General features: G+C 57.1%; 45 protein-coding genes and 3 pseudogenes (1 of these 48 running past the window's edge). 26 read left to right on the forward strand and 22 right to left on the reverse strand.

All coding sequences use genetic code 11. From position 1 onward, the window contains the following. Positions 1–288: 288 nt before the first annotated feature. Positions 289–1,317 carry a Glu/Leu/Phe/Val dehydrogenase gene (locus C5L10_RS21740; RefSeq protein WP_172717107.1) on the reverse strand — a complete coding sequence of 343 codons (1,029 nt, stop codon included), beginning with the start codon at positions 1,315–1,317 and terminating at the stop codon, positions 289–291. 80 nt (positions 1,318–1,397) lie between these two features. Here C5L10_RS21740 and C5L10_RS21745 point away from each other — a divergent pair, with 80 nt between their 5' ends. Both C5L10_RS21745 and C5L10_RS21750 read left to right on the forward strand, forming a co-directional pair. Then, entirely contained in the window at positions 1,398–1,889 is a 492-nt protein-coding gene (locus C5L10_RS21745) for an Lrp/AsnC family transcriptional regulator (protein WP_105431357.1), read from the forward strand. A 353-nt stretch (positions 1,890–2,242) separates the two neighbouring features. Next, positions 2,243–3,205, forward strand: coding sequence for a MipA/OmpV family protein (locus C5L10_RS21750; protein WP_245448090.1), 963 nt, complete (start codon positions 2,243–2,245; stop codon positions 3,203–3,205). A 917-nt stretch (positions 3,206–4,122) separates the two neighbouring features. Here the strand turns inward: C5L10_RS21750 and C5L10_RS21755 are convergent. Beyond that, complete coding sequence (locus tag C5L10_RS21755; protein ID WP_371411967.1) at positions 4,123–5,298, reverse strand: MFS transporter; 1,176 nt, start codon at positions 5,296–5,298, stop codon at positions 4,123–4,125. 50 nt (positions 5,299–5,348) lie between these two features. Beyond that, a complete protein-coding gene (locus C5L10_RS21760; RefSeq protein ID WP_205837077.1) occupies positions 5,349–5,822 on the reverse strand; it encodes a MarR family winged helix-turn-helix transcriptional regulator in 474 nt (157 codons plus the stop codon). Between the two features lie 338 nt (positions 5,823–6,160). Here C5L10_RS21760 and C5L10_RS21765 point away from each other — a divergent pair, with 338 nt between their 5' ends. Both C5L10_RS21765 and C5L10_RS21770 read left to right on the forward strand, forming a co-directional pair. After that, positions 6,161–7,363 (forward strand): efflux RND transporter periplasmic adaptor subunit, encoded by a 1,203-nt coding sequence (locus C5L10_RS21765; protein WP_105431359.1) that lies wholly within the window; start codon positions 6,161–6,163, stop codon positions 7,361–7,363. Continuing rightward, the gene (locus tag C5L10_RS21770; protein ID WP_105431360.1) at positions 7,360–10,668 is read left to right on the forward strand and encodes an efflux RND transporter permease subunit; all 3,309 of its coding nucleotides are present in this window, start codon (positions 7,360–7,362) and stop codon (positions 10,666–10,668) included. The genes C5L10_RS21765 and C5L10_RS21770 overlap by 4 nt, the downstream gene beginning before the upstream one ends. A 260-nt stretch (positions 10,669–10,928) precedes the next feature. Here the strand turns inward: C5L10_RS21770 and C5L10_RS21775 are convergent, their stop codons facing one another. Then, positions 10,929–11,936: an NAD(P)-dependent alcohol dehydrogenase gene (locus tag C5L10_RS21775; RefSeq protein ID WP_105431361.1), complete on the reverse strand. Its 1,008-nt coding sequence runs from the start codon at positions 11,934–11,936 to the stop codon at positions 10,929–10,931. Positions 11,937–12,241: 305 nt separating this feature from the next. On the opposite strand from C5L10_RS21775, the gene C5L10_RS21780 reads away from it, so the two are divergent. Then, complete coding sequence (locus C5L10_RS21780) at positions 12,242–13,141, forward strand: AraC family transcriptional regulator (protein WP_105431362.1); 900 nt, start codon at positions 12,242–12,244, stop codon at positions 13,139–13,141. A 320-nt stretch (positions 13,142–13,461) separates the two neighbouring features. Here the strand turns inward: C5L10_RS21780 and C5L10_RS21785 are convergent, their stop codons facing one another. After that, positions 13,462–14,373: an NmrA/HSCARG family protein gene (locus C5L10_RS21785; protein WP_105431363.1), complete on the reverse strand. Its 912-nt coding sequence runs from the start codon at positions 14,371–14,373 to the stop codon at positions 13,462–13,464. A 116-nt stretch (positions 14,374–14,489) separates the two neighbouring features. Here C5L10_RS21785 and C5L10_RS21790 point away from each other — a divergent pair, with 116 nt between their 5' ends. Beyond that, the gene (locus C5L10_RS21790) at positions 14,490–14,924 is read left to right on the forward strand and encodes a helix-turn-helix domain-containing protein (RefSeq protein WP_105431441.1); all 435 of its coding nucleotides are present in this window, start codon (positions 14,490–14,492) and stop codon (positions 14,922–14,924) included. A gap of 97 nt (positions 14,925–15,021) precedes the next feature. After that, positions 15,022–15,201, forward strand: a pseudogene (locus tag C5L10_RS34940) (LysR family transcriptional regulator); the annotation flags it as partial. A 47-nt stretch (positions 15,202–15,248) separates the two neighbouring features. Here the strand turns inward: C5L10_RS34940 and C5L10_RS34405 are convergent. Then, positions 15,249–15,551, reverse strand: a complete 303-nt coding sequence (locus C5L10_RS34405; RefSeq protein WP_245448092.1) for a hypothetical protein — start codon at positions 15,549–15,551, stop codon at positions 15,249–15,251. Between C5L10_RS34405 and C5L10_RS34945 the strand changes: the two genes are divergently transcribed. Continuing rightward, positions 15,471–15,929, forward strand: a complete 459-nt coding sequence (locus C5L10_RS34945) for a LysR substrate-binding domain-containing protein (RefSeq protein ID WP_371411969.1) — start codon at positions 15,471–15,473, stop codon at positions 15,927–15,929. The two genes, C5L10_RS34405 and C5L10_RS34945, sit on opposite strands and share 81 nt — an antisense overlap. A gap of 281 nt (positions 15,930–16,210) precedes the next feature. Here the strand turns inward: C5L10_RS34945 and C5L10_RS21805 are convergent, their stop codons facing one another. Beyond that, on the reverse strand, positions 16,211–17,149 hold the full coding sequence (locus tag C5L10_RS21805) for a LysR family transcriptional regulator (protein ID WP_105431366.1): 939 nt from the start codon (positions 17,147–17,149) through the stop codon (positions 16,211–16,213). A gap of 78 nt (positions 17,150–17,227) precedes the next feature. On the opposite strand from C5L10_RS21805, the gene C5L10_RS21810 reads away from it, so the two are divergent. Together C5L10_RS21810 and C5L10_RS21815 are read left to right on the forward strand one after the other, a co-directional pair. Continuing rightward, the gene (locus tag C5L10_RS21810) at positions 17,228–18,121 is read left to right on the forward strand and encodes an MBL fold metallo-hydrolase (protein WP_105431367.1); all 894 of its coding nucleotides are present in this window, start codon (positions 17,228–17,230) and stop codon (positions 18,119–18,121) included. Positions 18,122–18,133: 12 nt separating this feature from the next. After that, a complete protein-coding gene (locus C5L10_RS21815; RefSeq protein ID WP_105431368.1) occupies positions 18,134–19,126 on the forward strand; it encodes an alpha/beta hydrolase in 993 nt (330 codons plus the stop codon). A gap of 268 nt (positions 19,127–19,394) precedes the next feature. Here the strand turns inward: C5L10_RS21815 and C5L10_RS21820 are convergent. The 6 genes and pseudogenes from C5L10_RS21820 to C5L10_RS21845 all read right to left on the reverse strand — a co-directional run bounded on the left by C5L10_RS21820 (position 19,395) and on the right by C5L10_RS21845 (position 28,257). Further along, positions 19,395–20,162, reverse strand: a pseudogene (locus C5L10_RS21820) (DUF4147 domain-containing protein). Positions 20,163–20,275: 113 nt separating this feature from the next. Further along, positions 20,276–23,740 (reverse strand): pyruvate carboxylase, encoded by a 3,465-nt coding sequence (gene pyc / locus C5L10_RS21825; RefSeq protein ID WP_105431369.1) that lies wholly within the window; start codon positions 23,738–23,740, stop codon positions 20,276–20,278. Between the two features lie 153 nt (positions 23,741–23,893). After that, positions 23,894–25,411, reverse strand: coding sequence for an amidase (locus tag C5L10_RS21830; RefSeq protein WP_105431370.1), 1,518 nt, complete (start codon positions 25,409–25,411; stop codon positions 23,894–23,896). A 62-nt stretch (positions 25,412–25,473) separates the two neighbouring features. Continuing rightward, a complete protein-coding gene (locus tag C5L10_RS21835; protein WP_105431371.1) occupies positions 25,474–26,322 on the reverse strand; it encodes an ABC transporter permease in 849 nt (282 codons plus the stop codon). Then, complete coding sequence (locus C5L10_RS21840; protein ID WP_105431372.1) at positions 26,319–27,155, reverse strand: ABC transporter ATP-binding protein; 837 nt, start codon at positions 27,153–27,155, stop codon at positions 26,319–26,321. The genes C5L10_RS21835 and C5L10_RS21840 overlap by 4 nt, the downstream gene beginning before the upstream one ends. 55 nt (positions 27,156–27,210) lie before the next feature. Beyond that, positions 27,211–28,257 carry an ABC transporter substrate-binding protein gene (locus C5L10_RS21845; RefSeq protein WP_105431373.1) on the reverse strand — a complete coding sequence of 349 codons (1,047 nt, stop codon included), beginning with the start codon at positions 28,255–28,257 and terminating at the stop codon, positions 27,211–27,213. Between the two features lie 342 nt (positions 28,258–28,599). Here C5L10_RS21845 and C5L10_RS21850 point away from each other — a divergent pair, with 342 nt between their 5' ends. Beyond that, the gene (locus tag C5L10_RS21850; RefSeq protein WP_245448093.1) at positions 28,600–29,256 is read left to right on the forward strand and encodes a GntR family transcriptional regulator; all 657 of its coding nucleotides are present in this window, start codon (positions 28,600–28,602) and stop codon (positions 29,254–29,256) included. Positions 29,257–29,324: 68 nt separating this feature from the next. Here the strand turns inward: C5L10_RS21850 and C5L10_RS21855 are convergent, their stop codons facing one another. From C5L10_RS21855 to C5L10_RS21865, 3 genes are read right to left on the reverse strand one after another with little or no spacing between them, the layout of a single operon-like run. After that, on the reverse strand, positions 29,325–30,821 hold the full coding sequence (locus C5L10_RS21855) for an amidase (protein WP_105431374.1): 1,497 nt from the start codon (positions 30,819–30,821) through the stop codon (positions 29,325–29,327). A gap of 39 nt (positions 30,822–30,860) precedes the next feature. Next, complete coding sequence (locus C5L10_RS21860) at positions 30,861–31,604, reverse strand: enoyl-CoA hydratase/isomerase family protein (RefSeq protein WP_105431375.1); 744 nt, start codon at positions 31,602–31,604, stop codon at positions 30,861–30,863. After that, the gene (locus C5L10_RS21865) at positions 31,597–33,201 is read right to left on the reverse strand and encodes an acyl CoA:acetate/3-ketoacid CoA transferase (RefSeq protein WP_245448095.1); all 1,605 of its coding nucleotides are present in this window, start codon (positions 33,199–33,201) and stop codon (positions 31,597–31,599) included. Before C5L10_RS21865 ends, C5L10_RS21860 begins: the two co-directional genes overlap by 8 nt. A 296-nt stretch (positions 33,202–33,497) precedes the next feature. On the opposite strand from C5L10_RS21865, the gene C5L10_RS21870 reads away from it, so the two are divergent. The 5 genes from C5L10_RS21870 (at position 33,498) to C5L10_RS21890 (ending at position 38,343) form a co-directional block, all read left to right on the forward strand. Continuing rightward, on the forward strand, positions 33,498–34,772 hold the full coding sequence (locus C5L10_RS21870) for an ABC transporter substrate-binding protein (protein WP_172717108.1): 1,275 nt from the start codon (positions 33,498–33,500) through the stop codon (positions 34,770–34,772). 170 nt (positions 34,773–34,942) lie between these two features. Continuing rightward, positions 34,943–35,806 (forward strand): branched-chain amino acid ABC transporter permease, encoded by an 864-nt coding sequence (locus C5L10_RS21875; protein ID WP_172717109.1) that lies wholly within the window; start codon positions 34,943–34,945, stop codon positions 35,804–35,806. An 8-nt stretch (positions 35,807–35,814) separates the two neighbouring features. Then, a complete protein-coding gene (locus C5L10_RS21880) occupies positions 35,815–36,903 on the forward strand; it encodes a branched-chain amino acid ABC transporter permease (protein WP_172717110.1) in 1,089 nt (362 codons plus the stop codon). Further along, on the forward strand, positions 36,903–37,628 hold the full coding sequence (locus C5L10_RS21885; protein WP_105431379.1) for an ABC transporter ATP-binding protein: 726 nt from the start codon (positions 36,903–36,905) through the stop codon (positions 37,626–37,628). The genes C5L10_RS21880 and C5L10_RS21885 overlap by 1 nt, the downstream gene beginning before the upstream one ends. Before the next feature lie 10 nt (positions 37,629–37,638). After that, the gene (locus tag C5L10_RS21890) at positions 37,639–38,343 is read left to right on the forward strand and encodes an ABC transporter ATP-binding protein (RefSeq protein WP_105431444.1); all 705 of its coding nucleotides are present in this window, start codon (positions 37,639–37,641) and stop codon (positions 38,341–38,343) included. Positions 38,344–38,444: 101 nt separating this feature from the next. Here C5L10_RS21890 and C5L10_RS21895 read toward each other — a convergent pair whose 3' ends face one another. Beyond that, complete coding sequence (locus C5L10_RS21895; protein WP_105431380.1) at positions 38,445–40,040, reverse strand: FAD-dependent oxidoreductase; 1,596 nt, start codon at positions 40,038–40,040, stop codon at positions 38,445–38,447. Between the two features lie 41 nt (positions 40,041–40,081). Here C5L10_RS21895 and C5L10_RS21900 point away from each other — a divergent pair, with 41 nt between their 5' ends. Continuing rightward, complete coding sequence (locus C5L10_RS21900) at positions 40,082–40,573, forward strand: MarR family winged helix-turn-helix transcriptional regulator (protein WP_205837078.1); 492 nt, start codon at positions 40,082–40,084, stop codon at positions 40,571–40,573. 564 nt (positions 40,574–41,137) lie between these two features. On the opposite strand, the gene C5L10_RS21905 is transcribed toward C5L10_RS21900, so the two are convergent. From C5L10_RS21905 to C5L10_RS21925, 5 genes and pseudogenes are all read right to left on the reverse strand, one after another. Continuing rightward, positions 41,138–42,007 carry a DUF3313 domain-containing protein gene (locus tag C5L10_RS21905; RefSeq protein WP_105431382.1) on the reverse strand — a complete coding sequence of 290 codons (870 nt, stop codon included), beginning with the start codon at positions 42,005–42,007 and terminating at the stop codon, positions 41,138–41,140. Between the two features lie 91 nt (positions 42,008–42,098). Next, positions 42,099–43,427 (reverse strand): MFS transporter, encoded by a 1,329-nt coding sequence (locus C5L10_RS21910; protein ID WP_172717111.1) that lies wholly within the window; start codon positions 43,425–43,427, stop codon positions 42,099–42,101. 169 nt (positions 43,428–43,596) lie between these two features. Next, positions 43,597–44,838 carry a patatin-like phospholipase family protein gene (locus C5L10_RS21915; RefSeq protein WP_371411968.1) on the reverse strand — a complete coding sequence of 414 codons (1,242 nt, stop codon included), beginning with the start codon at positions 44,836–44,838 and terminating at the stop codon, positions 43,597–43,599. 122 nt (positions 44,839–44,960) lie between these two features. Beyond that, on the reverse strand, positions 44,961–46,223 hold the full coding sequence (locus C5L10_RS21920; protein ID WP_105431446.1) for an MFS transporter: 1,263 nt from the start codon (positions 46,221–46,223) through the stop codon (positions 44,961–44,963). 396 nt (positions 46,224–46,619) lie between these two features. Continuing rightward, positions 46,620–46,757 (reverse strand): annotated as a pseudogene (locus tag C5L10_RS21925) (IS5/IS1182 family transposase); the annotation flags it as partial. A 249-nt stretch (positions 46,758–47,006) separates the two neighbouring features. On the opposite strand from C5L10_RS21925, the gene C5L10_RS21930 reads away from it, so the two are divergent. The 9 genes from C5L10_RS21930 to C5L10_RS21970 form a co-directional block, all read left to right on the forward strand. Next, the gene (locus tag C5L10_RS21930; RefSeq protein WP_105431447.1) at positions 47,007–47,993 is read left to right on the forward strand and encodes an amino acid ABC transporter substrate-binding protein; all 987 of its coding nucleotides are present in this window, start codon (positions 47,007–47,009) and stop codon (positions 47,991–47,993) included. 74 nt (positions 47,994–48,067) lie between these two features. Continuing rightward, on the forward strand, positions 48,068–49,261 hold the full coding sequence (locus C5L10_RS21935; protein WP_105431384.1) for an amino acid ABC transporter permease: 1,194 nt from the start codon (positions 48,068–48,070) through the stop codon (positions 49,259–49,261). Next, positions 49,261–50,427, forward strand: a complete 1,167-nt coding sequence (locus C5L10_RS21940; protein WP_105431385.1) for an amino acid ABC transporter permease — start codon at positions 49,261–49,263, stop codon at positions 50,425–50,427. Before C5L10_RS21935 ends, C5L10_RS21940 begins: the two co-directional genes overlap by 1 nt. 4 nt (positions 50,428–50,431) lie before the next feature. Then, positions 50,432–51,196 (forward strand): amino acid ABC transporter ATP-binding protein, encoded by a 765-nt coding sequence (locus C5L10_RS21945; protein ID WP_105431386.1) that lies wholly within the window; start codon positions 50,432–50,434, stop codon positions 51,194–51,196. A 144-nt stretch (positions 51,197–51,340) separates the two neighbouring features. After that, positions 51,341–52,849: a M81 family metallopeptidase gene (locus C5L10_RS21950; RefSeq protein ID WP_205837082.1), complete on the forward strand. Its 1,509-nt coding sequence runs from the start codon at positions 51,341–51,343 to the stop codon at positions 52,847–52,849. A gap of 4 nt (positions 52,850–52,853) precedes the next feature. Further along, positions 52,854–54,068 (forward strand): MalY/PatB family protein, encoded by a 1,215-nt coding sequence (locus tag C5L10_RS21955; RefSeq protein ID WP_105431388.1) that lies wholly within the window; start codon positions 52,854–52,856, stop codon positions 54,066–54,068. 100 nt (positions 54,069–54,168) lie between these two features. Next, a complete protein-coding gene (locus C5L10_RS21960; protein ID WP_205837080.1) occupies positions 54,169–55,560 on the forward strand; it encodes an amidohydrolase in 1,392 nt (463 codons plus the stop codon). 167 nt (positions 55,561–55,727) lie between these two features. Next, complete coding sequence (locus tag C5L10_RS21965) at positions 55,728–57,314, forward strand: ABC transporter substrate-binding protein (RefSeq protein WP_105431390.1); 1,587 nt, start codon at positions 55,728–55,730, stop codon at positions 57,312–57,314. 84 nt (positions 57,315–57,398) lie between these two features. Then, positions 57,399–57,671 carry the start of an ABC transporter ATP-binding protein gene (locus tag C5L10_RS21970; protein ID WP_105431391.1) on the forward strand. Its footprint extends 1,566 nt past the window's final position, so 273 of the gene's 1,839 nt are visible here — the first part of the coding sequence; the start codon lies at positions 57,399–57,401; its stop codon lies off the right edge, out of view.

Consider the following 57,671-nt stretch of genomic DNA (forward strand, 5'->3'; position numbering starts at 1 on the left):
CTTCAACCGAATGAAGCACTTCCGCCGCTTCGCGACGCGCTACGACCGCAGAACCATTCACTTCCAAGGCTTCGTATATCTCGTGGCCACTATCATTTGGCTGCGATGAATGTCGATTCGTCCTAGGGCTCTCGATCCCCCCGTGGAGGCATTAACGAGGGGGTTGAAAAGCCTCAAGTTTTGCCAATACCCTCGGATCAGATTCTCTGGGAGCGGCTCACCTGTCATTATTCTGTTCACTCGCAACAGCCATCAAGGCCCTGGCTTGATTTCCGCCGCAATCGCTAGCTACCCTTGGAGACGTCTACGCGCGAAACGTTCAGCGGCAACCCCAGTGGGAATGCCCTCAACTTCTGACAGAGCTAAAACTTTGTGCGTAGTATCGTAGATTGTTTTCACTCGCGCTAAAGCCTCTGTCAGATCAAACTGAACGCCCTTGCGTGCTACCGAGAGAACACCGCCGGCGTTCACGATATAATCGGGGCAATAGGTGATGCCACGCTCCCAGAGCAGCTTATCCTGCAATGGGGCACTCAATTGATTGTTCGCAGCACCGGCGATAATCTTAGCCCGGATTTCAGGAACGGTCTTTTGGCTGAGAGTTCCTCCCAGTGCGCACGGCGAATAAACGTCGGCGTCGGTCAGATGAATTTGTCCTGACGCCGCAGCGGTCGCACGGAATTTCTGCTGTGCAACTCGAAGTTTCTGCTCGTCTAGATCATAGACGATCAAATCTGCACCTGCGTTATTGAGCAGCTCACAAAGCGCCATACCGACCTTACCCAATCCCTCGACCGCCACCGCGCAGCCAGACAGGTCAGAGAGCCCGCGGAACTCAAGAGCAGCCTGGATACCGTGAAAAACGCCCCAAGCAGTACAAAGAGCGCCTTCGCCTCCATCTTCCAAAGGAAGGTTGCGAATATGCTGAGTGGTCGAGCTCATCAAACGAACGTCAGCAGTAGAAATCCCGGCATCTTCCGCAGTCGTGTAAAGACCGCCCAGCCGTTCGACGACCCGTCCAAACGCTAGGAGACGTTCAGTACGTCTGCTAGCATCTAGATCGTCAATGACTACGGCCTTAGCTCCGCCATGCTCCAGTCCACTTGCAGCACACTTGTAGGTCATCCCCCGCGACAGTCTTAGGACGTCGCTTAATGCTTCTGCGTCACTTCCATAGGCTCTCATCCGACATCCGCCCATGCCAAGGCCTAGGCTCGTGTCGTGAATCGCTATAAACGCGCGAAGTCCTGTAGTCTTATCTGTGCAGTACAAAACCATTTCATGACCGTCGAAATCAGGGTGTGTTGAGATCTCCACTTAAGGCCTCTTTCGGAATAAAATTCGCGACAATAGAATGTTAACAGCAGAATATTCGGAGAAACCGCGGAGGCAAGGCCATGGACAAAGTTACGAAAACCGTTCGGCGGAAGAGGCAACTTGATGATGGGTTGGACGCAATGGACCGAAAACTATTAAGTCTTTTGGCTCAGAATGCGGAACTGAGCTACGGCGAACTCGGCAATGCGATTCATCTTTCGCCCCCCGCCGTCCACGAGCGGGTAAAGCGACTCCGAGCCGGCGGCTTTATCCGCGCAACCGTGGCACTGCTTGATGGGCCGAAGATCGGCAAAAATCTTCTTGCATTTGTGCATTTGGAAACCAGCAACTGGGAGACGACGCGAAAGGTTCTTGAGATGACGAGCTTCAGCGAGATTGAAGAGGTCCACACTGTCGCCGGCGACACAGCCATGATTCTGAAGGTGAGAACTGAAGATCCTTCGTCCCTCGAAAGACTTCTTGGAATGTTCCATCGTCTGGAGGGCTTCAAGAGCGTCAAAACATTTGTGGCTTTGGGTACCTATCTGGAGCGGGGGCCACAGATTGGATGATCCACGTGCTTTTGGCTCCTGACCATAGCGTCCGTAAAAAAATGCGCAACGCGTACGACGTCCGCCGGCTTCGTGCCGTCCTAGATTGTGAGCACCGAGTGGCAGTGAGGTATCGTCCCGCCTTATCGATCATCGACCGACTCGTAACGAATCTTTTCAGTTTTGCTAGAGCTCATCGACCGAGCATTGCGATAGCAGGCGATGCTGGTCGCGATGACCGACGCGTTCCCTCAAGCTTTCGCAGGATTCTCTCGCGAAGCTATTTTGGTGCATGACGAACCTCCGTCTCTCTCAGTCCATCTGATGCACCATCTTTGAGTTCACCGGCGTTTGAGGTGCGTCGAGGGTCGGCGATGCAATTGCAGGCTACCCTAAAAGCTTGTATTTTACACCTTAATCTCGCCATGATCGTCATGCGTCTATATGTGCGCCTTACACATTTCTCAATTCCAAGCACCGGAGCATTCATGCTTTTTACCAGTCGATTTGACCGTGCCGCGATGTTGGCCGCCCTAGGAATGTCGCTTGCGATCACAGGCGCATTGTCAGAGGCATTCGGAGCCGACGCAAGCCTCCTTGAGCAAGCACCCGAACCCGCCTTTGACCAAAACCGGTTCGACAATAAAGCTGCCACGCCAAATTGGAGCCTGATCGTCGGCGCTGGTGGAATTTATCGCCCTGAATATGAGGGCAGCGATAAACTCGAAATCAGTCCTGTACCGGTTGTGCTCTTTACATATGGCGAATGGCTCAAGATCGATCCCAGAGGGATTTCAGTGAGAGCGTTCGAACACAACGGCTTTTCGGTGTCTGGAAAGATTGGATATGAGATGGGCCGCGACGAAGATGATGCTGACCGTCTAAACGGATTAGGCGACATCGACTTCGCAGCCACGATCGGGGCTAGGGCCGCTTACACATGGAAAGGCGTTGAACTTTACGCCGAACTCGATCAGACAATAGATGGAAGCGAAAGCTTGATCGGGACATTCGGGGTTGAATACTCGGCTGCAGTAACTGAGCGTCTGATCCTCGGTGCAGGCGCGGAGGCAATCGTTGCGAACGAAAACCATATGCAAGGCTATTTCGGGGTCAACGCGGCTCAATCGGCCAACTCTGGCCTTCCAGAATATGACGCCGAAGCAGGGTTGAAGCGCGTAAACATCAAGGCGTCAGCGACATACCTGCTGACTAAAAACTGGCTGGTAAGGGGCGAGGCTGGGCTCGGGATTCTCACCGGAGACGCCGCAGATAGCCCAATCGTCGAAGAGAAACTTCAACCTTCTGCATCTATCTTCGTTGGCTACAAGTTCTAACTTGAGCGACTGAATTCTTGATCGGCCTTCTATCGATCAGGACGTGCGGACACGTAGGCGACCTGGCTTTGAAAGGATTATCTAAGAGTTGCAGCGTTTCCCCTCGCACATTTTAAGGTGCCTTCATCAGTCAGTTGTAGATGTGCATCGGTTCGCCGGGCTGGGTTGTCTGGGTCGACGGCCACCGCAACAAGTTCTTCAGGATGGATCTTTCGGCAATCCTTGAGATTAGGGATGTAATTACCCCCCTTGCCAGAGGCTTTCATCGCTGAATCCTTGGTGGGATGGATCGCGGTGATTTGTAGCGGCTGTCGAAGGACGAACTGATCGATCTGGTGCTGTGGCTGTAGTGCTCTGAGAAGACGTCGTGGAGGCCATCGAGGTCGGCTGCGAGCGACTAAGAAGCTGCGCGACAAGGCCAGACCCGACGGCGCCAAGCCCGGCCATGAGGGCAAAGCCCGCGCCATGAGCTAGACGTTCGACCAACTGGTCGAGCGTCGTCCGGATGATTGTCCGTGTTGCCAGGTGGTACTTTCCGACGATCTGCCCGGCGCGACGGCGAGCGAGTGCGAGACGATCGGCTTGCCCAGATCCATCCTGTGGTCGGGCGCCACCGGCGGCTCTCGGTGCGATGCCCGTCCTGCGGCGCGCGGGGTCGCAGCGAAGGTCCCGGCCGCGGCGCAGGGCACGCCCTTTGGGCCACGCATCCATCCGGTGGCAACCATCTCAATACCTTCCAGGCACTGTCCTGTGAGCGGCTGCAGGACGCCTTCTTCCCGAGCGCGATGCAGCCATCACCGCTCTGCGCCAGGCCAAGGTCGTGGCGTCCGACGATACCGTCCGGATCGAGGGCTCGAACGCCTACCCCAATGGGTGTTCCGTTCGTTCCGTGCAATTGTCCATCAGCTGCCGGTCGCTCAAGCGGCAGCATGCGAATTCCGGCCGGCCAGCGCGACAAGGATGGCGCCGGAAAACACGACGACGGCGATACATTGCAGGATTTGCGAAAAACTCAGGCCGGTCAGCGCCCCCACTAGGGGCGGCGCAGCGCTCGCGCCGAGGAAGATGGAAAAGGTGTAAAGCGAGGTCGCCGCTCCGGCGTTCCGACCGGCCATCTCGCACAGTCGCTGAATAAGTGCCGGCGACGCCACGAGGATGCCGACGATGAAAACCGAAAGTAGGAGCACCATCGGCCAGAATGCGTCGACGGCAAGCGACATCAGCAGAGCCGCACAAGCCGCGAGTAGAAGTCCGCCTGTCATACGGACCAGCACGGAAAATCGGCCGATCATCGTCGACGCGAACGGGATCAATACCATGATTGGCAAAGCTGAGGCGCGGAAGATCAGTAGATCCTCCCGATTGGCGGCGAGTTGGTTACCTCCGGCCAGCGTTAGAGCTGCGAAGATCGCGATAAAGCCGCCCAGTAATGTGGATGTTGCCAGATACAAGCCGAGATAACGCGGTTGCCGCAGGATTGACGGAAAGACGGTGAGGATGGCTTTGAACGAGGTTTCTGCTCGCACAGGGGGTTCAAGCAGTCTATAGGACATGATCGCCATAACGAGGATGAGCGCCGCGCTCGCATGGAAGGCGGCAGGCCATCCGAAGGCAGCGGCCAACAGTTGTGCACCTACCTGCATGACGATCGCAGACGCCACCGAGGCACTGATGATCGCGGTGAGCGCCAGAGCCCGGACCCGCTGGGGCAGATGCCGGTTGACATAGGCAAGCTGGACCGGAGCCAGAAATGCCGCCGCAAGGCCCTGCAAGGCACGAAGCTCCACCGCGTTGGCGAGATCGACCGCGAAGGCGACCAGCAGGCTGGTTAGGGAAGTTGCCGCAAGAGCGGCAACGATGATGGTTCGCTGTCCGAGGCGGTCCGACAGTGGACCGGCAAGCAGTCCGCCTACGGCATAAGGGATTCCGAAGGCCGTCGACATCCAGGCCACCGAGGCGATCGGCGTGCCGAATGCCTGCGACATCGGCTCGAACAGTGCTAAAACGGTATACATCTGCCCCACCACCAACGTGCTCGTGATTGTCAGGAGCAGGATGACGACTGATGGTCTGGGGGACTTAATAGAGTGCAAAGGGATGTCGCTTTCGTGATAGAGTGGCCCGGTTTCATCGACCGTTCGCTTCAGACACCAGCATTTTGTAGGTCAGCAACACGGTCGGCAGCGCTGCGGAGCTTGAGCAGCAGACCGATCAACATGTCGGCCTCCTCCTGTGAGAAGTCAGCTAGCACCTCGTTCCACGACGACAGGACGTAGCGTTGCAAAGCAAGAACGGCTTGCCCGCCCTTGGTGGTCACTTCGATCTGCACTACCCGTCGGTCGCCGCAGTTTCGGTTACGGACCATCAGCTCGCGCTTTTCAAGTCCGTCGATGAGACGCGTCACCCCGCCTGTGGTGATGTCCAATTCGCGCGCCAGTTCGCCGGCATTGCTGACGATCCCGTCCTGGACGACCTTGAGGGCGATCCAGTGAGTGACGTTGAGACCAAGCTCGCCGAATTTTGCTTCCACCAGCGCCGACATCGTCTTGTCGATGCGCCGCAGCAATCGTCCAGGAGCCCGGTTGGCAGCATAGTCCGCCGCAGTGATAATCGCCAATATGTCTGCCCTCTCATTATCTGACGGATAAGATATTCTGAACGCATCCCCCCGTCAATGCCGGATCATGCCTTCAGCAAGTCCGATCAGGCCACATCGACGTTACGCCGGTCAGTTGATCGGTTAAGGTCCAAGGAGGGGCGTCGGCATCTTCTCGCCCCTATGCTGCACGTAGCAGCAAGGGGAACCCGACGATTGGCCAGCTCCATCATGTGTATTATGCAAGTATTCGGTTGACGCGAACCACGCCTCGCTATATATATGTATTATGCACATAGATGCGGCTCAACTCTCGATCGTTCGCATCCAGGCCGTTGTCGGCAGACTGGAGGCACAATATGATATTCACATTGAAGGCAGTTCGCTCATCTATCGTGTTCGCTGCGCTCATAGTGGCGCTACCTGGACATTCGTACGCGGACGAACAGCCGACCTTGAACCGAATCCTGCCGTCAATCGTGGTCACCACCGTAAAGATGCGATCGTTGGTGGATAGGGTAGCCGCCACTGGCACTATCCGCCCGGTCGCTGAAGTCTACATTCAGCCCCAAGTCGATGGACTTTTGATTGGCGCCCTGAATTTCGACATTGGGGACAAGGTCGCCGCAGGAAGCACTCTGGCTACCTTGAATCCCGATGCTTTGATTTTGGAGAAGAGCCGAAAGCAGGCGACGAGCGCAAGGAACGAGGCAACTGTAGCTCAACTTCGCGCGCAGCTCGCCGAGGCACGAGCGACTGAAGAACAGGCACAGCGGCAGCAGAACCGATCGCGTGAAATGGGCAAAAAAGGGTCGGTCCCCGTTGCTTCAGTCGAGGAAGCAGATGTGAACGCAACCACCATGGAGGCCCGGCTCAGTTCTGCCGAACACGCCGTTCAGGTTGCCCTTTCGGAGCTGAAGATTACCGAGATTGAGATTGCCGATGTCGAACTCAAACTCGCAAGAACCGATGTAACAACCCCTGTTGCGGGGACAATTTCTTCCAAAAACGCCAAGGTTGGAGGTATCGCCTTTGGCAACAACGACCCGCTCTTCACCATCATTCGCGACGGCGAAATCGAGCTTGTCGCCGAAGTCGGCGAAGACGAAATTTTAAAGATTCAAGCTGGTCACCAGGCGAGTCTTTCGCTTGCCGGCGGCCGCGAGCAGGTTTCCGGCCTCGTCCGCTTGGTCTCGCCCACAGTCGATCCAATCACCCGTCTCGGCTTCGTCCATATCGTCTTGACGGATGATACCAAGGCACGTCCAGGCATGTACGGGAGCGCCGAAATTATCGTCGCCAAAACTGAAAACGTGGCTGTTCCGCTTTCCGCAATTATGACGACAAGCGAGGGTACATCAGCTCGCAGAGTGGAAAACGGCGTTGTCACCATCGCGGCAATCGAAACTGGCATCCAGGATGGTTCCTATGTTGAAATCTTGCGGGGCCTGAAAGAAGGCGACGAAGTTGTTGCCAAGGCCGGCGCCTATGTGCGCGACGGTGATCGAATCAACCCTGTTCCAGACCCATCTGACGCTTCCAACAAGGAGATGGGTCGATGAATTTCTCAGCCTTGTCTGTCCGCAATCCGATTGCGCCATTATTGATTTTTAGCATCCTCTTGGTTCTGGGGATCCAGTCCTTCAACAAGTTGCCGATTACGCATTTTCCCAATATTGACGTGCCCCTTGTCTCGATCGTCGTATCACAGAGTGGAGCGTCCCCCGCGGAGCTGGAGACACAGGTAACGAAAGAAATCGAGGACGCTGTCGCCTCTCTTGCCGGCGTAGACGATATTCAGTCTACAGTCACCGACGGTCAGTCAGTGACGTCAGTGATGTTCCGCATGGAAGTGCCGACGGAACAGGCCGTGCAGGACACCAAGGATGCGATTGACCGCATCCGCAGCGATCTCCCGGCTAACGTCGAAGAGCCGATCGTATCAAAAGTGGATGTCGAAGGGCAGGCAATCCAGACTTTCGCTGTTTCCTCGCCGAACATGTCGATCGAAGAACTGTCATGGTTCGTTGACGACACGATCAAACGCTCGTTGCAGGGCGAATCGGGCGTTGGCCGCATCGACCGCTACGGCGGCGCCGATCGCGAAGTACGTATTGAACTCAATCCCGGCAAGCTAAATGCATATGGCATCACCGCCGCCAGCGTGAACCAACAGGTACGGGGAACCAACGTCGATCTAGGTTCTGGCCGCGGTCAGCTCGCTGGCAGCGAACAGGCGATCCGCGTCCTCGGCGACGCCCGCAATGTCGGCGAATTGGCCGACACGACAATTGCGTTGCCGAATGGACGCTTCGTCAAGCTGAAGGATGTGGGCGCTATAAAAGACACCTTTGAGGAGCCGAAGTCTTTCTCGCTTTTCAAAGGCACTCCTGTCGTCACCTTCGGTGTCTTCCGCGCCAAAGGCGCCAGCGATGTCAGTGTTGCGAAGACCGTCGCTCAAAGCCTGGATAGAGTCCGCGCCGATAATCCGAACGTAGGCATCGAGCTGGTGGATGATCCGGTGTACTTCACCTACGGCAACTACGAGGCCGCTATGGACACCTTATTAGAAGGTGCGTTGCTCGCAATTATCGTCGTTTTTCTATTCCTTAGAAACTGGCGCGCCACCCTCATTTCAGCGATTACCTTACCGCTCTCTGTTATCCCGACTTTCTGGATTATGGACTTACTGGGTTTCTCGTTGAACCTCGTCAGCTTCCTCGCCCTGACGCTCGCGACTGGTATTCTCGTCGATGATGCAATCGTTGAGATCGAAAACATCGCCCGCCACATCAAAATGGGCAAGACACCTTACCGCGCTGCAATAGAGGCAGCCGATGAGATCGGCCTAGCGGTTATCGCTACGACGTTCACGATTATCGCCGTGTTCGTGCCGGTCTCCCTCATGCCCGGGATCCCTGGTCAGTACTTTATTCAGTTCGGACTTACCGTCGCCATCTCTGTAACATTCTCGCTCGTTGTCGCACGTTTGATCACGCCGATGATGGCTGCCTATTTGTTGCGCGCCGAAGACGCCCTGGAAGATCATCACAATAACGACAGCCTGATATTGCGTGGATATACAAGGCTGGTGCGAGCCACGACAGGGCAGTGGTGGCGCAGATATGCCACACTCATGGTGGCCGTCGGCTTTCTGGTTGCTTCGGTGTTTTTGCTTTTGCAGGTTCCCAGCACCTTCATGCCTGTGGACGATACGTCCCGGGTTGTGCTTTCGATCGAATTGCCTCCGAATGCAACGCTGCAAGACACGGAGCGAACAGGCACGGCGATAGACGATCGTATCAGAAGTATCGACGGTGTGGAAAGCGTGCTGGTTCTCGGAGGGGCCTCGCCGAAGGGAGAGCTCGAGGTGCGACGGGCAACGATCATGGTGTCGCTGTTCAAGCCCGACCATTCGCTGGCCAAAAAGCTATTCAATGACGTGCTGGGATCAATCCCTATCATTGGCCGGCATTTGCCGAAGGTTGATGTCCATGGCCGTTCCCGCCCCCAATGGGATATCGAGAAAGACATTCTCGCCGAGATTGACAATATCCCGGACGTTCGCATCGTAAAGTTGAACGAAGGCAACGAACGCGACCTGTCTTTCAACTTCCTGTCCAAAAACGAGCGCGATCTCAGTGATGCCGTCGCCATTCTTGAATCCAAGCTGCGCGCCGAGCCGCTTCTCGCCAACGTCAGCACCGACGGCGCCTTGCCCCGTCCGGAACTGCAGGTTCGCCCGCGTAAAGATCAGGCTGCCCGGCTTGGTATCACTCCCCGGCAGATATCCGAAACCATACGGGTTGCTACCGTTGGTGATTTTGATGCCGAGCTTGCAAAGATCTCGCTCGACGATCGCCAAATCCCTATCCGCATTCAGGCGTCGATCGACATGCGTCGCAACCTGCAGGCGATCCGCTCCGTGAAGATTATGGCTGGCAGCGGCGGCAGCGTTCCGCTGTCGACCGTTGCAGATATCACGTATTCTGAAGGTGTAAGTTCTATCAAGCGCAGCAACCGCTATCGCGTTGTCGCCGTCGGCGCCGACCTGCCACACGGCATCGCGCTGGATACCGCTTCGGCCCGCTTCCTACAAATCGTCAACGACACAGATTTGCCTTCTACTGTACGCTTGGCGGAGAGCGGCGACACCAAGCTCCAGAAGGAAATGCAGCAGAGCTTTGTCAACGCCATGTTGATGGGCCTGATGCTAATACTAGTGGTGTTGATCCTACTCTTTAAGGACGTCATCCAGCCGTTCACTATCTTGCTCTCCCTGCCGCTGGCAATCGGAGGCGTGGCGGTGAGCTTGGTAGTAACCGGCAATCCGCTCTCCATGCCCGTATTGATCGGCATCCTGATGCTGATGGGTATCATGACGAAGAACGCTATCCTGCTCGTCGATTTCGCGATTGAAATGCGGCGTCATGGACTGGGGCGCGTCGAAGCGATGGTGGAGGCCGGTCGTAAGCGCGCACGCCCGATTATAATGACCTCAATTGCCATGTCGGCAGGTATGCTGCCATCTGCTATGGGCGTGGGCGAAGGCGGCTCGTTCCGCGCACCGATGGCAATCGCCGTGATCGGCGGCATCATCGTCGCGACGGTTCTTTCGCTTGTGGTTGTGCCCTCGTTCTTCCTTATTATGGACGATCTGTCCCGGCTACTTGGACGGATATTTGGCCGCTTCGTCGGCAGAAAGGATGAGGAAATGCCCCCCATGTCTCGTGAGGTACTTACCGATGAGGTCGGATCGTTGAAGGATCGAATTGGTGCAATTGAGGATACAGTTGCCGCGGGGCGCCCGCCGGAAACTGATCGCAGAACGGGTAGCCAGCGTGCAAAGCCTCACGCGGCGTATTAACGAAACCCGCTCATATCGAAAATTTGGCTCAAGGTAGGCGAAGACAATGCCCATTTCGGCGAGCCAACGGGCTTCCTGAGGGGCTCGAAGTGAGCGGGAGGCCGCCGTTTTCGACGGATCCTGCGATACCAGGATTTAGGCCAGGACGTTGTTGCGTTCCCCTATAGCCGGCGCCGTCACCGCCATCTGCCGATGAGCCTGGTGAAGTCTGTTCATCAAGCGAGAAGGCAGGCGACGCCTCCTCGCCCGCAGGCTTCACCTCAGATCTCAATGACAATCTTGCCGAAGTGCAATCCGGACTCCTCATACCGGAACGCGTCCGCCAGTTCCTCAAGCCTGAAACTACGATCTAGAACCGGCTTGATATCGTGAGCGGCCAGAAATTCAACGAGGTCGGCCTGGTCCTGCCAGCTGCCGTTGAGACAGCCTTGGAGCCGGATCTGTTTGGCGAATATCGGGATCATCGGGATCGTGGCCTCCATGCCGCCTAGGAGGCCGATCATCGCGACATGGCCGCCGATCTTCACGGCTTCAATCGACTGCGGCAGGGTAGCCGGTCCGCCAACGTCGATTATGTGATCGACGCCCTTGCCGCCGGTCCACTCGTATGCAAGTCGACCCCATTCCGGGTTTTCGCGATAGTTGATGACATGATCCGCGCCGAGCGCCCGGAGCCGCGCAAGCTTGTCCGGAGAGGAGGATGTCGCAATGACTTTGGCGCCAAGCGCCTTGGCAATCTGCAGTGCGTAGAGCGACACGCCCCCTGAACCTTGCACCAGCACTGTTTCACCCGCCCTGAGGGGGCCGTTCACCAGTAATGCCCGCCATGCAGTGACGCCGGCGGTCGTCACGGTCGCTGCCTCCGTCATGCTGTAGCCGCGCGGCACCCGGGTAAACAGGCCCGCTGACGCAGTGAACGTTTCGCACGCGACCCCGTGCACGCCATCTCCTGGCGTTTGCGAAAAGTCCGAGACCTGCGGCGGCCCCGAACGCCATTGCGGAAAAATGCATGTCAGCACAGCTTCACCGGGTAAGAAGTCCGTTACCCCGCTGCCGACTGCTTCAACGATGCCGGCGCCGTCTGCGAGCAGGATGCGACCGTCTTCTGTCGGCGCCCTGCCGCTGGCGACTCCGTAATCGTGATAGTTTATACAACTGGCCCTCATGCGGACTCGTATCTCGTTGGCGGCCGGTGTACGCGCATCTTCGATGTCCGCTAGTCGAATTCGATCGAGGCCGCCAGGCGCGTCAAGGATCATGGCTCTCATTTTGGTTTTCTCCTGGGATTGGTTGGTGGTGGGTGGAACGAAGGGCTGACGTCTAGAACTGCACGTCAGATTTTTTTCTTTTAGTCACGCCACCGAGCAGGCCCGCTGGGGGACGAGCACTTTGGCGGGAACGCTCAGATGGCTCGCCGTGCGGTCGCCGGCGGCAGCATTTCGTGTCGTCTCCGCCTATTCGCTCCACAATGTCGGTGTTTCCCTGCTCTTAAACAACGCCGGATCCGATCGAATCTTTGCCTAATCGGATCAATCGCCTTGTTCGCATGCAGGCTTTAAGCTAGATTCGACCGATGCAAAATTTGCTCGAAAGTATGCGCGACCGCGTGTTGAAACATTTCGCCGCGTCGCAGATGACGACGCCTGTTCCGCGCATAAGCGTGGCGATATCGCGCGGTGTCGGCGATCCAGAGAACACGATGTGCGGACCAGGTTTCTGTCTGGTGGTTCAGGGGACCAAGCAACTCGCGATCGGGAACCAAGCACTGCAGCAGGATGCCGGGCGATCTTTCGCCTCACTAGTCGAATTACCCGCCACGCGGTGCCTATTCGAGACAGCGAACCGAGAGCCGTATGTGGCGGTCGGACTTACTGTCGATCCCGGTTTGCTCGGCGAACTACTAGCTGATTTGCCTCCGTTATCTCAGCGTTCCGAACCGTCGAGCTTCAGCATGGCGGACGAAACGCCTGAGCTTCTTCAGGCTTGGAACCAGCATCTGGCGCTCCTGGATGCCCCCGATGATATCGCCGCACTGTCAAGACCGCGGGAGCGAGAACTGCTGTACCGCCTGCTGCAGAGTGGGCACGGGGGGGTGCTGCGGCAGTTTGTCTGGGAGGAAGGCAGCTTGGCGCAGATACGAAAAGCCGTCGCCTGGATGCGGGGCCACTTTGATCAATCCGTCCCGATTAAGGCGCTTGCCGAGATCGCCGCTATGAGCGTCCCGTCGTTCAATCGACACTTTAAATCCGCCACCGCGACCAGCCCTCTTCAATATCAAAAAACGTTGCGCCTGCAGGCTGCGCGAGAGTTACTTTTCAAGGGAAATGATGTGACGCGAACGGCGCAAGCGGTTGGTTATGACAGTGTTTCCCAGTTTAGCCGTGAGTATGCGCGAAGGTTCCAATGTTCGCCTAAACAGGATGCGTTGGCGATGCGGGAGGAGCGCGCGGGACCGCCGGTTCCCATGATTTAACGGCGGACTGGTTTGATTGGGAAGCTCCTGACTTCCAGACAGGTCGAGCACCGTGCTTTCTCTGCGGGCAGAAGACCAAATAGCAAGCGCCAGGAATTTTTTGGACCATCAAACATGCCAGAAACGCTCTACGTCTCCTTCGAGACCATCTACGACTCCAATGGACTGGAACCACCTTAACCTACTCCCCATCATGCTAAACCGGTCTTCCGACTTCCTGGTCCGAACCCAGAATCCGCCCAACCATTCGCCGCCACTCTTCTTTGGCGGTCGCGGACACAGATTTCGGCACCCGCGCCCGCAGTGTGACGTCGGTCCACCTATCGGAGCGCCACCTCAGCCTTATCGTCAACAAGGGCCGCTTTAAACAGCGGCTTCCCCTGTCCGCCCAACCACTCTTCAAGTGACGTCAAATGACCAAACTCCCGCTCGAGCGCCGGGATATCGGCCGCCCCTGCCAGCAAACCACTATCTAAAAGTTCAGCCAGACGGTTAAGGAAAGGGTTTTGGGCAAGCAAATCATCGGAAAAGCGCGTGTAAGTGATCACGCGGCCGGCAGCTGCTGTAAATGCCCGCTCCAGGTCCTTGCCGGTCACAGACGCACCGGCCAGCTCGATGGTCTTGCCATCGAACCGATCCGCGGCCACCAGGATGTCGGCGTTGATTCGGCCCAGGTCGTCTACGGCGATCATCTGCATGGACCGCTCTGGCCGCATGAAGAAGGTAAACTCGCTCTGAGGCAGTCCCAGGCCGGGCAGAAGCATCATCTCCATGAAGCTTGCCGGACGGGTGATCGTACTCATAATCGGAAGGCTTCGCACATAGGCTTCGATCTCAGATTTGCTATCGAAATGTCCCATTCCCGTCGGGCCTTTCCCCGCTGCCCCGCCGGAAGAATAGACGAGATGTCGAACGCCCTGCCGAAGCGCGCTCTCCGCTATCGCCTTGCCTTGCCAAACTTCCTGTTCGTCGGTGATTTCACCTGCCGGTGAACTGGTCTGGACACTGAAAACGCCGCCGATGCCGGCCATCGCCCGGTTGATCGAAACAGCATCGAACAGATCGCCGACTATCAAGGAGATACCTTCGGCAGCCAAAGCCTTCGCCTTGCGGCTTTCCGGATCGCGGACAAAAGCTCGTACCCTTCTCCCCTTCGCTTTCAGTGCGCGCGCAACAGCCCCTCCTTGTTGTCCGGTCGCGCCGAACACGAGGAATTCTGCACTCTCATCCATATTGGTTACCTTTCGTAATTATTGAGGGTTACCAACTGGAACTAATTGCAAGTCTTCGCAAGACGGCACATTTTTGATCGTCGGTTACATCATGATAACCATTGAAGGAGTTCATCGTGCAGCGTGAAATTAATGGTCGCCCCGTTATTGAGACCCCGCATGGACCAGTCCTGACGCCATGCGCACCTGGAAGCGTGCTGGCCCGTCTCGGCGACAAATGGACTATTCTGGTAGTGTCTATGCTCGCCCTGACGCCTCATGCACCCATGCGGTTCGGCGCAATCCGGCGCTGCATTCCGGACATTTCGCAAAGGATGCTTACCCTCACTCTTCGTAGTCTCGAACGCGACGGTCTCGTGGCACGTCACTACTATCCCGAAGTGCCACCGCGGGTAGAGTACGAACTGACGACGCGCGGCAAATCCATGCTGCAGCCCTTGGCCGCGTTCACGAACTGGATCAGGGCTACTTGGCAAGACATAGAAGCGTCGCGGCAAGAATTCGACCAGAGTGAGCGAAGCGGAACGAGCGCTTTCATGCCTTGGAAGTGACGATGGCACGATCGCCAATGCTTTGACCATCGGCTGTAGCGGCGCATTGGCCTTTAAATGGCGCCAAACTTCATTCACTGATGACTAGAATTAACAAATGCGCGCTGGAGAGATTGTTGAGCTGAATACCTTGCTGGCTGTTGCAGAGGAGGGGCGCCTCACATCGGCTGCAGTGCGCCTTGGCGTGACCGCATCGGCCGTCAGCCAGTCGATCCGTAGGTTAGAAGACCGCCTGGGAAACAGGCTGTTTATCAGGACGACGCGCAGCGTAGCGCTCACGGAATCTGGCGATGCCGTTGCTCGCCTGGTGAAGCCCGCCCTGGATCAACTCGCGAGAGCCGACAGCATCATGACGGCCCGCCCGAGCCAATCGAGCAGACGTGCGCGCATAAGCGTATCGGCTGCTGCAATGGAACTGCTGATCGCTCCGATCCTCCCGAGCTTTCGGGACGCCCATCCCGGCTTCGCCCTTAAGATCACAGTAAAGATAAGCTCGCGGACACGGTGGCGCGACGCTACGATGCTGTCATCAGGCGTGGCAATCTGCTGGAGAAGGACATGATCGCGCGCCGTCTGAGCAAGGACGATCGGCTGGTCCTTGTCGCATCCGAAAGCTATCTGGCTCACACGGATCTCTTTACGCATCCTCGCGACCTAGGCCGGCACCGCATTCTGATTCGCCGACCCCGGTCCGGAGTCGCCCAGCCGTGGTCTCTCAGTCGCAACCGCGAAACTGTGCGGATCGACGGAGAGGCCAGCCTCTCCGTTGACAGCGCAATCGCTGCGCGACAATTCGCAATCGCAGGACTGGGACTGGCACTCCTCGCATATGAGTTCGTTGCCGCACAGTTGAAAGCAGGCTTACTCCACCTGGTTTTGCCCGACTGGCAGCAGCCAGTCGCGGGCTTTCATCTGATGTATGTCCATCGAGGTAACCTTCCGCCCCCAGTATGGGAACTGGAGCGGGCAGTTCGGCAACTGGCGGACCGAGTTCAACCGACTTGACGGCGCTTCTGGTAGTGCAATGCAGGTTCGAACTTCAACTCTGACATTCAGCCATTAAGGTCGGCGTAGCCACGGGCAGAAACTACATACGATTTGCACCGAACATATCGAGCGCCCATCGGCACCGTGCCAAACCTTTAACGTCAATTGTGCGCGAAGGCGGCAGGCGGTTCGGCCGTCGCCAAAGCTTCCGGTTTATCAAATGAGAGCAGACGGCCACCAGAAACTTAACCGAAGGCTTTCTGGCAGGCGAAACCGACCGACAAAGCTGCGGAAGATAGCTAGCCCTCAATCGCGTCTATTAGCGCCGCAACTTGCGAACGGAGCCATTCTGCAGCCGGCTCGCGGTCTGAATGGGCCGACCAGACCATCGCGATAGGATTTACAGTGAGGTCTAGGGGCACGGGGCTTTCTGTCAGCCCAAACGTGGAAGCGAAGCGCCTGATAATGCGTGTCGGTAAAGTGGCCAGCAGCGGCGCCATTCGTGCCGCAGCCAGCACGGTCAGAAACTCAGGTGCCGCCATGGCGACGTTGAGCTTGACGCCAAGCTTATCGAGCGCCTCGTCAAGGCATCCTTCAATGGCATCTTTTTGGGACACCAGTACGTGCTCTACATTCAGATATGTTGTCCGATCAACTGGTTCACTCAAAGCCAGCAGCTCTTTGTTGTAACAACACATCAGCGACTGCTCGAAGAGCTGCCGGTGACGATGGCGGTTGTTGCCCTTGCCATAGCAGCCAACCCCGAGGTCGATCACGCCCTCGTCGAGCATTCGGTGAACCTGCTCGGGACTTGCCGCACGCGCCAGCAATTTTATTCCTGGCGCCGTCTTCCTCAGGACCGCAGTCAACTCTGGCATCAAGATGACTTCCAACTCGCTCGAAAAGCCGATGCGAAATGTGTGTGACTCCTGCGAGGGATCGAACGCTCCGGGCGAGGTCAGAGCATTGTGGGCCTGCGTGAGGATCTGCTGAATCACTGGAGCGAGGGCATGTGCCCTCAGCGTCGGCTGCATAATTTGGCCAGTTCTTACGAACAGTTCATCTTGAAACAATAGTCGCAGCGTTGCGAGATTATGGCTCATCGCCGGCTGCTGGAGCTTCAGACGCGCGGCTGCTTTCGTCACGCTTCTGTCCCGCATGAGGGCATCGAATGCGACGAGCAAGTTGAGGTCGAAGGACCACAAATTGAAATGATCGATTGAGGATATTTCGTTCATCGATTTGATCGTTAATCTGTTCTACCGTTACTGTCCAGCTTCTTCAGCGATCACGCCACTGGGATTGGAGGTAATAGAATGCACCAGCATAAGGTCTACCGTATCGGTGAAGTGACGATCCAGAAGGTTCTGGAGCAACCGCTTCGGAACGTTCCGAAAAGTTTTGTCTACCCATCGGCGAAGCCGCAAGATTTCGAAGGTATCGCGGAGCGTCTTGCCCCCGTAGACCTGGAGGACAACCAGGACGATTTGGTTCAAAGTGTTCATACTTGGGTGGTTCGCACGCCCCGCCATCTTGTGCTAATTGATACCGGTTCCGGAAATCACAAGCAACGCCCACTCAATCCTCTATTTCACGAGCAGAATATTCCTTTTCTGGAGCGGCTTCGGGAAGAGGCCGGCGTGGACCCGGCTGAGGTTGACTACGTCTTCAACACCCACCTCCACGTAGACCACTCGGGTTGGAACACAGTGTTGGACAATGAACGCTGGGTACCAACGTTTCCGAACGCACGTTATGTGTTCCCACGAAAAGAAGCCGAGTACTATGGCAGTCCCGCCAGCTATAACGACGTTAATATCCCGAGCCGTGGGGTGTTCGAAGACAGCGTTCTTCCGGTGATCGAGGCCGGCCTCGTGGATTTCATCGGATCGGATGGCGGAGATTATCTTGATAATTTCAAGTTTATCCCGACACGCGGTCATAGCATCGGGCATATGTCGATCCAACTGACCTGGGGCAGTGAAACGGCGATCTTTGGCGGCGATGTGCTCCATCACCCTATCCAGGTCCTCAAACCACACCTTAACACGGTTTTCTGCGAGTTCCCGGAGGATGCGGCCGCTTCAAGAGAGAAGATCCTCCGGACGCTCGCAGACGATCGCGCGCTCTACTGCGCAACCCATTTTGCGGGTTCGTCCGCCGGTTACGTAACGCGCGCGGACCACGGCTACACCTGGTCCTACGCTTGAAAGGAAGCGATCATGGCAGACAACATAATCGACCTCGAAGAAATCCTGTTCGAGGACCATCACATCACCTGCGACACACCCGGGATCACCCTGTACTTGCGCAACAAGCGTCGTCGAGGGATAGAACGGTTTGGTCCGGAAAGGACCATCGTCATGGTGCACGGCGCAACCTATTCTTCAGGCAGCCTTTATGACGTCCGACTTGGGGGCATGTCCTATATGGACTTTCTCGCGGCTCGCGGATTTGACGTCTTTGCCGTCGACGTTCGCGGCTATGGCCACTCCACTCGCCCACCCGAAATGGAACAAGACGCAACCCTCTCGCCACCTGTAGTCAAGACCGAAACCGGTGTCATCGATCTAGGTCACGCGGTTGATTTCGTCTTGCGGCATCGCGGGCTGGATCGTGTAAACATTTTTGGTATGTCCTGGGGCGGTACTGTCGCTGGAGCGTTTAGTGCGGACAACCCCGAGAAGGTCGTCAAGCTCGCGCTGCTCGCGCCGCAATGGCTCAGCGACAAGCCCATTCCTATCGACACGGGCGGAAAACTGGACGCCTACCGACTTGTTCCGGTTCTCGAAACGAAAGCGCGCTGGCTTTCGACTGCACCTGAAAACGCGCGAGATAGACTGGTGCCGGAGGGATGGTTTGATACTTGGGCTGAGGCGACCCTCGCTGAGGATCCGTGGAGCAGTGGAAAGTCGCCTGAGCGTCTTCGCGCATCCAACGGCCCTATCCAGGACATCCGTGATTATTGGCGGGCAGGTCGCCCTTTTTACGATCCGACGCGCATCAACGCACCCACTCTTCTTGTGCATGGTGAATGGGATGTCGACGTCACGATCGATCTTGCGCTTTCGATCTTTCAGAAGCTGACGGGCGCGCCATACAAGCGCTGGGTCGAGATCGGGGAAGCCACGCATCTCGTGCTGATGGAGAAGAACAGAATGCAGGCCTTCGAGGCCATCGCATCCTTTTTCTCAGAACAATACGCGCCGGAATGAGAACTTGGGGCGCCGCCAAAATTCCCCCGCTACGTACGGCGGTTGATTTGACTACTTTGTAGTACAGCTCTTACAAGAAGCCATTGACTCATGAGGCCGCGACCGTCGCGGCCTCATCGCTTTTGGATAAACTGCCTTTCAAGGTGGATGGATGTTTGGGCGGAAGCAGATTTATTTCCAATGCCCCATTGCGGGAAACATTCGCCGCCTGTTGGAGTAGGCCGAAATTTTGCGAAGCCCAAGGGGGGATAGGAACTCCGCCCATTGATTACGCGACAAGAATGGCTCGAACATCATTCAAGTTTATCAAGGTTGAGCCGGTAACCAAAAGGTCATCGATGCCCGAAAGGCCATATAGCTATCGTGATCGGCCAAGTATTTTCGCGTATCTATTCCGATTCCTTCATCTGACAGATGGTGGCGGGCTTCACGAAAGCTCCTGCCGCATCCCCGCTGCCGTCAATGCCAGCAGTATCGCCGGCAATTGCCCAGATCCCATCGCGTTCGTCCGACCCTGAACCTTCCACGGTTGGTCCGGATGCAATGTCTGCTGGGTCATCACCAGGAACATCCGAAATTGCCAGAGTCACGACTTTTGCTGGATAGGCGGCCTGGGCCAGACATCCTCCATTGATCAGCGACACCTTCCTTCTGATCGAGTTCATTTCAGAAATCGTCGCACCGCTCAACAGCAGCGCTCTGTTGACCTCCTTTTTATCCGCTATGGTCATCCCCCCGGCTGGAGCGATCAGAAGAGACGGGCCTCCCCCTGACATAAGCGAAACCACAAGATCCTCGGGTTTGAGATCGTGCACGGCGGCAAACATGCGCCGAGCAACTTCGATACTCATGCACCGGATGGGATGCCTCCAGAACTTCAATCCGGCCTGCGGGAAGCGTGTGCCTGTAACGTGTTACAACAAACCCCCGAAAGATCGACATCCGGCCAGGCAGCGTCCAGAGCCGCCGCGCTTGCTTTGCCTGCGCCGACGACGATGCATCGACCCCTCGGACGTTCCGGGAGATGCCTTTGGATCGCGCTGAAAGGTAAGCGACGAGCATGTAGTGCTAGCGCCGGCGCGTGTCACCGCCCGATGCTCCGAATATGGCACGGCTTCATTCATGTCGCTAGAACGAGAATACCGCTCGCTACTCCCGATAGACGGCGAGCAGGTCCTTGGCGTCGATCTGGTCGCCAGTCTTGACGAGAACTTCGGCGATCGTGCCGTCCTTCTCGGCGTGGATGGCCGTTTCCATCTTCATCGCCTCGATCGACACCAGCACATCGCCGGCATTGATGCCCTGCCCCGGTGAGACGAAGACCCGGGAGATGACGCCCGGCATCGGCGCACCGATATGGGTAGCATCTCCCGGCTCCGCTTTTCGGCGAGCCGCCGCATTTTGGGTACCGTGGACGCGATTCGGCACCTTGATACGGCGCGGCTGGCCGTTGAGCTCGAAGAAGATGGTCACCATGCCCTGGCTGTCGGTCGCGCTCATTGCCTGGTTGACGATGACGAGCGTCTTGCCCTTTTCGATGTCGGCAAACAGCTCCTCGCCGTCACCCAGACCGTAGAAGTAGGCAGGTGTCGGCAAGACCGAAACCGGGCCGTAGGTATCGGATGCCAGCGCAAAATCGGTGAAGACCTTCGGATACATCAAGTAGGAGGCAAATTCGAAATCGCTGACCTCGCGCTCCAGCTTGGTCTCGATGACCTTACGCTCCGCATCGAGATCGGCTTCCGCAAGCAGCGAGCCCGGGCGAACGGTGTAGGGTTTGTCGCCCTTCAGCGCCTTCCTCTGCAGCGCCTCCGGCCAACCGGACGGCGGCTGTCCGAGATCGCCCTTCAGCATCGAGACAACCGATTCAGGGAAGGAAACTTCCTTGTCCGGGCTGACGACATCGGCAACCGTCAGGTCCTGGGAAACCATCATCAGCGCCATGTCGCCGACGACCTTCGAGGACGGCGTCACCTTGACGATATCGCCGAACATCTGGTTGGCGTCGGCATAGGCCTGCGCCACGCGATGCCAGCGGGTCTCGAGCCCGAGCGAGCGGGCCTGTTCCTTGAGATTGGTGAACTGGCCACCCGGCATCTCATGGAGATAGACTTCAGAGGCCGGTCCCTTGAGATCGCTCTCGAAGGCCGCGTATTGATGACGCACCGCTTCCCAGTAGAAGGAGATGCGGCGGATCCATTCGGGATCGAGGCCCGGATCGCGTTCGGAACCACGCAGCGCTTCGACGACCGAACCGAGGCAGGGCTGCGAGGTATTGCCCGACAGCGCATCCATCGCCGCGTCGACGGCGTCGACACCGGCATCGACGGCCGCAAGAACGGTCGCAGCAGCGATGCCCGACGTATCATGCGTGTGGAAATGGATCGGCAGGCTGGTTGCCTCGCGCAGCGTCTTGAAAAGCACCTTGGCAGCAGCAGGCTTCAGCAGGCCTGCCATGTCCTTCAACGCGATAATATGCGCTCCAGCCTTTTCGAGCTCGACCGCCAGATCCGTGTAATACTTCAGATCGTATTTCGGGCGCGCCGAGTTCAGGATGTCGCCCGTATAGCAGATCGCCGCCTCGCAGAGCTTATTCTCTTCGTTGATCGCATCCATCGAGACGCGCATGTTCTCGACCCAATTCAGACAGTCGAACACGCGGAAAAGATCGATGCCGCCCTTCGCAGCTTGGCGGACGAAATATTTGACGACATTGTCAGGGTAGTTCGTGTAGCCGACGCCGTTGGCACCCCGCAGCAGCATCTGCAGCAGCAGGTTCGGCGCCGCTTCGCGGACCTGCGAAAGCCGCTCCCAGGGATCTTCGGTCAGGAAGCGCATGGAAACGTCGAAGGTCGCGCCACCCCAGCATTCCAGCGAAAGCAGATTCGGCAGAGCATGCGCATAGGTGCCGGCAATGCGGGCGATGTCATAGGTGCGCATACGGGTCGCGAGCAGCGACTGGTGGCCATCGCGCATCGTCGTATCGGTCATCAGCAGGCGCTTTTCGTTGCGCATCCATTCGCCGAACTTCTTCGGCCCGAGCGTGTCGAGCAGCTGCTTGGTTCCGTCAGGGATACCGCCACCGTTCGTATAGGGCACGGCGGGCTCGGCAATGCCCGCGGATGGCTTTGGCCGGTCCTTGGCTTCCGGGTGACCATTGACGGTGACATCGGCCAGGTAGGTCAGCAGCTTGGTGGCGCGGTCCTGACGCTTGACCTGCTGGAAGAGCTCCGGCGTCGAGTCGATGAAGCGCGTCGTGTAGCTGTTATCCTTGAAGCTCGGATGCGTGATGATCGCTTCAAGGAAGGTCAGGTTGGTGGCGACGCCGCGGATACGGAACTCGCGCAGTGCGCGGTCCATGCGGGAAATCGCTTCCGAAGGGTTCGGCGCCCAGGCCGTGACCTTCACCAGCAGCGGATCATAATAGCGGGTGATGATGGCGCCTGAATAGGCGGTGCCGCCATCGAGGCGGATACCGAAGCCCGATGCCGAACGGTAGGCAGTGATGCGGCCGTAATCCGGGATGAAGTTATGCTCCGGATCTTCGGTAGTGATGCGGCACTGCAGCGCGTGGCCGTTGAGCTTGATGTCTTCCTGCTTCGGAACGCCCGATTCAGGCGTGCCGATCGCGAAGCCGTCGAGGATATGGATCTGTGCCTTGACGATATCGATGCCGGTGACGACTTCGGTGACGGTGTGCTCGACCTGGATACGCGGATTGACTTCGATGAAGTAGAATTTGCCGGTATCGGCATCCATCAGATATTCGACAGTGCCGGCACCGATATAGTTGGTGGCCTTGGCGATCTTCAGCGAATAGGCAGCCAGTTCCTGGCGCTGCGCTTCGGAGAGATAAGGCGCGGGCGCCCGCTCGACCACCTTCTGGTTGCGGCGCTGGATCGAACAGTCGCGCTCGAAGAGATGCACGACATTGCCATGCGTGTCGCCGAGAATCTGGCTTTCGACATGGCGGGCGCGCTCGACGAGCTTTTCGAGATAGACCTCGTCCTTGCCGAAGGCGGCCATCGCCTCGCGCTTGGCTTCCACGACTTCCTTGGCGAGGTCTTTCGGATCACGAATGGCGCGCATCCCGCGCCCGCCGCCGCCCCAGGACGCCTTCAGCATCACCGGATAACCGATCTCCTCGGCCAACTTGGCGACAACCTTTATGTCGTCAGGCAGCGGCTCGGTTGCCGGAACGACGGGAACACCGACGGAGATTGCAAGATTGCGGGCCGCGACCTTGTTGCCGAGCTGACGCATCGTATCGGGCTTCGGACCGATGAAGATGATGCCGGCTGCGTTGCAGGCATCGACGAATTCGGGACTTTCTGACAGCAGGCCGTAGCCCGGATGAATGGCATCGGCGCCCGACAGCTTGGCGACGCGGATCACCTCATCGATCGACAGGTAGCTCTCGATCGGCCCGAGGTCGCGGGCAAGATGTGGTCCGCGGCCGACCTGATAACTTTCGTCGGCCTTGAAGCGGTGCAGCGCGAGCTTATCTTCCTCTGCCCAGATCGCGACCGTTTTGATCCCTAGCTCGTTCGCCGCGCGGAACACGCGAATGGCAATCTCGGAGCGGTTCGCGACAAGAATCTTTGATATAGGCAAGTTGAACTCCAAAATGTGGTTACACCGAAGCAAGCGAAGTTGCGCCGGCTCTCATGCGGAGTGCAGAGAGCCGACAATGGAGAACGGTGACGTGATCAAACAGTAGTTTCATGGCAGGATGGACGGATCTCGGGGCACATCAGCCTCGACTGCTCAATTCGAGCGGAAAGGTACCTCGCGTTCAAAGGCCTTGGCGACGGCGAGCATTGTATGCTCCTCGAAATGCCTACCGACAATCATCATGCCGATAGGCATGCCTCCGACCGTTCCACAAGGAATTGAGAGGGCAGGATGTCCCGTTGCGTCGAAGGTCGCGGTGTTATGCATCATGTTGAGCGCGATCTCCATGAAACGTTCAAGTGGAGCCTCTGGCTCGTGACGCGGTGCGGTGGTGGGCGTCGTCGGCATGACGAGAATGTCGACCTCGCTGAGCACTTGGTCGTAGGCCGCCCGTAGCTTTCGCCGAAGATTTTGGGCTTTCGCATAAAACACACCGCCGGTTTGCTCGGCGAGATAATGCCCGAGCAGAATGACGCCCTTAACAGTAGGCGAGAAGAGCTGCGCTTTCTCCAGCTTGGCCTTTCGATAGAAATCAATAAGGCCGATATCCTGGAGGGCTTGCGAGCCGTAAGCAATGACGTTGTCACGAACCATGACGCTCCAAGCGCCCTCGGTGGCTATTCCTGTCCAGATATCGAGACCGTGAAGGTGCATCGGCACGGAAACCTGTTTCACCTTCATTCCCAATTTTCCGAAGGCATCAGCGGCCTGCCGCACGGCGTCGTCAACATCGGGATCTGAGATCCCTTCCAATCCAAAACCCTCCTTGAGAATGCCGACCCGCAAGCCTGACACATCGGCTTCGAGTGCGGCAGTGTATGACGGAAGTGCATGAGGCACCTCGATCTGACGGGAGTCCAGGCCGTCCCGCCCGGCGATTACCTCAAGCATCAGGGCGATGTCATCGACCGTTCGCGCCATAGGTCCGAGGTGATCGAGACTGGGCTCGATCGGAAACGCGCCGGTATAGGGAACCAGTCCCCAACTCGGCTTAAGACCGACGACGCCGCACCACGATGCGGGGATGCGAACAGAACCACCCTGATCTCCTCCTACCGCGATATCGCATTCATTTGCGGCTAAAAGCGCGCCGTTTCCGCTCGACGAACCGCCCGACATCCGCTGCGTGTTCAACGGATTGAGAACCGGTTCTGGATAGGAGGTATGTGAACCACCGGAGAAGCAGAGATTTTCTGAGACTGCCTTGCCTGCGATTTCGGCACCCGCCGCCAGGATCCGGGAGACAACGGTGGCATCGGAGTCGGAAACATAGCCTTCAAGTATCGCGGAGCCGTTCAGAAGCGGAACGCCGGCAACCGAGATATTGTCCTTGATCGCGACCCTTTTGCCATGCAACGCCCCAGCCTCCGCAGAGCGGATGGATGTTTTCCATGCCCATGCGCCATATGCATTTTGACCTGGAAGGGGTGCATGTCCACAGTTCCGATCGAGCGTCCGGGCGGTAGATCCCGAAAGGTCCTCTATAGTTGTGTAAGATGCCAGCGATTTTGCGATCGAGTTCTGGAACGCTCCAATTTCTGCTTCGCTCAGAACAAAATGGTTTGCTTCCGCAATTCGGTGAAGATCGTGATCCGTCGGTTGTTTCAGCATCGTGCTCCCCATCAACTGGTTATGTCTCGGCCAGCCGCCGGGAGGGTGGCTGGCCGTTGTTTTCAGCGGCTGTTGGCGCTCTTCCACTTCAGCAGGAAGCGCTCCAAAACACCCACGGCCATGCTCAGGACGAAGGCAAGAATCATCAGGCTGAAGATGCCCAAGAGAACAAGCGGAATGTTGTAGTTCGCCCCCGCGATGAGGATGATGTTGCCGAGGCCCGCTTCAGAGGAAATGTATTCTCCGATCACGGCACCGATGAGGGCGAAACCTACATTCAGCTTGGCGGCAGCTACGACCCAGCCATATGAGGACGGGATGACGACCTTGGTAAAGATCTGGATCTTCGTTGCCCCGAAAGACCTGAGAAGCTTGATAAGATCCTTGTCGACCTGTTGGGCTCCTTCGTAGGCTTGAAGAAGCGCGACGATGACGCAGGAGACGGTGGCCAGGATGATCTTGGACTCGATTCCGACTCCAAACCAGATGATGATGAGCGGGCCAAGGGCAAGCACCGGAATAGAGCCGAGAGCGAGAATGTAGACCCCCATAACCCGCGCAACGAAACGTGAGTACCAGAGGCCAAGCCCGATAGCGGTGCCGATCAGGCTACCGAGCAAAAAACCGATGATAGTCTCAAGTCCGGTCACGTAAGCCCCGTACAGGAGGGAACCGTTCTCTATACGGGCCATCGCCAGTTTTAGAACCTGTGAGGGCGAGCCAAAAAGAAATGTGCTTATGCTCCCCGTTCTCGCCCCCCATTCCCAGGCGCCAAAAAGCAGGACCGCGATCAACAACTGAACAACACGAACCAGGACACTTTCACGCCGCTCGCGGCGCTCAATCTCACGGGCCGCATTTCGTTCATCAGTGGCGTTGAGGGCGAGTCTTTTGTGAACAGCGTCCGTCATTGTGCACGCTCCTTCCTCAGATCTGTGACGACCTCGAGCTGATTCCAGATGGCAGCATAGTGCGTATGGAATTCAGGGTTCTTGCGGGCGTCGATGGGGGATTCACGCTTCATGTTGAGGCGAATGGTTCGCAGATCTCGAACGGTACCGGGACCCTTGCTCAGAATGTAGACCTTGTCAGCGATGGACACGGCTTCTTCGATATCGTGGGTGATAAATAGAACTGTGCGCTTCAGTTCCCGAACCATCTCGAGCAGATCGGCTTCAAGCGCGACACGCGTTGGATAATCCAGCGACTGAAAGGGCTCGTCCATGAGGATGATGTCCTGCCCCATGACCAGCGTCCGCATAAGCGCGACCCGCTGGCGCATGCCGCCCGATAGGGCTGCTGGATAGCTATCGCGATATTTTTCCAGCCCAAAGAGCTTCAGATAGGCGATGGCCTTCTCCCGGGCTTCGACGAAAGGTTGTCGCTGGATCTCCAGCCCGATTGTGACGTTCTGAACGATTGTACGCCATGGAATGAGCAGGTCCTTCTGCTGCATGTATCCCATGCGGCCGGCAATGCCTGCTCGGACAGGCGTGCCATCAACCAGAACCTCGCCTGAGGTCGGATCGAGCAAGCCGGCGATGATGTTGAAAAGTGTGCTCTTCCCACACCCGCTTGGACCGACGATGCAGGTGAATTCCTGGTCGCGCGCGAGAAGGTCGATATGGCGCAATGCTTGAACCGTGCCTTCCTTCGTTGCGAACGATTTGGAAACGGATTTGACCTCTACGCGAGCACGGGGTTCGGTTGAGCCGGGAGCCTCGGATTTGTTTTCTGCACTCATGATATTACCTCCGAAAGGGCATGCGGGTACTTTCCCACATGCCGGATCACCGCTGTCACTGGGTTACGGTTTTGGCGATCGGACGGGGTTCGGACCATTCGATCCTCCCCAGCGTGCGATAGGCAGATAAAGCAGCCCCATTATCGAGGCCTTCTTCGACCGTTGCTGCCTTTTTGATCGTGCCGACGAAGAGATGCATTTTCTGATTGGCCGTGAAGGCATTGTATTCCGCAAATGCATGTTCAGGATAAGCCAGCTCGGAGATCATCCGTTCGACTGCTCTTCGGACGATCTTCTCGTCGAGGTCGGGAAACTCGCGGATGGCGATTTTAACGGCCTCCTCCGGATGACGGTAGATATACTGGCTCGCCTTCTCAAAAGCGTTCATTACCTTTTGGTGCGTCAGCGGATTTTTCTCGATGAATGCCTGGGTCGTGTTCAGGCTCGAAAACAGATACGGCCTGGAAGCCGCCGCAAACGAGAACGCGACGTGCAAGCCTTGGTCCTCCGCCTGTTCTACCACTGGCGGATAGGATAGCCCGATATCCGTCTGGCCCGCAAAAACCGACGCCATTTCGCTGCCGATCGGCACCTGCACGTTCGTGTATGTGCTATCCGATGGCTTAATACCAAGTCGCTGCGCCAGATCTGTTAGGCGTGCCCAGCCGGAGTCCGGCTGTGGCTGTGTGGAAATCTTGTAGCCCTGAGATAGAAGATCCGAGAAATTAGCGGTTAGCTTGATGTTCGAGTTCTTGGCCAGGGCATAGATGGTCTCAGCATTGCAGATGGTGCCGACAACGATACCAGGTCCACCTTGTTCCCGGCTTATAGTAGGGAAAACCGGGTCTTGGACCGAGTAGTCGGCGCTGCCTCCGAGGACTGCCGACCAGGCCTGCGAACCGCCGCCGCCGGTTGTCACCTTAACGTTGACGCCTTCCTCTTCGAAGAACCCGGCGTCATGTGCTACGTAGAGGCTGAGGTAGAGCAATGACTGGAAGGCCTGATTGATGCGTACAGGCTTGGCTTCCTCTGCCATGGCCGGACTGACGAATACTAGGGCTGCGGAAATTGTAGCAGCTGTGCATATCGTTCGGATGTTCATAGTTCCCGCTCCGTTTCTTTGTTGATTTCTGCTGAGTTTTTTCTCGGCGTGATAGACGTGCCCCTTGGCCGTCGACTGACCTTTCGTGCAGCGATCTGTGCTGAGTGCCTCACTGGGCGACCACTAGTATCTCAGATGTTTTCTTTAGCGCAAGGGCATATTTTCGTTTGCGCTGCTGATCTCGCCGCTCCGGCACGAATTCATGTTTTTGCGTGCCCAGATGGCAGCTAACGGCTAAAAGTATCACCGGACACTGGACGCCACTGATATACAACTGATAAGCAAACTAGAGCATGGCCAACTGGTCATCGGCGGAAAGACGGTGTGAAATTGGAGATGAAGTTGAAAGCGAAGATCGACCAGGAATCGATGGCGGAGAAAGCGTATCGTCGCATCGAAGAAATGATCGTGATGCAGGATCTCTCGCCCGGCTCAATGATTTCAGAAGCGCAACTCGGCCAAGAACTGGGTTGCGGTCGGACTCCGGTTCGGGAAGCTTTGCAGCGGCTGAAGCTTGAGGGATATATTGATGTTCATCCTCGCCGGGGTGCGCTGGTCACCCCGGTCGACGTCTTGAAGCAATTGGAGCTTTTGGAGGTACGACGCTCGTTGGAAGACCTCGGCGCCCGCCTTGCCTCGGTACGTGCAACTGGTGCAGAGAGGCGCAGGCTGATCGAATTGGCAGACGAGATAGACGCCGCGGCCGGCACAGGCGACCGCTCCAAGTTCTACGAAGCGAACAAAGCTATTCACGAGATGGTGGCAGCGGCGACCCACAATGAGACCTTCGAGAAAACGATCAGGGCCGTGCACGGTCTATCCCGGCGTTTTTGGTATGCTTATATTGGGGAGGAGCAGATGAAGGCCGCTGCTAAGCTTCATGCTAAAGTAGTCACGTCCATTGCCCACAACGCTCCCGCAGATGCGGCCGAACATGTTGTTCAACTCATGGACTATCTCGAGAGCCTAACCAGAATGGCAATCGAGCGGCGCATTTAAATCGATTTTGGTTCAAGTCGGGCCGCTGGATGCGGCCCGGGAGGTCGGGGAGCGTGAAAGGCAGGCCCCTATGCCGAGGCCCTTTCAAACACATCGGCAACAGCAAGCAGCTTTTGGTCCTCGAATTTCCTGCCGACGAGCATCATACCCACCGGTAGTCCACCGGACGTCCCGCAGGGGACGCTTAGCGCAGGATGCCCTGTCATGTTGAAGGGTGCGGTGTTGGCCACCATGTTCCATCCCGCGAGCACAAGTTCTTCCGGGGACTGGTTCGGATTGTAAACGTGCGCCTTCATTGGCGTTGTCGGCATCAGCAAAATATCGACCTGTTCTAACAACAGATCGTAACCTGCCCGCAGGGCAGCTCGCATATTCTGCGCCTTCGCGTAGAAGCACCCTTGATAGTCTTCACGCATGTAAGTTCCAAGCATCAGGTTGAATTTCGCTTGTAAGGGCATTCCATTGCCCCTTTCACGCATGCCCGTGCCGAAAGCCTGCGAGAGTTCCGGATTGTACGCGCCATCCCAATGGTGCCCATGACCATTGCCCTGGAAGGTCGCCGTCACGCCTTCGGCGAACACCCCCCAAACAATCGGCCCAGCCATCGCGTGGCCGGGATAGGAAACCTCGACGATCGTCGCGCCAAGCGTCTCGAGCGCTTTTGCTGCGCCTAGCACGGTTGCATCGACGTCTGGCTCGCTGCCTACCGTGCCAAAACCTTCGCGTAGGATGCCTATTTTGATGCCGCTTAGGTTCTTCCGGTCGAGCGCGCCGACGTAGTCGACAACTGTAACCTCCCGCTGTCGCGGATCAAGCGGATCCTTGCCCGCGATGGCGGCAAGCGTCTCAGCCACCTCTCGCGCCGTTCGGGCCATTGGACCGGTGTGGTCGAAGGTGAGATCGTATCCGAGAATGCCGGTATACGGCACAAGCCCGTAGGTCGGCTTTAATCCGACCACGCCGCACCAGGACGCGGGAATCCTGATCGATCCCGCTTGGTCTCCACCGATGGTGATGTCGACCTCGCCGGAGAGCAAGGCTGCCGCCGACCCACCTGATGAGCCACCTGCGAGCCGCGTCTCGTCATGTGGATTGCGTGTAGGTCCGTGTGCGCTGGTATCGCCGGCGCCGGAGAAGGCAAGATTGTCCATATTCACGACGGCAACGATTTCGGCCCCTGCGGAAAGCAGGCGTGACACGATCGTTGCATCCTGCTGCGGGGTGAAGTCGACAACATCCGAACCACACGTCATCGGCACGCCAGCGATGCTAACGTTGTCCTTGATGCCGATCCGCTTGCCATGAAGCGGGCCCTCGCTCGCGCCGCGTATGGACAGCTTGCGGACAAAAGAATTGCAAAAATTCTCATGCGGCGCGGGTCGACGGCCTGGGTCTCGCGTCGGCGGGACGCTTTTTGAAACTGGGCTCGCTTCTAGAGCGTCGTACTGCTCCAGAATATGGTCGAACAGCGCCGTATATGAACTCTCCTCTTCCGAACCGATGGAGAAATGGTTGGCGCTTGCAAGTTTGTGAAGCCGATCGATGCTGGGGCGACGGATGCTCATTGACTATTCTCCCTTTGTCTGACTGCCGTGCGGTGCCGCCTATTTCTTGACGGCAAAGTTTTTCAATGTAGCTGCGGCCGCCTCATGGGCACAGTTTTCGGCGAAAATCGCCCCGGCCTGAGCGTCCCACACTTCCGCCGCACCTAGCACTTCCGCCTGGAAGTAGCGTTTGGTCGATTTTACCGCCACGCGCGGTAGGGCAGCAAGGCGCGCGGCAATCTCCCGCGCTTTTTCAAGTGCCCCATCCGGCGGGGCCAGATAGTCAGCAACGCCGAGATTGCATGCTGTGGCGCCATCCAGAACCTCGTAACCCCAGACGAGCCGACGAGCCGTCGTCATTCCAACGCGGCTTGCGAGCGCCCTCAGTCCCCAAGGCGGCAGCCAGCCGTTGGGAACCTCTGGCAGGCTCCACTTTGCGGTCTCAGCCGTGACGACAAGATCGCACGACATCGCGAGAATGAACCCCCCACCAAGGGCATGCCCCTCGACGGCGGCGATGACAGGAAGATCGAGAAACCCGATGGCACGAGCCATGCGTGCGGTATGGGCCTCGTGGCGAACCATCCCGCTAACGTCCATGGCGCCGAGTTCTTTGAGATCGCTTCCCGCGCAGAAACTTGGGGCGGCGCCAGTCAGGACAACTGCTCCGATATCGGCATTTCCGCCTAGTTCGAGGAGCTTCTCTTCGAGCGCCTCGACCAATTCAGTGCCCAGAGCGTTCCGGCGTGTCGGGCGGTTGATCGTCAAAATGGCGACCCGATTTTCGATGGACAGATCAAGCATGAGCCACCTCCGCCGTCGGCGCTTCTGCAGCCGTCTCCAGGAAAAGCGATCGGTCCATAAGTGGTAACGGATCGGCAATTTCCGCCGGGGCGTAATCCATCCGCTCCAACACATCGCGCCTGATATCGACACCAGGAGCGATCTCCGACAGTCTTAGCCCTTGCGGTGTGACATCGAACACGGCGCGTTCCGTGACAATCTTTGCGGTCTGCCCTCTGTCGCGTACGCCGTCCAGCACGCGATAGGTGACACTGTCCGCCTGTTTAGCAAATTTCGAGATCCGGCCGTCCTGCAGAATCTTGAGTTTTCCGTCCTCGAAGACTGTTTCCAAGCCGCCGGTCGTGAACGTCCCGGTGAAAACAAGTCGTTTGGCATTGTGAGCGATGTCAATGAAGCCGCCAGCGCCAGGATTTGCGGCTCCGAATTTCGATACATTCACGACCCCATCGGCGTCGAACTGGGCGAAGGCCAAGGCGGCGAAACGGCATAAGCCGCCATCGATAGCATCGAACTGATAAAGGCCATCCATGATCGCATCCGGATTGATGTTTGCAGAGAATTGCCATCCGGACATCACGACGCCACCATACGATCCGTGCTCGGTCGTAAACCAGTAGTCATGACCTGCTGGATCGTTAAGCATGCCTTCCTCGGCCATTACCAGAGGGATGTCTGCAGACGCGCCGAATCCGAATATCGACAGCTCCCGTTTGCGCACTTCATGAGCGGCGCGCCGCGCGATGACCTTGTCTGCGGACATGGCCGGTTTTGGCAACTCACCGATCGGGCGCCGGCTTCCTGAGAAATAGGCAGAATCAAACGGAGTGTGTGATGTCATCATCATGTCGGGCACCACAACGACGTCATCGATGAAATATCCCGGAACGGAGGTTTGGGAGGCCAGCCGTTGGCCGGTCGGGACGATACGCCGGACCTGTGCAATGACTCGCCCTCCCGACGCCTTGGCCGCCAAAATCAAGCCGATGCTTGCCGAAACTAAAGCTTCGTCTTCCCATGACAGGTTGCCGTACTCATCGGCGGAAGATGCCCTGACAATTGCGACATCAATTGGCCATGTTGGATAGTAGAGCATCTTGCGACCCTCAAAATCGACCTTCCGGATGAGGTCCTCCGTCGCAAGTGAAGTGAACCGGCCACCGCCTTGGTCCGGGTCTGCATAGGTGCCAATACCAATGTCGGTGAGATAGCCTGGGCCCTTGCGAGCAACCTCACGCAACCAGTGCATTGATGCACCTATCGGCCATGAATAGGCTTCGATCCTGTTTTCGCGAATGAGCCGCATCAGTTCCGGCCGCCTCCCGGTCGCCGGGTCAACTGGGTTGATGTAGGACCCAGCGACGATGCGCTTCATTAAGCCTTCCTTGGCGACGTGATCCATCCCCTTGATGCCCTGCGCATCCCCGGTCCCACATGGGAAGTAGAACGTCAGGCCGTGCGGCGAACCTGTTTCGGCGAACCGATCACCAAGTGCCTTCAAAACTGCGTCCGGCGTTACCCACCCTATCACGCCGACCGAGGCTACGGTTGCGCCGTCGGCAATGCCTGACACGGCCTCCTGTGAGGAAACAACTCTCATTATCTTCACCTTCCAATGATGACCGAAACAGTCGCGCGACCTGAAAACATCGACCAATTCGATGCACTCACTCACGCTACATGATGCTGACATATCAATGGTGCACAAGAAAATCAATACTCTCAAGCTTGGATTGGTCCGGTTTTCGCGATACAACAACCAGATCCGCATGATTAGCCCTATTTGACCTGTTGTGTTTCATACACTCGTTGACACGTGATATGTTACTAGGTTATCAAGGTAAAGCTTGCCCATCGGGCCGATTGACCTTCTTCAGAACACGACAGGGGAATGCCATGAACGACAGTCAGGAAAGAATGGGAATTACGCGCAAGCAGTTCCTCAGGGGAGTAACGGTAATCGCTGCGGGAAGCTTTGCCGCCCCCGCCATCCTCAGCGTGACTTCGCCTGCGCGGGCAGCCGGAGAAGGACCAGTTAAGCTAGGCTTCCTGTTCGATCAGTCGGGCGGATTTGGTGAATACGGCCTTCCTGCCGTACACGCGGCAGAATTGGCGATCGACGAAATCAACGCGTCTGGCGGCATCAACGGACGGGAGGTCGAGGCTGTGATTGTCGATACCCAGTCCGATACCTCACGATACGTCTCAATGGCGCGAATGTTGATCGGCCGCGATAAGGTCGATGCCATCTTCGGAGCCATCGGCAGCCAGGATCGCGAAGCCATCCGACCGATCGCTCATGCAGCGAAAATTCCCTACTTCTACCCCACTTGCTATGAAGGCGGAGTCGCTGACAATTGGACCTTCTGCACAGGTGTGGTTCCCGAGCAGGGCTTTGCTACGCTCATTCCCTATATGGTGGAGCAGTATGGCGCGAATGTCTATGATCTCGCTGCAGACTACGTTTGGGGTCAACTTTCCACGCTCTGGCTGACGAAATATGTCGGCGCAGCCAAGGGCAAGTTAGTCGGATCGGAGGCCGTTCCGCTCAACGTTTCCGACTTCAACTCGACACTCGGTCGCGTCCAGGCAGCAAAGCCGAACTGGATCTATTCTTCGCTGACGGGGAAGGAGCAGAGTGCATTCTTCACCCAGCGCGCGTCTCTCGGTGTGGACATTCCGCTCTCAGATTTCGTCATTACACTTGCACAGGCTGGCGGCCATCGCCGCATGAAGTCGCCGGTACTCGCAGGCCTGCACGAGACTTTCAGCTATCTGGAAGAATTGCCAGGCGAGCGCAATGCGGATTTCGTGAAGCGTTTCCGAGCAAAATTCCCCGATGAGGTATTCATCAGTCAGCCTGCGCAGAACACTTACGTGGCCGTCCAGCTCTATGCGAAGGCTGCAGCTCTCGCCGGCAGCGTTACTCCTATCGAAATCGTCAAGGCGCTCGAAACCGGCATCTCCTATGATGCGCCGGAGGGTACGGTCCGTGTGGATCCGAAATCCCATCATGTCTCGCACAGTGTGCATCTGGGGAAGGTCGCGCAGGATCACAAGCTCGATTTTCTCAAGACTTGGGAAAACATTGAGCCCTTCTGGCTTGGCAGCATCGGAGTTGATCTGACGAAGAAGTCGGAAAGCCGCCAGTACTCACCCCTCGACGCATAACACATCTGACCAAATCGTGCCGGCGTGCGCCCGGAATTCTCTATGCGCACATCGCCATGGCAGCTTCAGCTTCGGTCGCTCCTTGGAGGGGCACCCTTGTTATGTGGCAGCCCGCCGGTTCGACCCGGCACTCAGTCGACTGCCCCGGAGGCTCCGACACTGGAGAGATCATGTTCGGACTTTTCTATCAGATATTAGCCACTTTCAGCTTTCTCGTCCTGTCTACGACCGGATTGGCGATCATTTTTGGTGTAATGAACATCATCAATTTCGCCCACGCCTCATTCATCATGCTGGGTGCCGTCGTGACCGTTTATCTTGTGAGCGCGGCCAAGCTGTCAGTTTTCCTTGCCATACCTCTGGCCGCTTTGCTTGTTGCGGCGGTGGGCGCATCCCTGGAAGTGACGCTGATCCGGAGGCTATACAATCGAAAGCTTGACTGTCTGCTTGCGACATGGGCAATCAATATCATCATCGTACAAGCTGTTTTCCTGTGGCTGGGAACCAGCCAGCCAGGTATCGATCAGCCCTTCGGATCCTTCACCGTGGGAGATGCAGCCTACAGCTATTATGAACTCTTTCTTGCGGCATGCGCGGCTCTCGTGCTTGGGGCAGTCTTTGTTCTATTCCGGTTTACACGCTTCGGCCTGAATGTCCGAGCCGCAATGCAAAACAGGGACATGGCCGAGGGGCTCGGCACCAATACCACGACGATGTACCTGAAGACGTTTGCACTCGGCGCGGGGCTGGCCGGTCTAACTGGCGCTCTTTACGCACCTCTCATGCCGGTTTCGCCATATTTCGGCGACCGCTTCCTGTGGCGAGCCTTCACTGTCTTGATCGTTGGTGGCGCGGATCCGCTGATTGGGCCCCTGATGTCGAGCGTCGCGCTCGGAGGCGTGTATGGCGGTCTGACGTGGTTTTGGGACTCTGTCGCCGGATCGATCGGCATTCTTCTAATCACGATGATCTTCATTCGGGTTCTGCCTCAGGGCTTTACCGGCTTATGGGACATCCTGCGGGCGAGAAGGTGAATAAAGCGATGCGTTCAAAGTTTTTCGACTTACTTACTGCGCTGAACGGCCCCCAGACCGTAGGCTCCTCGCCTGTCTACTGGCGGAGCTTTGCCATTGTCTGTGGCCTGTTGCTCCTATACCCGCTCTTCGGCGAGGACTACGCCGTCTCGAACAACGGTTTCCTCATGGTTTGGGTTTTCCTCGGCCTAAGCGTATGCATCCTTTGGGGATACACCGGAATATTCAGCTTCGGGCAGACAGCCTTCTTCGGACTGGCTGGTTATGCCTACGGGGTGTTTAGTATCAACATCCCTCCCGAATACAGCATGCTCGCGGCCGTTTGTGCCATCGCCACAATCATGCTCCTTTGCGCAATCGTCGGCTATGTCATCTTCTATGGTGGAATCTCGTCACTCTACATCGCGATCTTCACGCTGATGCTGACGCTACTTGCCGAAACTCTGCTCAGCCGGACGTCCGGCCCGCAGTTTCGAATTGGATCTGCTGTTCTTGGCGGCTCCAATGGAATGGTCGGCGTTCCGCCGCTGCAGATCGGTAGCGGAGATTTCGCCATCGTGTTCATCGACAAACCGTTCTACTGGCTGGTCGCCACCCTGCTGATCCTTGTCTTCCTTGGGCTGCGTTTCTTGCTCAATTCGAACTGGGGTTATCTTATGGTTGCCACTCGCGAAGATCCCCTGCGCACCCAGCTCTTCGGCTATGATATCCGTCGGATACAATTGATTACCTACATCATCGCTGGAGGCCTTGCTGCCCTGGGTGGCGTACTCTTCGCATCGTGGAACAATTTCATCGCACCATCGTCGATGGGCATGACGGCCGCCACTCTACCAATCATCTGGGTTGCGGCCGGGGGCCGTGCGAGCATTCAAGCTGTCGCGATCTCCACGTTCACCCTTCAATGGGTCAATCAGCAACTCGCTTATGGCGGCGGAGAATATTCGCTGATGTTCTTTGCTATCCTCTTGCTCTGCACTGTCATGCTGTTCCCACAGGGTCTCGTGACCACCATTGAATTGGCCCTGGAAGCTTATCTTGCCCGTCGACGTGCCAGCCGCCTTGTAAAGACGCAACTGATTGGAGGACGTCTATAATGTCCGATCTGGTAAGGGTTGAAAATCTTCACAAGTCATTCGGTGGCTTGCAAGTCCTGCGCGGAATGAGCTTCCGTGTTCCCCAGGGAGAGATGCGTGTTCTCCTCGGTCCTAATGGATGCGGCAAATCGACCTTTCTGAAGACAATGATCGGATTGCATCGCGCCAGCGCCGGCGAGATCAGGTTAGCGGGCAGACGCATCGACGGATTGCATCCCCACGAGATAGCGCGGTTAGGCATCAGCACTAAGCTACAGGTTCCGAGTGTCTTTAGGGAGCTCAGCGTCTATCAAAACATCCGCATCGCTGTTCAACGGCAGACGGGTCGGGACGCTCGTTCCCGCAACATAGTGATCGATGAGACCCTCGACATGATCGGCCTACTAACGCAGGCAGGGAATCGAGCCGGGAATCTATCCCACGGGCACCAGCAATGGCTTGAAATTGGAATGGCGATCGCCACGCAACCTCGCATCTTGCTGTTAGACGAGCCGACTGCAGGGATGACCCCTGAAGAAACGCAACAGACGGTACGAATTGTGTCGCGTCTAAACCGAGAGAAAGGCATGACCGTCATCATCGTCGAGCATGATATGGCCTTTGTATCGGCACTCGACGCTCCGATCTTGGTTCTCAATCAGGGCTCGATCTTTTTCGAAGGAACGCTGCGGCAGGTTAGAGCCCACGAAGGCGTGAAGGAAATCTATTTTGGATCAAGAGCATAGGACAATGGCCATGCTGCAAATTAGCGACATTACCAGCGGCTATGGTAGAACAATGGTCCTGCAAAATCTTAGCCTCAGTGTTCCGAAGGGCAAGGTAACCGCGATTGTGGGGAGAAATGGGTCGGGTAAAACAACCTTGATCCGGACCGTAATGGGCTACAATAGACTTCAATCAGGCACCATCAGCATTGAGGGACAATCTGTTGAGCGCCAGGTGACTGCGGCTCGCGCTCGGGCCGGCCTAGGTTATGTTCCCCAGGGCCGGCACATATTTCCAGATCTTACAGTTGCCGAGAACCTTGAAATGGGGATGAATGTCTCATCCGATGTCCCCAACCGAAAGATGCTCATGAAGGAGATTCATGAGATGTTTCCAATTCTCGAGGAGCGTCGGCGGCAAAAAGGTGGCACGATGTCCGGCGGCCAGCAGCAGATGGTTGCGATAGGTCGTGCTCTGGTCGGCAATCCTAAACTTCTTCTGCTGGATGAACCTTCAGAAGGAATTCAGCCGTCCATCGTCGGAGAGATAGAACAGCATATTATCCGGCTGCGCGATCGGATGGGGTTGACGATCCTCGTAGCCGAACAAGATGTGACGCTGATCAAGACCGTCGCCGATATCTGTTACGTTCTAGATATGGGACGGATCGTAGGCGCTTTAGAAAGAGAGGAATTTGCAGGGACAGATGCGCTCGAGCGACACCTTGCGCTTTGAAGGGCATCAGAATCCAATGGCAAATTAAGCGACCCTGCCCGTCATTTCCTCCCGGTATGGCTTTGTTCGACATTCGCCAGGACCGAATACTCACCTACAGTTCAGTCAGTGCGTTTTCGAACGAAAGAGTCACCCCTTATTCTGGGAGCGCTGGACGCACTGGGGCTTGAGTAGGCGAGCCGTTCAGAGTCAGAACGGTTTGCCGTTGTCAGCCCTACATCGTCGAAGGCCCGTTGCAGTTTTGCAGTATCGCCGGACGCCACGATCGCCGCGACATATCCATCAGGCCGAACGAGCACCCATTCGCCCAATGCGAGTCCGTAGGCGTGACGGAAATGTGCCCCCTCGTCTTCAAGTTCGCGTCCGCGACCGATCCGGTGGATGCGAAGGCCCTTCTGGCTTTTTATGACATCACCCAACGTCTCATAACCAACTAAGGTCCAGTGCGGGCCTGTGAACAGATCGAACAGACGCCTAGTGTATCCCGCCGCACCGCGCAACGGCGCATCAGGCGCGCGATCTCCTGCGAGGAGCGTTCCATGGCGTCCGGATGAATCGGAAATCAATGACGACGCTCGATATCCGATATCCAGTTGCCGCACCTCTCGGCCCCGCTGCGTTCCTCCTCGCTTCGCTGCTTCGAGCAAATCCGTCGCGAGCCCCAGCATCGCCTCAGCGACAGGGCGCCGTTCTTCCTCATAGCTGTCGAGCAATCGGTAGGGGGCGCCGCCAAGCACCGCTGCCAGCTTCCATCCGAGATTGTAGGCGTCCTGCACACTGGTATTAAGGCCCTGACCACCCGTCGGTGGATGGGTGTGAGCAGCGTCGCCGACAAGAAACACCCGTCCAATCCGGTAGCGCTCTGCAAGGCGAGCATTCATCGTATAAGCAGACGCCCAGGACACTGACTGCACCATGATGTCGCTTCGGCCAGTCTTTTCGGTGATCATTTGTTGCAGCCCTTGGGCGGACAAGTCGACCTCGCCCTCCGGCGGGATCGGTGCCTGGATCTGAAAAAGTTCGGTTCCCGCGAGCGGACAAACCGAAACCATCCGCTGCATGTCTCCGCTGTTGAACTGGTGCCAGGCCTGACGGTCAAGGCCCGACAGCGAGACATCTGCTACCAGAGCACGTACACCAAGTGTTTTTCCAGGAAAGTCCACACCAAGCGAACCTCTTACAAAGCTCCGGCCGCCGTCTGCACCAATAAGATACTCGCAACGAACAACTTCTTGACCAGATGGCCCTGCAAGCCAAGTGGTTACAGATTCTTCGTCCTGTTCGAAGGCAACAAGCTCAAGTCCGAACTCGACATGATGGCCGAGTTCAGCTAGCCGCTCACGCATCACCTTCTCCGTAAGGAATTGCGGCACCATCAGGGCGATCTGATAGGGTTCCGTGGGTGTCGGCTCAGCTCGCTCGCCCATATCCTTCTCCACGAAGGTGCCATCGTCCCGATACTCGCGCATCCGCGGATAGATGCCACCAGCCGCGACAATACGATCGATGATTTCAAGGTCTTCGAAGACTTCCTGCGTTCTCGGTTGAATACCCTTGCCGCGCGAGCCCGCAAATGGCTGGTTCATTTTCTCGACGAGGCGGAACGAGACGCCGCGTCTCGCTAGGTCGATGGCAAGTGTGAGACCGGCAGCGCCCGCGCCGCAAATCAAGACTTCGATGACGTTATCAACTTTCATTTTTGCCTCCAATGTGTATGATGCACATATCATCAGGAGGCATGGCCATGTCAACAAAAAAAGTGCAAAATGCACATATCTTGAAATCACTGCCCGAGCTGCACCGTTCGCTCATGGATATTGCCGGGCTCATGAATCGTCCGGAACGGGATGCGCAATTGCTGGAACTGGCGGGGCTGACACTTGAGCGCGCCCTGTTTCCGCTCCTCGTGGGTATCGAGCGGCGTGGACCAATTGGAGTTGTCGAGCTCGCCGATGGTGTGGGGCGGGACTACACGACCGTAAGCCGTCAGGTCGCCCGTCTCGAGCAACTCGGTCTTGTCGAACGCCATTCGCTGCCAACCGACAAAAGAGTGCGTGAAGCGCTCATAACGGCAAAGGGGAAGGCCGCGACCGACGCTCTCGACAGGGCGCGAGAAAGAATGGCCCTATCCCTCCTAAAAGACTGGACGCGTGAAGACTTTGACCAATTGGTTCGCCTCATGCGGATGTTCGCCGACAGCATCGCCGCTGCGCCCGCGCAAGAAGGCTAGACGCGACGCCATATATTGGCAAATTGTATCCGAGCCCACTGACGCCCAATGGGTCAAGTCGGTCGGACCGCGGGTACTCCAAGATCAAACAAGATGCGAAGAGCGGATGACACAGACGGATCTTTTCATGCGTAAAGGACGACACGATAACGCCGAAGATAAGGTGTCAATGTCGGCGTGATGGGTGGCGCCGAATGACTTCTCCCTTTAGACCGAAGGTTCTGATCATCGGTCAGTCTGGAGCTTGATTATGAAAAGGCGGTTCTTCATGATCTTTAGCCGCCAGTGAACATGCATTCGCTGGCTACGGTTGGGGCGCCCGCCATGTGGCGCTGGAGGCTTAACACCTCCAGCTGTTCCCCTCCAGCCAGTGCTCAATGGTCGTAAGAGCGTTCAGCTTCGTCACCCAGAGCGACAACCGACGCTGCTAGCCGCGCGGGATTGACGTGAACGCGTATCATCTCGGTGCGCAATGGTCTGAATGCTAGCCGGCTCAGCGCCCGATAAGGCCTTCAAATATAACCGCAAGCGGCAGGCAGGCCTCGCGATGTTCGTTCTTGCTTTCTATTGGCCTCCTGTCGGACGCTGCTTGTCAGTCCACGACGGCGGCATCCCGACCTGTGAGGCTGCGAAGTCCTTGAGTCCGGGTGACCGGCCAAAGAGGTCGCAAGCAGGGTATTTCGGCTTTCCGCCAAGGCCCGACTTGATTCTTTGCCCGGACGGGATTTTGGGCAGCGCCTTGAACGGTGACTTTCCGGTGACGAGCATCTTGGAAAAATCACCTCCGAAGCTCGCTCCAAGTGAATAGGCGTCGCCAATCTGCGAAACTCGCGCGCTGGTGGTCATGAAGTTCGCTCCTTTAGCCCATACCATCGCTCCCACCTGCTTCCCTTCTCTCGTCGTGGCTTCGGCCTCCACGGAAAGGCCTCCAAGCCCCATGGGCAACCTCGGAACGGGCACCGACGAAAAGACGCTAGCTCCGAGCGACGTCGCTGTAGACAGACCGGCCATTGTGGCGTTCGTTGGCACGATTTGGGTAATGGTTGCGTGAACAATGAGGTCCGCATCCTCCTTGCTGCGGACTACCTCGAAATGGTCACTCACACCGACGCAGAGGGCACGGCTTATTACATTCGCCACCAGGGCTCGATCGGAAGGATTCTTGATGGAATGCACTGCTGCGCCCGACACCATCGTTGGCGCGATGTAGATCGTTTTAATGGCGCCGAGATCCCCTGACGAGACTTTATAGTTCGCTTTGGTCAATCGCCCGTTGTGTGATGTCAAGCTTTCGTAGGACGTCAGCGAATTCGCCTGTTCAAGCGGCACAGCCGCGCAGCCAAAAACCGATAGCAGCGACAATGAAAGGAGGGCAGATGCAATCGGTCGAAAACACAGTTGGATGGTTGCCCAGCAGAGGCGGGGATGTGACATTTCGTTCTCCTGTTGGATGAGTGAAAGCCGATGCGATGCCGTCGTGCTCAGCGGACGGGTCAGCACGGGCAACCTGAGCCGGTCGTGAGCGTCATCCTTCTGTTGGATTGGACTTTTCTGGAAAAAGAGAAAGCAATCCGACTGCGGCGACCCCCGTGAACGCGAGCGCGACTAAGACTAAGGCCCAGCCGCTGTAATTTTGTTGCTGGATCAAAAGTCCGCCGGCGATCGGCCCGATGATGTTGATGAGGGAAGCAAGCGATTGCGCCATACCCATCGCGACACCCTGAGAGCCGGTGGGCACAATTAGTGTCAGTGCGGCAACGAGTGTCGGCCTTGCCAGCGCCAGGCCCGACGCGGCTGTAAAGACGCCCACGGCCAGGCCAGGGATCGTATCGCCGAAACCGATGAGGGCGAAACCGACCGCGAGCAACGCGAACGACGCTGCGGCCAGCGTTCGCTCATGGAACGTTGTCCTGATGGCGCGCACTACCACAACCTGAATCAAAATGTTTGTCGCACCAGCCGCGGTGAACAGGAGCCCGATCTCGGTCGGGCCAAATGGCTCGCCACCCCACTGGTATCGCGCTTGAAGCACCAGCGCGAGTTGTGAAGCGAACAGGCTGAACGCGAGGTACAGTATGGCAAGTGCTGTTAGAAGCGCCTTGGCATTGGGAAGCGCTATTAGATCAGCGATCTCACGACAAAATCTCGGCAAAGAGAACCGTGCCACGCCGATTGCATTGTCGTCCAGGGATTCTTTGCCACAACGTGCTCGATGGGTCCGACGTTTTTCTTTCCGGAAGGCTGGGCTTTCGAATTGGGTGCGGGACCAAACCCGATCACTCGCAGGAAGGAGAGTGGAAGTCGCTACGATGCTGGCAAGGGATAGCCCCGCAGCAACCAAGAATGGAATTGCCAGTCCGATCGGGGCGAGTGCTCCACCAAGAGCTGGACCGACCATGGTGCCCAAACCCATTGCCGCGCTAACGAACCCGATTGCTTGTCGGCGGGTTTTAGCTTCGGTCCTATCCGCGACATAAGCGATAGCTATGGCGACGTTGCCCGCTGACAAACCACCGAGGATGCGGGCCAGGAAAACAACAAAAAGGTCGGGCGCCGCGGCAAGCAAAAGAAAGCTTGCACATGTGCCGATCTGACTGAATAAAAGCAACCGTTTGCGCCCGAATCTGTCGGAGGCGTTCCCCAAGATAGGCCCAGCAAGAAATTCGCAAATGGCAAAGCTCGCGAACAGAAATCCAATCGTCAGCGGCGTCGCACCGAACTCTTGCGCGTAAAATGGTAGAAGAGGCAGGATGAGACCTGCACTCGCGGTATCCACGACAACGATCGCGAAGATCGGAAGCAAACTCTGCAGTTTCTTCCCCGCCAGGCGCCGGACATCAGCTTCGTCTGTCATTGAAGGCTCGCTTTTGATGTGAATCATGCACTCGTCTAAACAGGCAGGCGCATGTCAGGGTTAAAGGGCAGGGCGCACATTTGTGGTTGGCAGATCAGTGAGCGGTTCATCTGACGAGGCGCCATATGAGAGCGTGACGAGAGACGCCCGCTTGTCTTGATGACGAAAATCACTGCGAAACAGGCTGTAGCAACTTCAACGGAAAGATTGGCGTATCCTTCCACAATCTCCCGGAGGTCGCCTGCTCATAGCCAAGGCTGTAAACAGCCTGCATATAATTCTTGTCGAGTGGATTAAGCATCGAATAGGGAATCTGCACATCGATTGATGCAACATTGAAATTCGCTCCTGTGCGGCGGGCGTGGTTGTAAAGCGCAGTTAATTCGCTCTGCGCCTGAGACTTCAAAAAGGTCGAGTATGCTCGGCCCAGGGACGACACTGTCCTGTTCGGCGTGAGGTTGAACTCGGGAATGAGCGCGTTATTGACGATCACATATAGATTGACTTTTTTCGGAACGGTTTCCTCGGAAAATAGTGCGTTTTCGACTAGAAGAGGCGATGTAAGGATCTGAGAAGTTGATCCTCCATCGGAATGCAACTCCTGAAACTGACGCCCATTTGATGTTGCCCGGATCATGACCGGAGGAAAGACGCCTGGGACGCTTGCGGAGGCAACGATGACGTCTCTAAACAGCTCCAGCGCATCCGGGTTTCCGCTCGCAGCGATGGCGCCCATGTTCCAAATCACGCCACGTTGGGTGTCGAGGTTTGTCGTGAGAACAAGCAGCCGCCGACCGTTCCGGTGTTCGACAGCGACCTGGTTGAGGACCTTCGGCGTTATGGAGCGATCGACATGTCGTTTGAGCGGCCCCGGCTCGAGCAGGCTTGAGCCGAACACCCCAAAGGGACCGTTGACTGCGACAAGCTCCTGAGCGACACCGCCGGTAAACAGATGCACCAGTGTCTCGTCGTAAGCAGGACCCAGGAAAGCGTATGGCGCAATCAAGGCGCCTGTGCTGACGCCGGTTACGACATCAAAACTCGGGCGCGTCTTCGTTGCAGTCCACCCCGCGAGTGCGCCAACACCGAAAGCGCCGCTGCCGCCCCCACCGGAGATCATCAGTATGTTTTTGTAGTCGGACTGGGTCTTAACCATCCAGTCGCGATGCTTTGCAAGCGCTTCGTTGCGCGGGGAATAGCGGAAGGCGCGGATTTCACCATATCCCGCTATCAAAGCATTGTCGGCCTCAACGGCGTCGAAAGCGCGATCTGGCGTGTGTGTACAGCCCGAGAGGACCAACGCGGCGAACAAGAGGAATTTTAATGTCCTCATCGAGCGCCTGATAACGAACGGAACGACCAGCGCCCGTGAATAGATCTGAAAGAGCGCATCATGCGCAACGGAACTCATCACCATACCTCCCGCGGGCTGTGCATACCGATTCTGTTTTCCAAGATGTCCTGGCGTGTCATTGATTGGGTCTCTCGAGCCGAGTGCGATGAGGAGCTGCCATTGGCGCGGCAACCGTATGCTTATTCGCTCGCCTGCCCCTCTGCCTCCGGGTCAGTGGGCGGTAGTCTTGTCCAGGCGATCGCTGCGGCAATCGCAACGAAAGCGATGATCGCGCCGGTCCAGACACCATAGAGTGCCCGGCCAATGAGGAAGCCGGCGATTACAGGAGAGACAGCCTCCGTAGCAGCAAGCAGCGATTGGGCAGTTCCCAGCACGACCCCTTGACGTCCGCGCGGCGCATGGACGGAGAGCGCCGAAATGAAGGTGGGACGCGCCAACGCGTCGCCAACACTTACGCAAAGGATGGCAAAGACAAGGACCGGAAGCGTCATCGCAAAGCCAACAGTGATGTAGCCGACGGCGACAATGGCGCATATGAGAACGATCAGCAGGCGTTCCGTGAAGTATCGCCCGAGCCATTGCAGCAGGAACAACTGGACAATGATGTTAGTCGCACCGTCCGCGGCCATTATGTAGCCGAGTTCTCGCGGCCCAAACGAACTGCCTCCACTGATAAAGGTCGCTTGAAGATAGTTTGCGATCTGAGAGCCGTACATACCATAGGCAAAAAAGTAGCAGAGCAGCACGATCACCAGCACTCGGATCAAGGGGGAGCTGACGATTGATCTGAATGACGTCTTGCCGGAGGGAGCAGGGCTTACGCCTGTCTTATCGAGGCCGTTTAATGCTGTGTGGTTGCCTTTGATCCAGGCAGCCGTCATGGCGAAGCTCATCGCGGAGAAGGCCATGGCTGCGTAAATCGGAACGGTCAGCGAGATGCCGGACAGATAACCCGACAGTCCAGCTCCGAGGATGCCGCCAAGCCCGACGGCGGCATTTAGAATGCCTATGGCCTGCCGGCGGTTGGCCGGAGAACTATGATCTGCGGCGTAGGCGGCGGCAGCGGCGAACGTTCCTCCCGTAAAGCCGAACAGAATGCGCGCTAACAGAGCGGGAAACACCGCCTCTGCCACAACGAGCAAAAGGAAGCTGATGAATGCAGCCACCTGCGTAGCCAGCAGGATTTTCTTACGTCCCACCCGGTCGGAAAGCTGACCGACAAGTGGTCCCGCGACAAACTGAGTGAGCGCTTCAGTGGCGATCACTATACCGAAGATAAGCGGCGTCGCCCCCATCTCCTTGAGGTAGAATGGCAAAATGGGTAAGACTGCGGCCGCACTCGCCGCATAGAAGCTTAGGCTGAGAAAAACGGGCAGCATCATGCGCCAGTCAAGCTTCGGCGCTGCCTTGTCGTTCCCTGATATAGATGCGTCGACGTTCATCTCTCGCGGCTCCCTGCTGTTGACCGCACATGCGTCGCGGATGTCCAAATTCGCTGCGCAGGGATTTTCCATCACCTGTTCAATGTGTAATATGCACATAACCGAGATGCAGGAAGTTCGTCAACAAGAAAGTGTATAATACACATTTGTTTATATCCCGCCCGATCCTGTCGTCGGCGTGATCATCCGAGCGAGCAGCAGAGAGCCTGATGGATGCCGAGACGTTCGTTTGAGCGCAATATCGGCAGGGTGATGGTTCTGCTGCGGTAACGTGCGGGCATTTCACATCGCACGGAGCCCTGCAACGTTGGTGGAAGAGCCGACCATCTTGAGGAAAGCGACGAAATCGGCCGCTCCCGATCTGAGGATCGCACTGAGAGTCCGTCTGAGAATACATGATGACCTTGCGATGTGCCTGGTCAGCGTCATGATGGATGCAGCATATAGAAAGGCTTTGGCCGACTTTATCGTCGCCTCCGGGTCTTTCCACAGTCGCCGATTTCGACTGCTCCAGGCGAAGAAGCGCTCGACAAGCGGCGGATGCTTAGAAGTTTCGGGTCAGCAAGGGTTGACCATGGCGAGCGTTGCCTTGGGGACAACACCCATCATTACTCTTTGCTTCTTCCTTGAGCCCCAGCTTTCAATAACTTCGAAGTATCGTCTGGCCATGGTCATCACTACTCAAACAAAGCGGCCGACGCGCCAGCCCGGGAGAGCAGGCGCAAATGGAGGATAAGTCTAGTGAAAGTTCGTTTTAAAAGTGCGGCATTGGCCGCGCTGACGATGGTAGTTATCTCCGGGTGGGCGAGCGCTCAAGAGAATTCCGCGCTGGGCAAGATCAAGGCGCGGGGCGAACTCGTCTGTGGCGTCGGTACCGGACTTGCAGGCTTCGCGCTGCCGGATTCGGACGGCAACTGGCAGGGGCTGGACACGGACTATTGCCGAGCGTTGGCAGCCGCGACCGTTGGTGATGCCACGAAGGTCAAATATGTTCCCCTGACGGCCAAGGACCGCTTTGCAGCAATTCAGGCCGGACAAGTCGATGTACTGGCGCGAACAACGACCTGGACACTCTCTCGCGACACAGCCAACGGTCTCGATTTTCGCGCCGTCGATTTTTACGACGGACAGGGATTTCTCGTCAGAGCCGATAGCGGCCTGACATCTGCAGCCGAGCTCGACGGCGCCAGCATATGCTTAACGCAGGGATCGACGGCCGAACTGAACACCTCGGACTACTTCCGAGCCAAAGGTATGAAGTACAAGCCGGTGACCTTCGCCACGAGCAGTGAAACGGTAAAAGCCTATGAAAGCGGGCGTTGCGACAGCTATTCAAACGATTCTTCCGCGCTTTACGGTGAACGTCGCAGGATGGCCGAGCCGGACAAACATGTCGTCCTGCCGGAGATTATCTCGAGGGAGCCGCTGGCGATCGGCGTCTTGCAGGGCGATAGCCAATGGTCGGATCTCACTGCCTGGCTTCATTTTGCCTTGCTTATCGCAGAGGACAACGGCATCACCCGCGCCAATGTCGATACCTATCTGACAAGCGAAAACCCGGAAATCCGCCGCCTGCTTGGCGTAGAGGGCAACGTCGGTGAACTTCTGGGCGTGGACAAGGATTGGGCGCTGCGCGCGATCCGCGCCGTGGGCAATTACGGCGAAATGTACGACCGAAATCTCGGCACGAGCTCACCTTTGAAAATTCCGAGAGGCCTAAATGCTCTTTGGAGCAAGGGGGGCCTGCAATACGCTCCCCCGCTTCGATGACGGAGGCTGGCCCGGCAAATGACCGATGAGGGCCATAAGCGGTAGCCCGCAACATCAAGACAATGGGAAATTAGATGTTCTCCTGGACACCCTCGAGGTCCAGGCGGGGCCGAACGGCCACCGCCAAGGAAATATTGTGGCAGGCGATACTGCTCGTCGCGATCGCCTGCTTGGTTGGCGGTGCGATATGGAATGCTAGCCGGAGCCTTTCCCAGCAGGGGGTCGCATCCGGATTCGGCTTCCTCGCCCATACCGCCGGCTTCGACATCAGTCAGAGCCTTATCCCATTTAGAGCAGTTTCGACCTATGGACGCGCATTCCTAGTCGGTCTGCTGAACACGGTCGGAGTCACCGTGATCGCCATTCCTCTCGCAACTGTTTTAGGTTTCATCATCGGCATCTCCCGACGATCGCCCAACTGGTTGCTGAGCCGTGTGGCCGCCGCTTATGTGGAGGTCTTCAGAAACACACCTTTACTTCTCCAGCTTCTGTTCTGGTACAACGCCGTCTTGGCGGCGCTCCCAGCGAAAGCCTTGGAAAGTCTGCACTTCGGCAATCTAATTTATCTGAACCGCCGCGGGCTTGCTCTTCCACGGCCGGTCTTTCAGGATTTCGGCGCTGCCTGGCTCGTGGTCGCCGCGGCGGTGGCGTCGCTCGTTTGTCTGACCATGCACTTTTCTAAAATACGGCGGGCGAAAACAGGGCGGAGTTTTCCAGTTTTCTCCGCAAACCTGCTGATTATCTTTGGCCTGCCCCTGGCTTTCTACGTGACTGTCATTTTGGTGACGGGACGGTCACCGATGCAATTCGATATGCCGGTGATGGGACGGTTTAGCGTGGATGGAGGGTTGCAGCTATTGCCTGAGTTCGTAGCACTGCTCATTGGCCTGGTCTTCTATACCGCCTCGTCGATTGCCGAGGTGGTTCGGTCCGGCCTGGCGGCCGTACCAAAGGGACAGTATGAGGCAGCACGTGCGGTTCATCTTCCGCCCGGAAAAATAATGCGTAAAGTGATTTTGCCACAGGCGATACGCGTCATCATTCCGCCCCTGACAAACCAGTATCTCAATCTCCTGAAAAACTCCTCGCTCGCAGTGGCAATTGGCTATCCCGATCTTGTGCAGATTTTTGCCGGAACGGTTTTGAACCAGACCGGCCAGGCAGTGGAAATCGTCTTCATGACCATGGCTATTTATCTTGCCATCTCGCTCCTGACGGCGTCCGGGATGAACCTCTATAACCACCGCATTACGACCGTGGAAAACTGATGTCATCCGGTACCTATCGACGTGAGCCCTTGCTGCCCTTGACCTATTGTCAGAGCGAGCCCTACCCGTCTGACCCGCCGCCGATCGCCGAACGAGGCTGGATTAGCTGGCTTAGCCGCAATCTCTTTTCCAACTGGCGGCAGTCTCTTCTATCGATTTTGATCTTTGCCCTTCTTGCTGGCACGGTGTGGCAACTCGCCAGCTTCCTGTTGCTCGACGCGGTATGGTGGGGCGACAGCGGAGAGGCATGCCGATCTCAGGATGGGCGTGCCGTCGGTGCATGCTGGGCATTCATTGCCGATCGCTATCAATACTTCATCTACGGCTCCTACCCGCTCGAGCAACGATGGCGTGTGAACACTGTCTTTCTCGCCGGAGGTCTTGGCCTCGCATATCTGCTGTGGCCACGTGCTCCGTTCAGGCGGCTGGGACTGACCGTCGTCATCGTCGCCCTCCCCTTGACCGGCTTTATCTTCTTAAGCGGCTGGGAAGCGGTGGGGCTGCGGCATGTTCCCACGAACCTATGGGGCGGGCTGATGGTCACTATCGTTGTCGCCACCGTCGGTATCGCCACGGCCTTGCCGGTTGGGATATTGCTTGCGCTCGGGCGCCGCTCACAACTCGTGATGGTGCGGTGGCTGAGCATCGGATTGATCGAGCTGCCACGCGGCGTCCCCCTAGTGACCGTGCTTTTCATGGCGAATACGATGCTTCCGCTTTTCCTCCCGCCGGACCTCAATCCGGATAAGCTGGTGCGGGCTTTCGTCGGCATCTCCTTCTTTGCGGCGGCCTATCTCGCGGAGATTGTTCGGGGTGGACTGCAAGCCGTCCCCCAAGGCCAATATGAAGCGGCATCGGCACTGGGCTTGAGCTACTGGAAGACGATGGGGCTTGTCATTCTGCCGCAAGCTCTCAAGGTCGCCGTTCCGAATATCGTCAGCATCAATATCGGTTTGTTCAAGGACACCTCGCTGCTTCTGGTCGTCGGAATATTCGACTTCCTGTCGACCGTCGAAGCGGCGCGCATCGATCCCCGATGGGCCGCGCCGACGATCAGCACGACCGGCTATGCTTTCGCGGCCCTCGTCTATTTCTGCTTCTGTTTTGGCATGTCCCGTTACGGCGCGCTGGTCGAACGCCGTTTGTCCCGTGATCATGGAAGGTGATGTTATGGGTGCGACCGGAATACCCAGCCTCGACAAGCCGCGCGCCGTGCAGATTCGCGAACTTTCGAAATGGTATGAAAGCTTCCAGGTTCTAAACCGCATCGATCTCGATATATCCACCGGTGAGAAAGTCGTCATTTGCGGGCCTTCCGGGTCCGGCAAGTCCACGCTTATTCGTTGCATCAACCAACTGGAGCCCTTCGACAGCGGCCGCCTTTACGTGAACGGCGTCGAAATATCAGATGGGCGGAAGGAAGTGCGCATCGCCCAACAACAGATCGGAATGGTGTTTCAGCACTTCAACCTGTTCCCTCATCTGAGCGTTTTGGAAAACTGCGTACTGGGGCCGACCCTAGTCAGGGGATTATCGCGGCGGCAGGCAGAGGATATCGCCGGGTATTATCTCGCACGCGTGCAGATTTCCGAACAGTCGCTTAAATATCCCCGCCAGCTCTCAGGCGGCCAGCAGCAGCGCGTGGCCATCGCACGCGCGCTTTGCATGGAGCCAAAAATTCTGCTGTTTGACGAACCGACTTCCGCGCTTGATCCAGAGATGGTGAAAGAAGTCCTCGATACCATGACTGAACTTGCAAAAGACGGCATGACGATGATCTGCGTTACCCACGAAATGGGCTTTGCGCGGCGCGTTGCCGACAGAGTGATCTTCATGGACAAGGGTCAGATCGTGGAGATCAACCGGACGGATGTGTTTTTCAACATCCAGTCCAATGAACGCACGCGGCAGTTTTTGGCGAACCTCGTTAAGTGACCGCCCTTGACGGTGAAAGCCCCTTGTCACGTGCCGTTGAGCTTGGTGTTGCTCTCTAGGCAATGCACGCATCCTCAAGCTGCGGCTTCCGTAAAAACCTATCGATCGATACAGGCCATTCCTCGCTTCATTAACTGGGAGAGGATCGTGCGCATACTTGTGGCAGGATTTGAACATGAGACAAACACTTTCGCGCCGTCAAAAGCCCACTACCGGAATTTCCTGAAAGGGGAAGGCTATCCGACGCTGAGGCGCGGAGCCGAGCTCTATGAGCTGCAGGAAGTCAATCTCGGCGCTGGGGGCTTCATCAAGGCGGCACTCTCCGCTGGCCACGAGCTCATCCCGGTCATCTGGGGTGGCGCCAGCGCATCGGCTCATGTGACGACGGATGCTTTCGAGCAGATTCTCGGCGAGATTGCCGAAGCGGCAAGGAAGCATTCGTATGACGGCGTCTTTATCAATCTCCATGGTGCCATGGTTACAGAAGCGCATGACGACGGGGAAGGTGAAATACTTGCGAGGCTGCGCGCGATCATTGGCTCGGATGTGCCTCTAGTCGCTTCCTTGGACCTGCATGCCAATGTAACTGCTAAGATGGTTGATCTTTCAGATGGCCTGATCGCGTACCAGACCTATCCGCATCTCGACATGGCGGATACCGGAGCCAAGGTACTTAAGTTGCTCCATGACTACCATGCATCACCCGCGCCCTGGTTCAAGGCATTTCGCAGGCTCCCCTTCCTCATTCCGATTAATGGGATGTCCACGTTGGTCGATCCTGCCCGTCGGGTCTATGACAGGCTGCGGGAACTTCAGAAGGAGGACGTGATCTCTCTGTCTTTCGCCCCAGGCTTTCCCGCCGCCGATTTCCCCGAATGCGGGCCGACCGTCTGGGGTTACGGACGCGACCGCCGGGCTGTTGAAGATGCCGTTTCTACGCTTGTCGATATGATAGTTGCCGAGGAGAAACACTGGCGGGTCGACTTCCTCTCTCCACACGACGCCGTGGAACAGGCCATGCGAATCAACGCGGAGTCACGGAAGCCGGTGATCATCTCAGATACGCAGGACAATCCCGGTGCAGGCGGTGACGGGAATACGACCGGTATGCTAAAAGCCTTGCTGGACTGTGGGGTGGCCAATGCCGCAATCGGGGTATTTTACGATCCCGCGGCATTCGAGGCGGCATGCGAGGCCGGCGTCGGCGCCGATATAACCATAGCGCTCGGCGGCACATCAAATGTAGAGGGCGATTCTCCTCTCGAAGGCACGTTTCATGTCGATTTCATCGGCGATGGGAGATGCACGTTCGAGGGGCCGATGTTCCATGGCAATAAGGTCGATCTCGGAGGTGTCGCCTGCCTTCGCATCGGAGGTGTCAGCATCGTCGTCAGTCCGACCAAGGCGCAGATGTTCGACAGGGTGCTTTATCGTATCGCCGGCATTGAACCGGAAACAAAATCCATACTCGTCAACAAGAGCTCGGTACATTTTCGGGCGGATTTCACGGAGATGGCGGCAGCCATTCTCGTCGCCAAGGCGCCAGGACCGATGAAGGCCGATCCCGATGACCTGCCGTGGACGCGACTGGCAGACGGCATGCGCACTTCGCCCATGGGACCGACGTTTTCCGGTTTGAGTGCAAGGGATTGATCAGATGCAGACTGTCGACGCTGCTCCTCCGCCACACAATCCAGACAATACTTATTTCCTGATGGACGAAGCGGCACTGCGGCGTCGAAGAAATCTCAAGTGGTCCAGCTATGGAGAAAATGTCCTTCCGGCATTTGTCGCAGAGATGGACTATGCTGCCGCGCCGGCGATCGCCGACGCTTTGTCGAGAATAACGACCAATCAACAATACGGTTATCCCGCAAGAAGCGGATCTCGCACTCCAGACTCCGTGGCTAGGCTCTATGCGGAGCGCATGAGCAGGATATTCGATTGGCGACCGGACCCGAAAAATATCGTCGTTGTCTCCGATCTTGTGCAAGCCATTTTCACGACAGTTCTGGCGTTTTCTAAAGAGGGCGATGGCATTGCGGTCCAAGAGCCGTGCTATCCGCCGTTTAGGGACGCGATCGTCTCGACGGGGCGCCTTTTTACCCGCGTCGAAACCGTGGACGACGGCAATCGTTTGTCCATCGATTTTGACAGTCTCGCCAAAACCATCGGGCCGCAGACGCGCCTGCTCATGCTATGCAATCCCCACAATCCAACGGGACGCGTCCTCGCTCGCCAAGACTTGGAAAAACTGGCAAAGCTCGCCCTGGCTCACGATCTGCTCATCGTCTCGGACGAGGTACATTGTGAGATCACCTTCGATCAGTTCCGCCATATTCCCATTGCCTCGCTTGACGAGGAAATCGGAAGGCGAACAATCACTCTGGGTTCGGCCGCTAAATCTTTCAACACGGCGGGCTTGAAGTGCGCCTTTGTCCACTTCGGCACTGCGGCGCTGCGCGATCTCTATCTCAAGGCCTTCCCCGGTAGGGTGATTGTGCCGGGACACGTCATGGGCATTGATGCGACGATCGCAGCTTGGGAACACAGCCATCAATGGCAGCACGACGTACTGTCATATCTCGCCGGAATGCGCGGCCTGCTCATGCAAAGGTTGGGGAAGGACCTGCCAGGGATCAGGGTCCATGCACCCGAGGGCACCTACATGGCTTGGCTCGACTGCCGCGCACTTGGATTGCCTTCGCCGGTTTATGATTTCTTTCTTAGCGAAGCCAAAGTGGCCTTGAGCGCTGGGCAAACTTTCGTGACCGGCGGCGAGGCCTTTGCAAGGCTCAATTTCGCAACATCGGAAACGATACTCAGCGAGATTCTAGACCGTATGACGCATGCCGTGCGCACTCGTGCGTGAGTTCGCGTTCGAAGGCCAAAATCACGCGCTGGCACCTGTTGCTTGGCAGGCAACGTGAGGATTTCGGTGCCGGGAACTAACTGATGAAGGAGACATGGCAATGAATGAGCTGACGATCGATAATGTTCTGGCTGGTGTTCACGCGGCCGTGAACTCCAGAGCGGGTCGCTATGCCCGCCTGGCCGATGAGATCTGGGAATTTGCCGAACTGGGGTTCGCCGAACGCCGCTCCAGCAAAGCCCAGATGGACGTGCTGGCGGCGGAGGGATTCGAAGTGATTGCCGGCATCGGCGGGTTGCCGACCGCCTTTGTCGCTGAACGTGGTGAAGGCAAGCCGGTGATCGGTCTACTCGGCGAATTCGATGCTTTGGCGGGGATGAGCCAGGTGGCGGGCTCGGCGAAAGAGGAGCCTCTTCATCCAGGCCTACCTGGACACGGTTGCGGGCACAACCTGCTGGGGACCGGATCGGCACTTGCCGCGGTGGCCGCAGCCGAAATGCTTGAGACGATGGGCATCCCAGGCACCATTCGCTACTACGCCTGCCCGGCGGAAGAGGGTGGCGGCGGAAAGGCTTTCATGGCTCGCGCCGGGGTCTTTAACGACCTCGATGCCGCCTTCACATGGCATCCGGGCCCGACTTCATCCGCCCACATGAACCGGACCAACGCCTTTCAGCAGATACGGGTGATCTTTCGTGGACATGCCTCTCATGCTGCCCTGACGCCACATCTCGGGCGAAGTGCTCTCGATGCGGCCGAGCTGATGAATGTCGGCTGCAACTACCTCCGCGAACATATGGAGGATGGCGAGCGTATCCATTATGCCTATCGCGATGCCGGTGGCATTGCCGCAAACGTCGTTCAATCCAGAATAGAACTCGCCTACATCGTCAGATCGCGTACCGTCGAGGGCTTGAAAGTCTTGGCAGCACGCGTCGAACAGATAGCACGCGGAGCGGCGATGATGAGCGGAACCGAGGTCGAATTCTCGATTGAATCGGGAATGTCGCCCTATCAACCGAATCTGGCCCTCACCAGAATGATGCATGAGCAGTTCACCGCGCTTGGAGCACCCGACTTTGACGAGAGCGATCTGGCGGCGGCTGTCGCATTCGCCGATTCGAAAGATCAACGGAACCGGGCGCTGGACGGCGATATAGCTCCGCTTTCGGGTCATGTTGGTAACTCGCTCGGATCGACGGACGTGGGTGACGTTTCCGTCGTGATCCCGCTGGCGCAGATCTGGGTCGCAAGCTTCGCCCGCAACACGGCGTTCCATTCCTGGCAGCTCGTTTCCCAGGGCAAACTGCCGGCTGCACACAAGGGGATGTTGCAGGCTGCCAAGGTGATGGCCGCTTCCGCATTGCGCGCAATCCAAGATCCCGATCTGCTGGACCAGGCGAAACAGGAACACCGGAACCGCAATGCAGGAGCTGGATACAATTGTCCGATTCCTGACGAAGTCCTGCCTCCCCTGCCGCGGGGTGATTGAGAACTTCCGCTGAGAGCCGGAACCGGTGTTGCCCGATGAGCAACACCGATGTGTACCGTTTACGGTTTTACGCCGCGCCGCATTCTGCTTACGCTTCCTGGAAAGAGCAGGCATCGCCCCAATCGATAGCGATAAGCCTGCAATAATCAAAAACGGGTGGAACGACGATGACAGGGACAAGACGTGAATTCTTGTATGGTACGGCGGCGCTTGCGGTTCTCGCGGCAAGCGCGAATCGAACTTCGGCGCAATCCAAACCGACGGTCATGCGGTTTGTCCCCGCCGGAAATCTGTCATCGATAGATCCGATCGTCACGAGCGGATATCCGATTCGCAATCACGGCTATCTTGTCTATGACACTCTGTTTGCGGAAGACGAAAAATTCGAAATCCAACCGCAGATGGTGAGCAAGGCGGAGGAAGGCAATGACGGCCTCGTCTATACGTTCACGCTGCGGCCTGGTTTGAAATTCCATGACGACGCACCGGTAAGGGCCCAGGATTGCATCGCAAGCATCAAACGGTGGGGCGGAAAGGATGGGCTGGGGCAGTCCTTGCTGGACGCAACGGACAAGCTCGAAGCGGTGGATGACAATACGATCCGCTTCACGCTGAAATCGGCTTTCCCGCTTATCTATACGGCGCTCGGTAAATCCTCCACTCCGGTATGCTTCATCATGCCCGAACGCATCGCTGGCGCCACGGACAGCAAGACGCAGATCACGGACGCCACCGGATCCGGCCCCTATCGCTTCCTTCCGGATGAATGGATACCAGGCAGCAAGGCCGTCTACGAAAAATTCAATGATTATATTCCCCGCAATGAAGCGCCAAGCGGCCTCGCCGGCGGCAAGCAGGTCAATTTCAATCGCGTCGAGTGGATCATCATCCCCGATCAATCGACCGCGGTCGCGGCGCTGAAGCGCGGCGAGATAGACTGGTTCGAAAAACCCGATCTCAACCTTGTCGAACTCCTGAAAGGCGATCCCAATGTCGTGGTTGGCGACTACGATCCCTATCAGGGCACATTGCTGCGCTTCAACCAACAGCAAAAGCCCTTCAACAATGTGAAGATCCGGCAGGCGGTGATGGCCGCTGTCAACCAGGAAGACGTACTCGTCGCCATGGTTGGAGAAGGCAATTACGAAATTTGCAAGTCGTTCTTCTTCTGCGGCACCCCTATGTCTTCAGGCACCGGGTCGGGCGTGATGAAGGGCGATCCGGAATTGGGCAAGGCCATGCTGAAAGAAGCTGGTTATGGCGGCGAGAAAGTGATCCTCATCTCGGCGACCGACATTCCCTGGATTCATTCAGCCACGCTCGTCGTCGAGCAGCTTCTGCGCGCGATTGGCATGACGGTCGAAGTTCAGACAATGGATCTTGGAACCTATTTCACCCGTCGAAATTCAACGGAACCAGTTGAAAAAGGCGGCTGGAGCGCTCTCGTCTCGGGCGCGGGATCGGTTGATTTTCTCAGCCCGGCGCAACATCTCGCGCTGCGTGGTAATGGTCTTGCGGCATGGCCCGGCTGGCCGGATGATGCCGATCTCGAATCTTTGCGGGCGGATTGGATGAAGGCAACTACGCAAGACCAGCGGAAGAAGATCGCAAGCGAAGTCGAAGCGCATGCATTTCAGACCGTCCCCTACGTACCGCTCGGCCAGCGTTCCCAGATTACCGCTTATCGAAAGACCGTAAGCGGCATCATAAAATCGCCTGCCCCGCTGTTCTGGAACGTCAAGAAGAACGCCTAAGGCGGGCGGGGTTCATTGCGATAGAGGCCGCGCGGTGCCCTGCGCCGCCATTCCGGCTTAACTACGAAAATCGAAAGGGCATCCGTGGTCGAAACTGTATTATCCGTTCGGAATTTGGAAGTCGCATTTTTGTCGGGACACGGCCGGTCGCGCGTGGTCAACGGTATCTCGTTCGACGTCAATCAAGGCGAAACCCTTGCCATCGTCGGCGAAAGCGGCTCGGGAAAAAGCGTAACCAGCCTCGCCATCACGCGCCTACTCGATGCCCGATCGAGCGAAGTCAAGGGTCAGATCATCCTCCACGGGCGCGATCTCACCCTGCTGTCGGAGCGTGAGATGCGCAAGGTGCGCGGCGGA

Source organism: Neorhizobium sp. T6_25 (assembly GCF_002968555.1).
GTDB lineage: Bacteria > Pseudomonadota > Alphaproteobacteria > Rhizobiales > Rhizobiaceae > Neorhizobium.

Excerpts from the sequence above, each read along its gene's own strand:
- C5L10_RS21930 (WP_105431447.1), top strand. The coding sequence starts at position 47,007 with ATGGTAGTTATCTCCGGGTGGGCGAGCGCTCAAGAGAATTCCGCGCTG.
- C5L10_RS21860 (WP_105431375.1), bottom strand. The coding sequence starts at position 31,604 with ATGCTTGATCTGTCCATCGAAAATCGGGTCGCCATTTTGACGATCAAC.
- C5L10_RS21840 (WP_105431372.1), bottom strand. The coding sequence starts at position 27,155 with ATGAGTGCAGAAAACAAATCCGAGGCTCCCGGCTCAACCGAACCCCGT.
- C5L10_RS21955 (WP_105431388.1), top strand. The coding sequence starts at position 52,854 with ATGCAGACTGTCGACGCTGCTCCTCCGCCACACAATCCAGACAATACT.
- C5L10_RS21745 (WP_105431357.1), top strand. The coding sequence starts at position 1,398 with ATGGACAAAGTTACGAAAACCGTTCGGCGGAAGAGGCAACTTGATGAT.
- C5L10_RS21870 (WP_172717108.1), top strand. The coding sequence starts at position 33,498 with ATGAACGACAGTCAGGAAAGAATGGGAATTACGCGCAAGCAGTTCCTC.
- C5L10_RS21775 (WP_105431361.1), bottom strand. The coding sequence starts at position 11,936 with ATGAGAGCCATGATCCTTGACGCGCCTGGCGGCCTCGATCGAATTCGA.
- C5L10_RS21960 (WP_205837080.1), top strand. The coding sequence starts at position 54,169 with ATGAATGAGCTGACGATCGATAATGTTCTGGCTGGTGTTCACGCGGCC.
- C5L10_RS21945 (WP_105431386.1), top strand. The coding sequence starts at position 50,432 with ATGGGTGCGACCGGAATACCCAGCCTCGACAAGCCGCGCGCCGTGCAG.
- C5L10_RS21785 (WP_105431363.1), bottom strand. The coding sequence starts at position 14,373 with ATGGATGAGAGTGCAGAATTCCTCGTGTTCGGCGCGACCGGACAACAA.
- C5L10_RS21910 (WP_172717111.1), bottom strand. The coding sequence starts at position 43,427 with ATGACAGACGAAGCTGATGTCCGGCGCCTGGCGGGGAAGAAACTGCAG.
- C5L10_RS21810 (WP_105431367.1), top strand. The coding sequence starts at position 17,228 with ATGCACCAGCATAAGGTCTACCGTATCGGTGAAGTGACGATCCAGAAG.
- C5L10_RS21885 (WP_105431379.1), top strand. The coding sequence starts at position 36,903 with ATGTCCGATCTGGTAAGGGTTGAAAATCTTCACAAGTCATTCGGTGGC.
- C5L10_RS21830 (WP_105431370.1), bottom strand. The coding sequence starts at position 25,411 with ATGCTGAAACAACCGACGGATCACGATCTTCACCGAATTGCGGAAGCA.
- C5L10_RS21865 (WP_245448095.1), bottom strand. The coding sequence starts at position 33,201 with ATGAGAGTTGTTTCCTCACAGGAGGCCGTGTCAGGCATTGCCGACGGC.
- C5L10_RS21895 (WP_105431380.1), bottom strand. The coding sequence starts at position 40,040 with ATGAAAGTTGATAACGTCATCGAAGTCTTGATTTGCGGCGCGGGCGCT.
- C5L10_RS21915 (WP_371411968.1), bottom strand. The coding sequence starts at position 44,838 with ATGAGTTCCGTTGCGCATGATGCGCTCTTTCAGATCTATTCACGGGCG.
- C5L10_RS21845 (WP_105431373.1), bottom strand. The coding sequence starts at position 28,257 with ATGAACATCCGAACGATATGCACAGCTGCTACAATTTCCGCAGCCCTA.
- C5L10_RS21805 (WP_105431366.1), bottom strand. The coding sequence starts at position 17,149 with ATGAACGAAATATCCTCAATCGATCATTTCAATTTGTGGTCCTTCGAC.
- C5L10_RS21920 (WP_105431446.1), bottom strand. The coding sequence starts at position 46,223 with ATGAACGTCGACGCATCTATATCAGGGAACGACAAGGCAGCGCCGAAG.
- C5L10_RS21780 (WP_105431362.1), top strand. The coding sequence starts at position 12,242 with ATGCAAAATTTGCTCGAAAGTATGCGCGACCGCGTGTTGAAACATTTC.
- C5L10_RS21855 (WP_105431374.1), bottom strand. The coding sequence starts at position 30,821 with ATGAGCATCCGTCGCCCCAGCATCGATCGGCTTCACAAACTTGCAAGC.
- C5L10_RS21750 (WP_245448090.1), top strand. The coding sequence starts at position 2,243 with ATGCAATTGCAGGCTACCCTAAAAGCTTGTATTTTACACCTTAATCTC.
- C5L10_RS21940 (WP_105431385.1), top strand. The coding sequence starts at position 49,261 with ATGTCATCCGGTACCTATCGACGTGAGCCCTTGCTGCCCTTGACCTAT.
- C5L10_RS21835 (WP_105431371.1), bottom strand. The coding sequence starts at position 26,322 with ATGACGGACGCTGTTCACAAAAGACTCGCCCTCAACGCCACTGATGAA.
- C5L10_RS21890 (WP_105431444.1), top strand. The coding sequence starts at position 37,639 with ATGCTGCAAATTAGCGACATTACCAGCGGCTATGGTAGAACAATGGTC.
- C5L10_RS21900 (WP_205837078.1), top strand. The coding sequence starts at position 40,082 with ATGGCCATGTCAACAAAAAAAGTGCAAAATGCACATATCTTGAAATCA.
- C5L10_RS21880 (WP_172717110.1), top strand. The coding sequence starts at position 35,815 with ATGCGTTCAAAGTTTTTCGACTTACTTACTGCGCTGAACGGCCCCCAG.
- C5L10_RS21875 (WP_172717109.1), top strand. The coding sequence starts at position 34,943 with ATGTTCGGACTTTTCTATCAGATATTAGCCACTTTCAGCTTTCTCGTC.
- C5L10_RS21905 (WP_105431382.1), bottom strand. The coding sequence starts at position 42,007 with ATGTCACATCCCCGCCTCTGCTGGGCAACCATCCAACTGTGTTTTCGA.
- C5L10_RS21765 (WP_105431359.1), top strand. The coding sequence starts at position 6,161 with ATGATATTCACATTGAAGGCAGTTCGCTCATCTATCGTGTTCGCTGCG.
- C5L10_RS21770 (WP_105431360.1), top strand. The coding sequence starts at position 7,360 with ATGAATTTCTCAGCCTTGTCTGTCCGCAATCCGATTGCGCCATTATTG.
- C5L10_RS21815 (WP_105431368.1), top strand. The coding sequence starts at position 18,134 with ATGGCAGACAACATAATCGACCTCGAAGAAATCCTGTTCGAGGACCAT.
- C5L10_RS21965 (WP_105431390.1), top strand. The coding sequence starts at position 55,728 with ATGACAGGGACAAGACGTGAATTCTTGTATGGTACGGCGGCGCTTGCG.
- C5L10_RS21935 (WP_105431384.1), top strand. The coding sequence starts at position 48,068 with ATGTTCTCCTGGACACCCTCGAGGTCCAGGCGGGGCCGAACGGCCACC.